Consider the following 53,798-nt stretch of genomic DNA (forward strand, 5'->3'; position numbering starts at 1 on the left):
CGCCGCCGCCCCGTTCTACCGCGCCACCCCGGTCGAGCCGGGCCGGGTGATCCGCCGCCGGGTGATCCGCTCCAAGGGCCGCAAGGTGATCGGCGTCGAGGACGACCTGCTGCGTCCGGACCTCGCCCCGACCCTGGACGGCGAGGAGCTGGCCGTGGTCGGCGACGGCGCGCTGATGGCCTCGCTGGGCCGCGCCCGCAGCCACTCGATGCGCGACATCGTCTCCTCCATCCAGAAGGAGCAGGACGAGGTGATCCGCGCCGCCGCCGCGGGCGCCACCCTGGTCACCGGAGGCCCGGGCACCGGCAAGACCGCCGTCGCCCTGCACCGCGCCGCCTACCTGCTCTACCAGGACCGCCGCCGCTACGCCGGGGGCATCCTGGTGGTCTCGCCGACCCCGCTGCTGGTCTCCTACACCGAGGGCGTGCTGCCCGCGCTGGGCGAGGAGGGCCAGGTCGCCATCCGGGCGGTCGGCTCGCTGGTGGACGGCATCGAGGCGGGCACCTACGACACCCCCGAGGCGGCCCGGGTCAAGGGCTCGGGCCGGATGGTGCAGCTGCTGCGCCGGGCCGCCCGCGCGGCGCTGGAGCTGGGCGCGCCGCAGGAGCTGAAGGTCGTCGCCCGCGGCGAGGTGCTGAAGCTGGACGCCTCCCGGCTGAAGGCCGTGCGCGGCAACGTGGTGGGCTCCGGCGGCACCCCGCTGAACCTGCTGCGCCCGCGTGCCCGCAGGCTGCTGCTGGACGCCCTGTGGCAGCAGGCCACCAGGGACCTGCCGAAGCCCGCCGACCACTACGCCCGCGAGCAGCGCCAGGAGGAGAAGGAGTCCTTCGACGAGTACGTCTCGGACGAGGCGTCGTTCCTGGACTTCCTGGACGCCTGGTGGCCGGCGCTGACCCCGCGCGGGGTGCTCGGCACGCTGCGCCAGCACCGTCACACCAACCGGATCGCCCGCCGCGCCGTCACCCCGGACGAGGCCCGGCTGCTGGCCGCCTCCTGGCGCCACCTGTCCGCGGGGGGCGAGGGCGCGCTGTCCGCGCACGACGTGGCGCTGATCGACGAGCTCCAGGTGCTGCTCGGGGAGCCGGCCCGCCCGAAGGTCCGCGAGGTGGACGCGGTGGACCTGCTGAGCGGCCTGGAGGAGGTCACCACCTTCGCCGACCGCAGCACCCGTCAGCGCGACCGCCAGCCGGTCGAGCGCAAGGAGTACGCGCACATCATCGTGGACGAGGCCCAGGACCTCACCCCGATGCAGTGGCGGATGATCGGCCGCCGGGCCCGGATGGCCACCTGGACGATCGTCGGCGACCCGGCGCAGTCCTCCTGGCCGTTCCCGCAGGAGGCCCAGGCCGCGCTGGACGAGGTGCTCTCCGGCAAGCCGCGCCGCCGCTTCACGCTGACCGTGAACTACCGCAACCCGGCCGAGATCGCCGAGGTCGCGGCGAAGGTGCTGGCGCTGGCCGCGCCGGGCACCCCGTCGCCGAGTGCGGTGCGCCGCGTCGGCGTGGAGCCGCGCTTCGCGGCCACCACGGACCCCGGGCCGGCGGCCTTCGGCAAGGCCGCCCGGGCCGAGCTGGAGCGGCTGCTGGCCGAGGTGGACGGCACCGTGGCGATCGTGGTGCCGATGGACCGCCGGGACGAGGCGGCCGGCTGGGCCGAGGGCCTGGGCGGGCGCGTGGTGGCGCTGGGCAGCCTGGAGGCCAAGGGCCTGGAGTACGACGCGACCGTGGTGGCCGACCCGACCGGCATCGCCGGCGAGTCGGAGGCCGGGCTGCGGGTGCTGTACGTGGCGCTGACCCGGGCGACCCAGCGGCTGACCGTGCTCTCCGGCCCGGACGACCTGCCGGACGCGGCCGGCGTGCCCGCGCTGCTGCACGGCTGACGGCCCCTACGGGCCCCGTCGGACTCCGGCGGGGCCCGTGGGGCCCGACGGAAGAAGGCCCCTCACCGGCTGGTGAGGGGCCTTCAGACGTTTACGACACCGACCCGCCATGCTCGCCTCGCGGCAAGTGGTCCCTCGAAGGGACGAAGGTTGGGCCCGGGGGCTTGGATCGAGCCGGTGTCCCGTCCAATGTAACGCATCGGCCCGGAGAGGCAAGGAGCGAGTGGCGGGGACCGGCGGCCGTCGGGTGTGATTGTCGGGTCCGCACACTCAATGAACGTTATTTCTGGCTACCCCTTGGAAGGTGCGACGATCGAGGTCCAGCATGCGCAGGCGATGCCTTCAACAAAATGTTGAACCTGCGGGATCAGACGGAAGAAGGAAGCGTCGATGGCGACGGTGCCCAGTGTCTCCAACTCGATCACGGTACGGCTGGAGGTCCCGGCCCGGGGCAACGCCGTCAGTGCGATCACCACGGCCGTGGAGTCCTCCGGCGGCTCGGTGACCGGTCTCGACGTCACCGCCTCCGGCCTGGAGGCGCTGCGGATCGACGTCACGGTGGCGGCCTCCTCGGTCGCGCACGGCGAGGAGATCGTCGAGAAGCTGCGCGCGATCGACGGCGTGTCGATCGGCAAGGTCTCGGACCGCACCTTCCTGATGCACCTCGGCGGCAAGATCGAGATGTCCTCGAAGCTGCCGATCCGCAACCGTGACGACCTGAGCATGATCTACACCCCGGGTGTCGCCCGGGTCTGCATGGCGATCGCGGAGAACCCCGAGGACGCCCGTCGCCTGACCATCAAGCGCAACAGTGTCGCCGTGGTCACCGACGGCTCGGCGGTGCTGGGCCTGGGCAACATCGGCCCGGAGGCCGCGCTGCCCGTCATGGAGGGCAAGGCGGCCCTGTTCAAGCGCTTCGCCGGGATCGACGCCTGGCCGATCTGCCTGGACACCCAGGACACCGACGAGATCGTCGCCATCGTCAAGGCGATCGCCCCGGGCTTCGCCGGGATCAACCTGGAGGACATCTCCGCGCCGCGCTGCTTCGAGATCGAGGCCCGGCTGCGCGAGGCCCTGGACATCCCGGTCTTCCACGACGACCAGCACGGCACCGCGATCGTGGTGCTGGCCGCCCTCACCAACGCGCTGAAGGTGGTCGGCAAGCGGATCGGCGACATCCGCGTGGTGATGTCGGGCGCCGGCGCCGCCGGCACCGCGATCCTCAAGCTGCTGATGGCGGCCGGCGTCGAGCACGCCACCGTGGCGGACGTGCACGGCGTGGTCCACCTGGGCCGCGGGGACCTCAACGAGAACCTGCGCTGGATCGCCGAGCACACCAACCGCTCGGGCCGCACCGGCAGCCTCAAGGAGGCCGTGGCGGGCGCCGACGTCTTCATCGGCGTCTCGGCCCCGAACGTCCTGGACGGCGACGACCTGGCCACCATGGCCGAGGACTCGATCGTCTTCGCGCTGGCCAACCCGGACCCGGAGGTCGACCCGGGTGTCGCCCGGCAGACCGCCGCCGTGGTCGCCACCGGCCGCAGCGACTTCCCGAACCAGATCAACAACGTGCTGGTCTTCCCGGGCGTCTTCCGCGGCCTGCTGGACGCCCAGAGCCGCACCGTCAACACGGAGATGATGATCGCCGCCGCCCGGGCGCTGGCCACCACCGTGGCCGACGACGAGCTGAACGCCAACTACATCATCCCGAGCGTGTTCCACAAGGACGTCGCCAAGACCGTCGCCTCCGCGGTGCGCGAGGCGGCCCTGGCGGGGCCCCAGGAGGACCGCGCGCCGGCCCGTCCGACCCCCGGCATCGTCGGCACCCTCGACACCTCCGCGTTCCCCACCGTCAAGCTCTGACGGCAGGTCGGGCGACGTGTCGCAGATCGCTCAAATGTGCGAATAGTGACCATGCCCGCCCAGTCCGCCCCGAACCCTTGCGACACAAGGGCGAGGGGCGTGTTTGGGCTTGTCAGTCGTAGGGCGTACCGTAGCCCTGCACGGGGCAGGCGTGTCCGACAAGTACGGAACGTCCCCCTGGTCTTCCGGCGTGTCGTCCCGACCGCCGCCCGCGCCCGGTCCGCCGGAGCCGACGGAGCGTCACACCTCCAACGGGCGGGCGAGGTTCGGGTGGCTCGGCCGGGGCCCGATTGGCTTTCTCGGGGCCGGTCGGGGCAGGATTCGTACCCAGGCGGGCGGGGGCCTTCGACGGCTCAGGCGCGCGGCATCGGGTGCGGACCCGGCCTGCGACCACGCATTGCCTGCATGAGCACAGTGTGCGGACCTGCGGCCCATCCGGGTGCCCCCCGGTGGGAGCACCGATGGGCCCCCGCGCACCGCAAGCGAACAGACCACAGGAGTACACATGAACCGCAGTGAGCTGGTGGCCGCGCTGTCCGAGCGCGCCGAGGTGACCCGCAAGGACGCCGACGCCGTTCTGGCCGCCTTCGCCGAGATCGTCGGCGAGGTCGTCGCCAAGGGCGACGAGAAGGTCACCATCCCCGGTTTCCTGACCTTCGAGCGCACCCACCGTGCCGCCCGCACCGCCCGCAACCCGCAGACCGGCGAGCCGATCCAGATCGCCGCGGGCTACAGCGCCAAGGTGAGCGCCGGCTCCAAGCTGAAGGAAGCCGCCAAGGGCGCTGCCTGAGCCACCCCTTGAACGCCCGAGAGGCCGGGCTCCCCGCTGGGGAGCCCGGCCTCTCGCCGTTGCCGCGGGCGGACCGTCAGGCGTCGACCAGCTGCTCGCTGGGCAGCTCGACGTGGGCGCCCAGGTCGCGCAGCTTGTCCATGAAGTTCTCGTAGCCGCGGTTGATCAGGTCGATGCCGTGCACGGTCGAGGTGCCCTCGGCCGCCAGCGCCGCGATCAGGTACGAGAAGCCGCCGCGCAGGTCCGGGATGACCAGCTCGGAGCCGATCAGCTTGGACGGGCCGGAGACGACCGCGGAGTGCAGGAAGTTGCGGGCGCCGAAGCGGCACGGGGTGCCGCCCAGGCACTCGCGGTAGAGCTGGATGTGCGCGCCCATCTGGTTCAGCGCGCCGGTGAAGCCGAGCCGCGACTCGTACACCGTCTCGTGGACGATGGACAGGCCCGTGGCCTGGGTCAGCGCGACCACCAGCGGCTGCTGCCAGTCGGTCTGGAAGCCCGGGTGCACGTCGGTCTCCAGGGCGATCGCCTTGAGCTCGCCGCCCGGGTGCCAGAAGCGGATGCCCTCGTCGTCCACCTCGAAGGCGCCGCCGACCTTCCGGAAGGTGTTCAGGAAGGTCATCATCTCGAGCTGGCGGGCCCCGCGGACGTAGATGTCGCCCTTGGTGGCCAGCGCCGCGCAGGCCCAGGAGGCCGCCTCCAGGCGGTCCGGCAGCGCGCGGTGGTTGTAGCCGTTCAGCTCGTCGACGCCGGTGATCAGGATCGTCCGGTCGGTGCCCAGCGTGATGATCGCGCCCATCTTCTGCAGCACGCAGATCAGGTCGACGATCTCCGGCTCGATGGCCGCGTTGCGCAGCTCGGTGACGCCCTCGGCGAGGACGGCCGTCAGCAGCACCTGCTCGGTCGCGCCGACCGAGGGGTAGGGCAGCTCGATCTTGGTGCCGCGCAGCCGCTGCGGGGCGACCAGGTAGGTGCCCTGCGGGTGCTTCTCGATGGTGGCGCCGAACTGGCGCAGCACCTCGAAGTGGAAGTCGACGGGGCGGCCGCCGATGTCGCAGCCGCCGAGGCCGGGGATGAAGGCGTGGCCGAGGCGGTGCAGCAGCGGGCCGCAGAACAGGATCGGGATCCGCGAGGAGCCGGCGTGGGCGTCGATGTCGGCGACGTTGGCGCTCTCGACGTGCGAGGGGTCGAGGATCAGCTCGCCGTCCTCGTCACCGGTGCGCACGGTCACGCCGTGCAGCTGCAGCAGGCCGCGGACCACCTTGACGTCGCGGATGTCCGGGACGTTGCGCAGTCTGCTGGGCCCCTGCCCGAGGAGGGCGGCGACCATGGCCTTGGGCACCAGGTTCTTCGCACCGCGGACGCGGATCTCGCCTTCGAGCGGGTTTCCGCCATGGACCAGCAGGACGTCGTCGGTCATCGTTCTCGCAATCCGGGGTGCCAGAGGAGTCGGGGAGGAAGGCTCCGGGAGAGAGCCGGTGGTGGACCGGTCGTACGGGCGCGTTCGGGCCCCCGGCGAAACCGAGTCGGCACCGTATAAGGGCGTCCACCAGACGTAGATGGTAGTAGGCGCTCCGTTGGTTCCCGTGAGCCTCTCCCGTGATGGTGCTCTCTCCGGGCCCGAGGCCGCCCGCCGGTGCGGCCGTACGGGTGTTCGTCCGGCGTGCCGGGTTTCCGGGTGTTGCGGTGTCCGAGCGGTGCCGTTCTGCGGGATCATGTGGGCATGACGGCGGCCCATTCGCACGAAGGCCGGTCCCACACCGGCTGTCTGCTCGTCGCGACGCCCCTGCTCACCGACCCGAACTTCGCGCGGGCGGTGGTGCTGCTCCTCGACCACGACGTCGAGGGGGCGCTCGGCGTGGTCCTCAACCGGCCGACACCGGTCGAGGTGGGAAGTGTGCTGGACGGCTGGAACAGACTCGTCGGACAGCCCGCCGTGGTGTTCCAGGGCGGCCCGGTGGCGCTGGACTCGGCGCTCGGCCTCGCGGTGGCGCCGGGGGAGCCGGGCACCGGCGAGCCGCTCGGCTGGCGCCGGGTGCACGGCGCGATCGGCCTGGTGGACCTGGAGGCGCCGCCGGAGGTGCTGGCCGGCGAACTGGGCAGCCTGCGGATCTTCGCCGGGTACGCCGGCTGGTCGCCGGGACAGCTGGAGGCGGAGCTGGAGAGCGGTGCCTGGTACCTGGTGGACTGCGAGCCCGGGGACGTCTCCAGCCCCGAGCCGGAGCGGCTCTGGCGCTCGGTGCTGCGCCGCCAGCGCGGCCCGCTCGCCCTGCTGGCGACCTACCCCGACGACCCGACGATGAACTGAGCCGCCCGGCCCCGCGCCGCGATACTGGCCCGGTTTCCGGAGGCCCCCATAGACTTGGCACCCATGAGCACTCTTGAGCCCGAGCGCGGCCTCGGCACCGGCACCCTGGTCGAGCCCGTCCCGCAGGTGTCCAACGGGGACGGCGACCACGAGCGCTTCGCGCACTACGTCCAGAAGGACAAGATCATGGAGAGCGCGCTCTCCGGGTCTCCCGTGGTGGCGCTCTGCGGCAAGGTGTGGGTGCCCGGGCGCGACCCGAAGAAGTACCCGGTCTGCCCGATGTGCAAGGAGATCTACGACGGCATCGGCAAGCCGCAGGGCGGCGACGGCGACAACAAGAAGTAGTCCGCGGCGCTCCGCGCAACGCCGTTTTGCATAGCACCCCCGTTGCCCCGGTGGTCTATGCCAATCGTTCGGGGGTGGGCAGGATGTCGGAATGGACCTCATTCCCGCACCTTCGAGTGCCGCCCGCCGCCCGGACGAGGACTACCCGCTCGACGCCGCCACCACGCTGACCGCGCCCCCCGCGCTGGCCGACGCCGAGCGCTGGCTGCGGGCCACGCTGTCCGCCGCCACCGGACTGCCGCTCGGCCCGGGCCGGCCGGGGTCGGGCATCGAGCTGGTCGAGGACGCGGAGCTCGCCGCCGAGGCGTACCGGATCACGGTGCGCCCCGGCCACGCCCTGATCGCCGCGGGAGGCCCGGCCGGCGCCCTGTGGGGCGCGCAGACCCTGCGGCAGCTGCTCGGGCCGGACGCCTACCGCCGCTCGCCGCTGCGCCGCGAGGGCTGGGTGCTGCCCGGCGCCGACATCGCGGACGCCCCCCGGTTCGGCTGGCGCGGCGCGCTGCTCGACGTCGCCCGGCACTTCCTGCCCAAGTCGGACGTGCTGCGCTTCGTCGACCTGCTGGCCGCGCACAAGCTCAACGTGCTGCACCTGCACCTGACCGACGACCAGGGCTGGCGGGTCGAGATCAAGCGCTACCCGAGGCTGACCGGGCACGGCTCCTGGCGGGAGCGCTCGATGGTCGGGTACCGGGCCGCACAGCGCCGCGACGACCGCCCGCACGGCGGCTACTACACCCAGGACGACCTGCGCGAGATCGTCGCCTACGCGGCCGCCCGAGGGGTCACCGTCGTCCCGGAGATCGACCTGCCCGGCCACACCCAGGCCGCCGTCGCCGCCTACCCCGAGCTGGGCAACACCGACGTGGTGGACACCGCCGGGCTCGGGGTCTGGACCGACTGGGGGGTGAGCCACAACGTGCTCAACGCCTCCGAGGAGACCCTGCGCTTCTTCGAGGGCGTGCTGGAGGAGGTCCTGGAGCTCTTCCCGTCCGAGTTCATCCACCTCGGCGGCGACGAGTGCCCCAAGGAGCAGTGGAAGGACAGTGCCGCCGCGCAGGCGCGGATACGCGAGCTGGGCCTGGCCAACGAGGACGAACTGCAGAGTCACCTCATCCGGCACTTCGACGGCTGGCTGGCCGAGCGCGGCCGCCGGCTGATCGGCTGGGACGAGATCCTGGAGGGCGGGCTCGCGCCGGGCGCCGCCGTCTCCTCCTGGCGCGGCTTCGGCGGCGGGATCGCCGCCGCGAAGGCCGGGCACGACGTGGTGATGTGCCCCGAGCAGCACGTCTACTTCGACCACCGGCAGGCGGACGGACCGGACGAGCCGATCCCGGTCGGTTTCGTGCGCACCCTGGAGGACGTCTACCGGTTCGAGCCGGTCCCGAAGCAGCTGGACGAGGCCGCCGCCCGGCACGTGATCGGCACCCAGGCCAACCTGTGGAGCGAGTTCATGGACAGCGCCCGGGACATCGACTACCGGGCCTTCCCCCGGCTGGTCGCCTTCGCCGAGGTCGCCTGGTCCGAGCTGCCCGCGGAGCCGGCCGAGCGGGACTTCGCCGGTTTCGAGCGGCGGCTGACGGCGCACCTCGGGGTGCTGGACGCGCTCGGCGTGGAGTACCGCCCGGCGGACGGTCCGCACCCGTGGCAGCGCCGGCCCGGAGTCGTCGGCCGGCCGATCGAGGGGCCGCCGCCGGTCCGTTAGTCCTACTCGCGGGGAACTTCTGAGCGGTCGTCCGACGTCAAGAACTGATGAACATCTGCCCTGGCCCGGAGCGGGTCGGGGCAGATACCGCCCGGTATCAGTCCCAATCGGGCAGTCCCGTTCACCGGTCCCGAAATGATCATCGAGCATTGTGTGCCAGAGTTGCCCAACCCGGCCCGATCGCCCGTACCCTACGGGCCAGGCCGGGCTGCTGACGCAGGACGGCACGGCCGAAGGCCGGCGGGCGGCAGGCGATCGATGAGCAAGTGGAGCACGGTGGGACCCAGGTGAACCGGACGATCATGCTGCCGGCCTCCCTCGACGAGGCCGTCGACGCGCTGGCCGCCGCCCCGGCCGCGGTACCGGTGGCCGGAGCCACCGACCTGATGGAGGCCGTCAACGCCGGCCGTTTGCGGCCCGCCGCCCTGGTCGGCCTCGGCCGGATCACCGAACTGCGCGGCTGGCGCTACGAGGACGGCGGCACCGCCGTGCTCGGCGCCGGACTCACCCACGCCCGGATGGACCGCCCCGACTTCGCCGCGCTCATCCCCGCGCTCGCCGACGCCGCCCGCACCGCCGGCCCGCCGCAGGTCCGCAACGTCGGCACCCTCGGCGGGAACATCGTCACCGCCGCGTCGGCCGGCGACACCCTCCCGGTGCTCACCGCGCTGGAGGCCAGCGTCACCCTGGCCCGGGCCGGGGGCACCCGCGAGGTGCCGGTCAGTCACCTGCTCACCGGGCTCGACCCGGTGCGCCCCGGCGAACTGCTCACCTGGGTGCGCGTCCCGCTGCTGCACGCCCCGCAGGTCTTCCTCAAGGCCACCGGCCGCAGCGGCCCGGCCCGCGCCACCGCCTCCGTGGCCCTCGTCCTCGACCCGGCCCGGCGCTCGGTGCGCTGCGCCGTCGGGGCCGTCGCCCCGGTGCCGCTGCGCCCGCTGGAGGCCGAGGCCTGGGTGGCCGGCTGCATCGACTGGGACGGCAGCCGGGAGATCGACCCGGCCGCGACCGCCGCCTTCGGCGAGTACGTGGCCGCCGCCTGCGTCCCCGACGACTACGGCGCCGAGGGCGCCTGGGAGGCCGTGACCGAGGGGCCGACCGCGGCCGCGGTCCGGTTGCGGCGTACCGTATCGGTGCTGGCCCGACGGGCACTGGGAAGGGCGCTGAAGTGACCACAGACCCCATCGAGACCCTGGACGCCGACCCGCTCGGCCTCTCCCCGCAGGTCAGCCGCGAGTTGCGCCCGTGCGCCTCGTACACGCTGCGGGTCAACGGTTTCGAACGGCCCGTCACCGACGCCTGGATCGGCGAGAGCCTGCTCTACGTGCTGCGCGAGCGGCTCGGCCTGGCCGGTGCCAAGGACGGCTGCGAGCAGGGCGAGTGCGGGGCCTGCTCGGTGCAGGTGGACGGCCAGCTGGTGGCCGGCTGCCTGGTGCCCGCCGCGCTGGCCGCCGACAGCGAGATCAACACCGTCGAGGGCCTGTCCGCCGCCGGCGGCGCGAGCGACGTCCAGCAGGCGCTGGCGGCCTCCGGTGCCGTCCAGTGCGGCTACTGCACCCCCGGCATGGCGATGGCGGTGCACGACCTGCTCCAGCGCAACCACCGGCCCACCGAGGTGGAGGCCCGGCAGGCCCTGTGCGGCAACCTCTGCCGCTGCACCGGCTACCGGGGCGTGCTGGCCGCCGTCCAGACCGTCGCGGACGCCCGCGCGCTGGAGGCCGAGGAGGCGGAGGAGGCCGCGAAGGCCCCCGGGCCCGCTGCCGAGGCGCCGGGCGAGCCGGTCGCCGCGCCGTCCGCCGGGCTTGCGGCGGAGCTGCCCGTCGAACCCGGGCAGGCCGTCGAGCCGCCGGTCTACGCCGACGCCGAGGCCTGGATCGAGCACGTCCCGCAGCAGGCCGTCGAGGCCCACCCGGTCGCCCACCCCGCGGAGCAGCACCACCCGCAGCACCACCCGGGGCAGCACGCCGTCGAGCCGGCCCCGGCCGGGTCGCCGTACGGCGACCCCCAGGGCGGCTACGACACCGGCGTGTACGACACCACCGTGCTGGCCCCGATCCGGGACGGCATCCCCGCCCAGGCCGCCGACGACCAGGTCTACTACCCGCCGCAGGGCTACCCCGAGCAGCCGTACCAGGCCACCCCCGCGCACGGCACCTACGTGCCCTACCCGGACGGCCACCAGCAGCAGAACGGCTACGACACCGGGTACGACGCCCCGGTCTACGAGCCCACCCCCGCGCACGGAACCCCGCTGCCCGGCGCCGCCCACGACGGCACGCCGCCGCACGGCACCCCGTACGTCGACCCGCACCCGCACGGTGCCCCGGCCGAGGGCGGCGCCCCGGCCGGCGTCCCGTACGGCGCCACCCCCGCCCACGGCATCCGGCTCCCCGAGGACGACCACGCATCATGACGTCGCCTACCGACATCGGCGCAGCACTCCAGCAGGACGGCGGCGAGGGCGGCGCACCGGAGCCGATCGGCCTGGGCAGCTCCCCGCTGCGCGGCGACGCGCTGCCCAAGGCGCTCGGCATCTACCCGTACGCGGCCGACCTGTGGGCCGAGGGGCTGCTGTGGGGCGCGGTGCTGCGCTCGCCGCACCCGCACGCCCGGATCCGCGGCATCGACACCTCGGCCGCGCTGGCGCTGCCCGGCGTGCACGCCGTGGTCACCGCCGCCGACCTGCCGCCCGGCCCGGACGGCACCCCCGACGGCGCCCCGGCCGGGCCGATCGTCGCCGACCGGCCGGTGCTGGCCGCCGGCGTGGTGCGCCACCACGGCGAGCCGATCGCCGCGGTGGCCGCCGACCACCCGGACACCGCCCGGCTGGCGGTCGGCCTGATCGCGGTCGACTACGAGCCGCTCGAGGCCGTCACCGACCCGGAGCAGGCCTTCACCGCGCCGCCGCTGCACCCGGACGGCAACCTGTTCCGCCACCTGCCGCTGCGCACCGGGGACCCGGACGCGGCCGGCGAGATCGTCGTCGAGGGCCTCTACCAGGTCGGCCGGCAGGACCCGGCCCCGCTCGGCGCCGAGGCCGGGCTGGCCGTGCCCCGCCCGGACGGCGGCGTCGAGCTGCACCTGTCCTCCACCGACCCGCACGGCGACCGCGACCGCACCGCCGCCTGCCTCGGCCTGGAGCCGGACCGGGTCCGGCTGGTGGTCACCGGCGTGCCCGGCGCCACCACCGACCGCGAGGACCTCTCGTTCCAGGTCACCCTGGCCCTGCTGGCGCTGCGCACCGGCCGCCCGGTGAAGATGACGCTGACCCGCGAGGAGTCCTTCCACACCCACGCCTCGCGCCACCCCGCGCTCCTGCGCTACCGCCACCACGCCGACGCCGAGGGCACGCTGGTGAAGGTCGAGGCGCAGATCCTGCTGGACGGCGGCGCCTACGCGGACGTCTCCGCCGAGGCGCTGGCCGCCGCGACGGCCTTCTCCGCCGGCCCGTACGTCTGCCCGAACGTCTTCGTGGACGCCTGGGCGGTGCGCACCAACAACCCGCCGGCCGGCCGGATGCGCGGCGAGGGCGCCCTGCAGGCCTGCTTCGCGTACGAGTCGCAGCTGGACCAGCTGGCCGCCAGGATCGGCGTGGACCCGGTGGAGATCCGCCGCCGCAACGCGATGTCCACCGGGGACCCGCTGCCCACCGGACAGGCCGTCACCTGCCCGGCGCCGGTGCGGGCCCTGCTGGACGCGGTGGCGGCCGAGCCGCTGCCGGCCCTGCCGGTGGACGACCCGGACGCCGAGTGGCTGCTGCCGGGCGGGCCCGGTGGCGCCGGCGATCCGGCGGCGGTGCGGCGCGGCATCGGCTACGCCGTCGGCATGGTGCACATGCTGGGCGCCGAGGGCGAGGACGAGGTCTCCACCGCGACCGTGCGGGTCAGCGGCGACCACGCCACGGTGATCTGCGCGGCGGTCGACGCCGGGCAGGGCTTCGCGACGCTGGCCCGGCAGATCGTGCAGACCGTGCTGGGCGTCAGCGAGGTCTACATCGCCCCGGCCGACAGCGACCAGTCGATCGCCGGGCCGTCCGCCCGCGGCCGGCACACCTGGGTCTCCGGCGGCGCCGTGGAGCGGGCCGCGCTGATGGTCCGCCACCAGCTGCTGCAGCCGATCGCGGCGAACTTCGGGATGTCGGCGGAGCTGCTCCAGATCGCCGACGGCAAGATCACCTCGTACGACGGCGTGCTCGGCATGCCGGTCGCCGAGGCGCTGGAGGGCAAGGAGCTGTGGGCCACCGCGCAGTGCCGCCCGCACCCCACCGAGCCGCTGGACGAGGCCGGGCAGGGCGACGCCTTCGTCTCGATCTCGTTCTGCGCGATGCGCGCGGTGGTGGACGTGGACATCGAGCTGGGTGCGGTCCGGGTGGTCGAGATGACCGTCGCCCAGGACGTCGGCCGGGCGCTGAACCCGCGCCAGATCGAGGACCGGATCGAGGCGGGGGTGGCCCAGGGCGTGGGCCTGGCGCTGCTGGAGGACCTGCGGACGGAGGGCGGGGTGCTGCAGAACCCCTCGCTCACCGGCTACCGGCTGCCCACCGCGCTGGACACCCCGGAGGTGCGGATCGCCGCGCTGCTGGAGGAGCGCGACGTGGTGGCCCCGTTCGGGGCCAAGGCGGTCGGCGCCGTTCCCGCGGTGGTCGCCCCGGCGGCCGTCGCCGCGGCCGTGCGCGCCGCCACCGGCCTGCCGGTCGGCCGGCTGCCGATCCGGCCGGAGGACGCCGTCACCTCCTGACCGGGGGCTCCCGGGAAGAGGGGGAAAAGCAGAAAGGAATTGCCGGTCGACTTTCGGAGTCGACCGGCAATTCCTTTTCCGGCGAGGCCATGGCGGGAATCGAACCCGCGTGCACCGCTTTGCAGACGGTTCCCTAAGCCACTCGGGCACACGGCCAGTGAATTCATGGTGGCCGATCCGGGGGAGCACGGTCAACGCCCTTTTGTAAATTCTGTGTGGCAGTGTGTGCTACGGTCGGATGCAGGTGGCGTCATTTCCGCCACCCCGGACGAGCGCGTCGTACCCGGTGACGACAAGACGGCGCAGTTCAGCGGCAATCCGGCCGCTGTGGACTGCGGAGGTACCACCGTCATGGCCTGGCTCGTTCTGCTCCTCTCGGGTTTCCTGGAGACGGTGTGGGCGGTCGCCCTGGAATCGTCCAAGGGCTTCACCCGGCTCGTTCCCAGCCTCGTCTTCGGCATCGCACTGCTGTTCAGCATGGGCGGCCTGGCGTACGCGATGCGCACCATTCCGATCGGTACCGGCTACGCCGTCTGGGTCGGCATCGGCGCGGTCGGGACCGCGGTCTACGGCATGGCCGTCCTGGGGGATCCGGTGACCATGGCCCGGATCGGCTGCCTGCTGCTGATCGTCTCCGGCGTGGTGGGCCTCAAGGTGCTGCACTGACCCCCGCGGCGTGCCCGGCGCGCGCGCCGTCCCGCGTCCCGTCCTAGGTCCCGGGACCCAGGGGATCACCGACCGGGGTCAGGGGTCATCGAGGCTGACGGCTCTTACCATGTCACGTATGACCACTGCCTCCCCCACCTCGGTCGACCCCGTACCGATATCCCCCGACGACGACCCCGGCGGAGGAGTCCTCGGCGGCCGCTACCGCGCGCTGACGCTGGGGATCGTCTCGGTGGTCCTGGTGATCGCCTTCGAGGCGACGGCCGTCAACACCGCGATGCCGACCGCGGCCCGCGAGCTGCACGGGCTCGGGCTGTACGCCTTCGCCTTCTCCGGCTACTTCACCACCACCCTGTTCGCCCTGGTCGTCTCCGGCCAGTGGTGCGACCGCAGCGGCCCGCTGCGGCCGCTGTTCACCGGCATCGCGGTCTTCGGCGTGGGACTGGTGGTGGCCGGGACGGCCCCCGGGATGTGGGTGTTCGTGGCCGGGCGGGCCATCCAGGGCCTGGGCGGCGGGCTGGTGATCGTCGCCCTGTACGTGGTGGTCGGCCGGGCCTACCCGGAGCGGTTGCGGCCCGCGGTGTTCGCGGCCTTCTCCTCGGCCTGGGTGCTGCCCTCGATCATCGGCCCGCTGGTCTCCGGGGCCGTCACCCAGCACCTGGGCTGGCGCTGGGTGTTCCTGGCGGTGCCGGTGCTGATCCTGCTGCCGCTGGCCGTGATGGGCCCGGCGCTGCGCCGCTCGGAGAGGGAGCACCCGGTGGTCAGGGGCGCGGCCTTCGACCGTCGGCGCACCCTGCTGGCCGCGATGGCGGCGGTCGGCGCCGGCCTGCTGCAGTACGCGGGCCAGCGGCGCGATCTGATCGGGCTGCTGCCCGGGATCGCCGGGGCGGCGCTGCTCGTGCCGGCCGTCCTGGGGCTGCTGCCGGCGCGGACCCTGCGGGCCGGTCGGGGACTGCCGACCGTGATCCTGCTGCGCGGGGTGGCCGCGGGGGCGTTCTTCGCGGCCGAGGCCTTCATCCCGCTGATGATGACCACCCAGCGCGAGCTGTCCCCGACGCTGGCCGGCCTGACCCTGACCAGCGGCGGTCTCACCTGGGCGCTCGGCTCCTGGCTCCAGGGCCGGCCCGGGGCGGAGCGCTACCGCACGGTGATGATCCGGGGAGGCTTCGTGCTGACCGCGGTGGCGATCTCGGGCGCCGCCCTGGTGCTGTTCCCGGCGGTGCCGGCCTGGGCCGCGTCGGCGGCCTGGGGCGTCGGCGGCGTCGGGATGGGGATGGCGATCGCGAGCGTCAGCGTGCTGATGATGAAGCTCTCCACGCCGGAGGACGCCGGGGCCAACTCGGCCGCCCTGCAGATGAGCGACGCGCTGGGCAACGTGCTGCTGACCGGTCTGGCCGGAGTGATGTTCGCGGCGCTGGGCGGCGGCTCGCTCGCCGCCGCCCACGAGGGCGGCGGGGCGGCCGGCTCGCCCGGCGCCTTCGCGGTGATCCTGCTGTCGATGGCCGGTGTCGCGGTGCTCGGCGCGCTGCTCTCCGGGCGGGTGCGGACGAGGGCCTGACGGTCAGCTGCCGGCGGTGGCGCCGGCGGTTGCCCCGGTGGGGGCGTCGGCGGGGGCCACGGCCCCCGCCGGGGCGCCGAGGAAGGCCTCCCAGCCGCCGGCCGGGGACTGCCCCGGGGCGAGGGTCTGGAGCTTGCGCAGCACCGCCGGGTCCTGGGCGTCCAGCCAGTCGACCAGCTGCCGGAAGGAGACCAGCCGGACCTCCGGCTTGTCCGCGATGGCCCTGAGGGCGTCCTCGACGGCGTTCATGTAGATGCCGCCGTTCCACTCCTCGAAGTGGTTGCCGATGACGTACGGCGCCCGGTTGCCGTTGTAGGTGCGGTCGAAGCCCATCAGGTAGGCGTCGCGGGCCTGGGCCTGGAAGCCGGGGTGGAGCGCCGGGTCGGCCTTGGTGTTGGGGCCGCACTGGTTGTACATGATGTTGTAGTCCATCGAGAGCACCTGGAAGGTGTGCCCGGGGAACGGGATGGACTGCAGCGGGAGGTCCCACAGCGCGCCGCCCTGGATCTTCTGCGGCCACACCTGGGTGCCGTTGCCGCTGCTGTCGTAGCGCCAGCCGCGCCTGACCGCGGTGGGCAGCAGGTTGCGCTGGCCCTCCAGGCAGGGGGTGCGGCCGCCGATCAGCTCCTTGCGGTAGTCGAAGGGCAGCGCGGGCAGGTCGGTGAAGCCGGTGTTGGTGCGCCAGTTCGTCACGAAGTCCATCGCCTGCTGGATCTCGCTGTCCCACTCCTCCGGGGACCAGCGGCCGACGCCCGTGGAGCCGCAGAAGTGGCCGTTGAAGTGGGTCCCGATCTCGTGGCCCTCCGTCCAGGCCGCGTGCACGTTCTCCAGGGTGACGCGGATGTGCTGGTCGCTCAGGTAGCCGATGTCGGAAGCGCCGACCTTGTGCTGCGGCGGGCGGTAGAGGTCCTTCTTGGACTCGGGCAGCAGGTAGAGGCCGCTGAGGAAGAAGGTCATCTTCGCGTCGTGCTCCTGGGCCAGCCGGCGGAAGCGGGCGAACAGGCCGTTGTCGAGCTCGCCGGCGCCGTCCCAGGAGAAGACCACGAACTGCGGCGGGCGCTGGCCGGGCCGCAGCCGCTCGGGGACGGGCTGGTGCGGCTGGGCGCCGGTGTCCGAGGTGGAGCCGTCGCCGATCAGGACGGCCTGCGGCTGGGGGGCCGGGGCCGGGGTGGGGGTGGTGCCCTGCTCGTCGGCCGCGCCGGTGGCCGGGGCGGCGCCGCCGGTCGCCCGCTCCCCGCCGGTGGCGTGGTTGCTGCCGCAGCCGGCCGCCAGGGCGGCGGCGGTGGCGGCGCCGGCCGTCAGCAGGGTGCGGCGTGAGAGGGCTTCCATGGTCACTCCGTTCGTGAGGCGGTGGGCGGCGTGCGGGGAGTGCGGAGTCCGGTCGGACGCGTGGCGGAGGAACCCGTGACCGGGTCAGCATGGCACGGGGGTGGGGCCGGTCGTAGCGGCACAGCGCACGGTCGTGAGCGATCGCCCGAACGCCGCAACCGACCGGGGCCGTGGAACCGTCGGTAGGTCGTGTCGGGCGTGTTCCCACGGCGAGCGCATGCGGGGGGCGGTCGTCGCGCTCCGCGACCGGGCGCCCACACGGCGCACGGAAGAGGCCGTCTGCCCTGCCGATCGGCGGGTGCCGATACGACCGTCGTATGGACGTGCCTTACAGTCCGTTCCGGTTGAATGTTCCCAGGAAACTCCCAGGAAGCGGGATTTCCGTCGGCAGAGGGGAGCGCCCGTGGGCGTCCAGCAGAGCAGGGGCCCGTGGCCGGGCACCCTGGCGGCGGGTGCCGCGCTGGTGCTCGGGGCCTGGCTGCTGCACGACGGGGGTTCGTCGCTGCCGCCCGTGCCGGGGGCCGGCCAGGCCCAGGCCGGGATCGCGCCGGTCTCGATCGTCCCGCCGCTCGGCCCGTCCGCGCCGACCCGGATCCGCATCCCGGCGGTGCGGCTGGACGCCCCGGTCGCCCCGCTCGGGCTGGACGCCGAGGGTCACCTCCAGGCCCCGCCCGAGGCGGACCGCAACCTGGCGGGCTGGTTCCGCGGCGGGGCCAGCCCCGGTCAGCGCGGCACCGCGATCCTCGCGGGGCACGTCGACAACAGGGCCGGACCCGCGGTCTTCTATCATCTGGGCGCGCTCCGTCGGGGGGATCGGATCGAGATCGCCCGGGCGGACGGCGCCACCGCCGTTTACCAGCTTTACGCCATCGAAGTGCACGACCGAAAGGACTTCCCGGACGACCGGGTCTATCGTCAGGCCGCTGACGCGCAGCTGCGGGTGATCACCTGTGGCGGCTCGTACAGCGAGGAACACGGCTACGACGGCAACGTCGTCGCCTACGGATTCCTGGCCGACACGACCCCGCCGGGCAAAGCCGCATGAGCACGTTGACCCTTGCCACTCGCTGGAACCCGATCGACTGGCCGCTCACCGAGGGCCTGATCCCGCACGCCGTGCTGGCGGCCGGCTGGGCGGCGCTGTTCGCGCTCGCCATCGGCCGCGACCGCAGCTGGTGGCGGGTCCGCCTGCCCGCCGCGCTGTTCACCGCGGCCGCTCTCAGCTGGCTGCTGGACGTCGTGGTCGACGGCTGGTGGCACCCCTTCCCGGAGGGCACCCCCCGGTACGTCACCGAGTGGATAGCCGTCGCCCTGCTCGGGCTCTGTCTGGCCGGCTACCGGATGAGCCGACTCACCTGGCGGCGGCGGGGGATCGCCCTGGGCCTGAGCGGCCTGGTGCTGCTGATGGCCTCCTCCGAGGTCAACATCGGCTTCGGCCAGTTCCCGAGCGGGCGCGTGATGCTGGCGCCGTGGCTGACCAAGACCGACGGGCTGGTCGCCACCAAGGCGGGCCAGGTCGTGGGCGCCCCGCCCGGCACGTCGCTGGAGGAGGTCTGGAAGCCCCCGGCGGACCTGCCCGAGAAGGGCACCGTCTCGGTGGTGCCGATCCCCGGCACCAAGTCGGGCTTCAAGGCCCGCGACGCGTACGTCTACCTCCCGCCCGCCTACCAGGCCACCCCGCGGCCGCTGCTGCCGGTGGTCGTGATGATCACCGGTCAGCCCGGCATCCCGGGGGACTGGGTGCTCTCCGCGCAGATCAACGAGGCGCTGGACGCCTACGCCGCGGACCACGGCGGCCTCGCGCCGATCGTGGTGATGCCCGATCAGCTCGGCTCCACCTGGAACAACACGCTCTGCCTCGACTCCAAGATCGCCAACACCCAGACGTACCTGGCGGTGGACGTGCCGGCCTGGGTCCACCAGAATCTCCAGGCCGCGACCGGCCGCACCGCCTGGGCGATCGGGGGCGCCTCCATGGGCGGCACCTGCGCGCTCCAGCTCGGCGTCAACGCGCCCGACGTGTACGGCACCGTCCTCGACATGTCCGGGCAGGAGGAACCGACCCTCGGCAGCCGGGAACAGACCGTCAAGGCCGCGTTCGGTGGTGACGAGAAGAAGTTCGACGCAGTCGATCCGCTCCAGGTGATGGCCCGCAAGAAGTTCCCGGACACCAACGTCGCGTTGGTCGTCGGCGAGACCGACGAGGAGTTCAGACCGCAGATGGAGAAGGTCTACCGGGCCGCGCAGGCGGCCGGAATGAAGGCCAAGTTCGACCTGATGCCGGGCGGCCACGGCTGGGTCGTCTTCCGCCCCGGCATCGCCGAGCAGCTCCCGTGGCTCGCCCAGCAGACCGGGCTGACCCGGTGACCGGGGCGGGGACCGTACTGGCCACCGTCGGCGAACAGCGCGGGCCCGGGCCGGACGCCGAGCGGGCGGCCGAGCGGGGCACCGACCGGGCCCCGGTCACCCGCACGGCCGAGCCGCGCCCGCAGCGCGTGCGGCGGGCGGCCAGGGTGCTCGGCTCCCGGCTGCGCTCGGCGCCGCTGACGCTGACCCTGCTGGCCGGGCTCTGGCTGCTCGGCGCGGCCACCGGCAGCCTGGGCCACGGCCCGTCCGACCGGCTGCTGGAGCGGGCCGGGATCGGCCTGTCCACACTGGCCGAGGGCCACTGGTGGACGCCGGTCACCTCGATGTTCTGGTGCTCGGGCAGCGGCTCGTACGTGTTCACCAGCCTGCTGCTGCTCCTGGTCGGCCCGGCCGCCGAGCACCGGCTCGGGCGGCCGCGCACCCTCGCGGTGCTGGTCGGCGGGCAGGTCGTCGGCACCCTGCTGGGCACCGCGCTGGTCGCGTGCGGCTCCGCGGCGGGGGAGCAGTGGACCGCCTCGGTGGCCGATCAGATCTCGGTCGGCCCGGGCGTCGGCGTGTTCGCGCTGGCCGGGGTGCTCGGGTACCGGCTCACCGTGCTCTGGCGCCGCCGGCTGCACCTGCTGGTGCTGCTCGTCCCGCTGGTGATGACGCTGTACGTGGGCCACCTGCAGAGCGTCCAGCGGTGCGCCGCCGCGCTGGCCGGGCTCGGCCTCGGCGCGCTGGTCAGCCGGGGCCGCCCGCACCTGCGCACCCACCGCTCCTCGCACTCCGAGACCCGGGTGCTGGTCGCGCTCTGCCTGGTCGCCGCCGCCTTCGGGCCGCTGCTGGCCTCGCTGTACGACAACGCCAGCGGGCCGTTCAACACCTTCTCGGAGCTGTACCTGTCGCACCGGCTCAGTCCGGAGGAGGTCGCCGACTTCTGCGCGCTGTCGGCGCACGACTGCGCCCGCGCGCACGCCGTCGTGCGGATCTTCGACACCCCGGGCCGGATGATGGCCGCGCTCTTCCCGGCGCTGCTGCTGGTGCTCGCCGAGGGGCTGCGCCGGGGGCTGCGGCTGGCCTGGCTGGTCACCGTGGCCACCGAGCTGCTCTGGGCGGCGCTGCTGTGCTGGCTGTACCTGGACGCCGGGCCGGTCAGCCGCGACGTGGTGCAGTACTTCGTCGAGGCGCTGCTGCTGCCGCTGCTGACCACCGTCCTGCTGGTGGTCACCCGCAAGCGCTTCCCGCTGCGGCTGTCCGGCCGCTCGGTGCGCCGGCTGGCCCTGGTGCTCGGCGGCGCGGCGCTCGCCTCCGCGGCCACCTACGTGGGGGTCGGGAGGCTGGCGGCCGGGGAGTTCGAGCCGGGGGCGACCGCCCGCCGGCTGGTGGCCGGACTGCCGGCCCAGTTCCTGCCGCCCGCGTACAACGACCTGCTGCCGGACTACCCGATCGCGGTCGGGCCGGTGGCGCGCTTCCTGGAGACGTACTGCGGGCTGGCGTTCTGGGCCGTCGCGCTGGCCGTGCTGCTGTCCGTCTTCCGCCGCCCGGTGCTGCACACCGACGCGGCGGCGGCCGCCCGGGCCCGGGCGCTGCTGACCGAGCACGGCGGCGGGACGCTCTCGTTCATCACCACCTGGGACGGCAACCACTACTGGTTCGACGAGGAGGGCCGGGCGGCCGTCGCCTACCGGGTGGTGGGCACCGTCGCGCTGACCACCGGCGACCCCTTCGGCGCGCCGGAGGACCGGGCCCGGGCGGTGGCCGGCTTCGCCCGGTACTGCGACGCGCGCGGCTGGACGCCGTGCTTCTACAGCGTCTGCGGCGAGACCAGGGCCGCCGCCGCGCAGCTCGGCTGGCGCTCGCTGCAGGTCGCCGAGGACACCGTGGTGCCGCTGCCCGAGCTGGCCTTCACCGGCCGCAAGTGGCAGGACATCCGCACCGCCCTCAACAAGGCCGGCAAGCAGGGCATCTCCGCGGAGTGGTGGTCGTACCACGAGGCGCCGCTCGCCCTGCGGGAGCAGATCCGGGCGATCTCCGAGGAGTGGGTCTCCGAGAAGGGCCTGCCGGAGATGGGCTTCACGCTCGGCGGGCTGGAGGAGCTGGACGACCCGGACGTGCGGGTGCTGGTCGCGGTGGACGAGCAGCGGGTGGTGCACGGGCTGACCAGCTGGATGCCGGTGTACGAGGACGGCGTGCCGGTCGGCTGGACGCTGGACTTCATGCGCCGGCGCTCGGACGGCTTCCGCGGCGTCAGCGAGTTCCTGATCGCCTCGGCCGCGCTCGGCTTCAAGGAGGAGGGTGCGCGCTTCCTGTCGCTGTCGGGCGCGCCGCTGGCCCGCACCGGGCAGGACGGGGAGCCCACCGGGCTGCAGCGGATGCTGGACTGGATGGGCAAGGTGCTGGAGCCGGTGTACGGCTTCCGCTCGCTGCTCGCGTTCAAGGCGAAGTTCCAGCCGGAGTACCGGCCGATGTACATGGCGTACCCCGACCCGGCCGCGCTGCCCGGCATCACCAGGGCGATCGGCAAGGCGTACCTGCCGCACCTGACGGCGGCCCAGGGCGTCCGGCTGATGCGCAAGCTCTCGGGCTGATCCGCCCGGGAGGCGGGCGGGCGACCGTACGGGCTTCCCGGGCCCCGGACCCGGGTTGCCGTCGGCGACCCGCCGGCGAGCGGGCGACTCACCGGCCGGGGGCGGACGGGCGCGTCACGGCCCGGAAGCGCTGGGGCGCTCCCGGACGCCGGCGCCCGTCAGCCGAGCAGCTGGGCGAGCGCGCGGTCGGCGTCCAGGTGCAGGTGCTCCTCGCCCTCGGGGACGAGCAGCCGGCTGCGCCACAGGAAGCGGCGCAGGTCGGCGGTGTCGAACTGGACCAGTGCGGTGCCCTCGGGGGCCCGCAGCTCGATCATGGTGCGCCGGCCGACCGCGGGCCGGACGTGGACGTCGCCGGCGCCGGCCGGCAGCTCGATGCCGGCCGAGAGCAGCTGGCGCGCGAAGATCCAGACGATGTCCTCGGAGTCCCGGCGTTCGGCGGGGTCGTCCAGCGAGAACTCGGCCGGGAAGGCCATCCGGACGGCCAGCGGGTCCTCCGGCAGGTAGGAGAGCACCACCCGCAGCCGGACCGAGCGGTGGGTGGAGAGGATCAGGCGGGCCTGGACGGTCTCTTCGACGGTGCGCACGGGGTGGTCCCTTCGGTTCGGTGCGAGGCCGCGCGGCGGCAGGTGGGGGTTGGTGCGGCCTCACCCTGGTGAGAGTCCCGGGACCGGTGGTGATTACCGGGTTCCACGGGGCATTTCCTGTGATCCGGGTCACATCGATTTCCGGCCGCGTGGGCCCGGCGCGGAGCCTCGCCTGGAGGCCCGAACGGCGCCGGACCGGTACGCTGGGCGGGTTGTCCGATCGCCGCCCGACCGCGGGGCGAGGCCGCAAAACCGCCTCTGACCTGCGATGATCCCCCCTCGGAGACCGTGAGTACTGCCGCCGCCTCCTCGATGCCGCTCTTCTCCGACGCCCCGGAGTCGCAGGCGCCCGCCCGATCCGTCGGCCATGCCGCGCCCGCCGGTTCGCACCACCTCTCCCCGGCCTTCCCCGGCCGCGCCCCCTGGGGCACCGCGGGCAAGCTGCGGGCCTGGCAGCAGGGCGCGCTGGACAAGTACATCGAGACGCAGCCGCGCGACTTCCTCGCGGTCGCCACCCCGGGCGCGGGCAAGACCACCTTCGCGCTCACCCTCGCCTCCTACCTGCTGCACAACCACCTGGTGCAGCAGGTGACCGTCGTCGCGCCGACCGAGCACCTGAAGAAGCAGTGGGCCGAGGCCGCGGCACGGATAGGCATCCGGCTGGACCCGGCGTACTCCTCCGGGCCGCTGTCCCGGGACTACCACGGCATCGTGGTCACCTACGCGGGCGTCGGGGTCAACCCGATGCTGCACCGCAACCGGACCGAGGCCCGCAAGACCCTCGTGATCATGGACGAGATCCACCACGCCGGTGACTCCAAGTCCTGGGGCGAGGCCTGCTTCGAGGCCTTCGAGCCGGCCACCCGCCGACTGGCGCTGACCGGTACGCCGTTCCGCTCGGACACCAACCCGATCCCGTTCGTGGCGTACGAGGCCGGCGGCGACGGCATCCGCAAGTCCGTCGCCGACTACACCTACGGCTACGGGCACGCGCTGGCCGACCACGTCGTCCGCCCGGTGATCTTCCTCAGCTACAGCGGCAACATGCGCTGGCGCACCAAGTCCGGCGACGAGCTGGAGGCCCGGCTCGGCGAGCCGATGACCAAGGACCTGATCGCCCAGGCCTGGCGCACCGCGCTGTCCCCGCAGGGCGAGTGGATCCCGGCCGTGCTCCAGGCCGCCGACCGGCGCCTCACCGAGGTCCGCAAGGCGATCCCGGACGCCGGCGGGCTGGTCATCGCCACCGACCAGAACGTGGCCCGGGCGTACGCCAAGATGCTGCGCGAGATCAGCGGCGAGAAGGTCACCCTGGTGCTCTCGGACGAGGCCGAGGCGTCCAAGCGGATCTCCGACTACGCGGAGGGGACCTCGCGCTGGATGGTCGCCGTCCGCATGGTGTCCGAGGGCGTCGACGTGCCCCGGCTCTCCGTCGGGGTGTACGCGACCTCGATCTCCACCCCGCTGTTCTTCGCCCAGGCCGTCGGCCGCTTCGTGCGCGCCCGCAAGCGAGGCGAGACCGCCTCCGTCTTCCTACCGACCATCCCGCTGCTGCTGGGCTTCGCCAACGAGATGGAGCTCCAGCGCGATCACGTGCTGGACCGGCCGAAGAAGGAGGGCGACGGCCTCTTCGACGAGGAGGACCGGCTGCTCGCCGAGGCCGAGCGGGCCAACGACGGGCCGGACGGCGCGGGCGGCGAGGAGTTCTCCTACGAGGCGCTGGGCTCCGACGCGGTCTTCGACCGGGTGCTGTACAACGCCATGGAGTTCGGCATGCAGGCCCACCCGGGGAGCGAGGAGGAGGAGGACTACCTCGGCATCCCGGGCCTGCTGGAGCCGGACCAGGTGCAGATGCTGCTCCAGAAGCGCCAGCACCGGCAGATCCAGCGCAGCAGGACCAAGCCCGCCGAGGAGGCCGACCTGCTGGAGCTGCCGGCCGAGCAGCGGCCGGTGGTCACCCACCAGGAGCTGCGGGAGCTGCGCAAGGAGCTGAACGCGCTGGTGGCCGCCTGGCACCACCGCACCAGCCAGCCGCACGGCACTGTCCACAACGAGCTGCGCCGCCAGTGCGGCGGGCCGCTCACCGCGCAGGCCACCGCCAACCAGCTCAAGGCGCGGATCGCGAAGATCCGGGAGTGGGCCAAGTAGCCGGACGGGCGGCGGGCTCCGCACCGCCCGTCCGCTCCGGCGCCTTCGGGCGCCGGAGCGGGGGCGCGTCCGGACATCGGACCGGGGGCGCGTCCGCACCCCGGTACACCCGGCGAATCGCGGGGATTTGTCCGGAATCCGAAGCGGTGTTGAAGTCGATCACGCCCGAATTTTGGACAACCACTTCCGTCGCGTCATTTCCTTCACTACCTTTCCCCCACGCTCTTCCGCCGGGCAACCCCCGCGGGACGGCGTCGCGGGGCCGTGCGCGTCGAGGACGACGCCGTGCGGCCCGAGCGCGGCCACCCCCCACCCGCGCGCGACACCGACCTTGGAACGGCGCCGCCCGCCCCGCGAGCGCCGCGGAAAGGATTGCCCGCCGTGACTGCCGAGACCTCCCAGACCCTGGACCGCGGCGTCCGGGTCCTCAAGCTCCTCGCCGACTCCGAGCGAGGGCTCACCGTCACCGAGCTGGCGGCCCGGCTGGCCGTCAACCGGACGGTGGTCTACCGGCTGCTGGCCACCCTGGAGCAGCACGGCCTGGTCCGCCGGGACATCGGCGGGCGCGCCCGGGTGGGCCTCGGCGTGCTGCGCCTCGCGCACCGGGTGCACCCGCTGCTGCGCGAGGCCGCGCTGCCGGCCCTGCGCAGCCTCGCCGAGGACCTCGGCGCCACCGCCCACCTGACCCTGGTCGACGGCAACGAGGCACTGGCCGTCGCCGTGGTCGAGCCCAGCTGGACCGACTTCCACGTCGCCTACCGGACCGGCCTGCGCCACCCGCTCACCGAGAGCGCGGCCGGCCGGGCGATCCTGGAGGCGCGCACCTTCCCCAGCCAGCGCAGGCCCGAGCAGGGCTTCGTCATCACCCGTGCGGAGGAGCAGTCCGGCGCGAGCGGGGCGGCCGCCGCGCTGGTCGGGCTGAGCGGCATCGAGGGCAGTGTCGGCGTGGTGATGCTGAACGGCATGGTGCCCGAGCGGGTCGGCCCCCGAGTGGTGGAGGCGGCCACCGAGGTGGCCGACGCCCTGAGGTAGCGCCCGCACACGGTGTCGGGTGTGTTTGGATTCCCCTTGTGTCCGACACCAAGCTCCCCAAGGCCCTCACCTCCCCGCGGACCCGCACGCTCACGCTGTGCGGCGTGCTGGTCGCCGCGCTGTTCGGCGTGGCCGCCTTCGTCCCGCTGCCGTACACCCTCACCTGGCCGGGGCTGACCGCGGACACCCTGGGCTCGTACCAGGACAGGCCGGTGCTCACCATCACCGGGGCACCGCTGCGCACCACCGAGGGCGAGCTGCGGATGGTCACCATCACGGCGACCAACGCGGGGCAGACGAACACCTTCTGGCGCTCGATGCGGGCCTGGTTCGACCAGAAGGAAGCGGTGCGCCCGACCGAGACGGTCTACCCGGAGACCGACCCGGCGAAGGCCGAGGAGGTGACCGCCCAGCAGATGGCCGAGTCCCAGGACGCCGCCACCGCGGCCGCGCTGAGCTACCTCCACCTGTCGCCCGACCAGGTGAAGGTCAAGATCGACCTGGGCGACGTCGGCGGCCCGAGCGCCGGCCAGATGCTGGCGCTGGGCATCGTCGACAAGCTGGCCGGCGACGGCAAGGGCGGCGACCTCACCGGCGGGCTCACCATCGCGGGCACCGGCACCATCGACGAGGACGGCACCGTCGGCCCGGTCGGCGGCGTCCCCCTGAAGACGCAGGCGGCCGCCCGGGACGGGGCGACGGTGTTCCTCCTGCCCAAGGACGAGTGCACGGACGCCAAGGTGAACACCCCGCCGTCGCTGCGCCTGGTGCCGGTGGGCACCCTCGCCGAGTCGGTCTCCGCCCTCCAGGCGCTGAGGAGCGGCGGCAGCGTCCCGTCCTGCTGACCGGGGCGCCGGGGCCGCCGGCCCCGGCGGGGTCAGATCCCGAAGGCCACTGCGGCGAAGTCGTCGCCCATCCGGGTGTGCAGCTGGCTCGCGATCCCGGCCAGCCGGTGGGCCTGGGCCATCGGTAGGGAGACCGAGATCGCGCCGATGCCGTTGCCCGCGACGATCGGCACCGCCGCACCGGCCGTGCCGATCTCGTACTCCTGGAACTGGGTGATCGGGACGACCCGTCGCGGGCCCTGGCGCGGCAGCAGTGGCAGGCAGGCCGGGTCCCGCAGGGTGTACGGGGTGAACGGCACCATCGGGTAGCGGGCCAGGTGGTCCCGGCGCTCCTCGGCGGTCATCAGGGCCAGCACGGTCTTGCCCGACGCGGTGGCGTGGGCGGCGGCCCGGAAGCAGTTCCGGTCGATCAGCGGCGCGCCCGGGGCCTCGGCGGCCTCGACCAGCTCCACCTCGCCGTGCCGGTACCAGGTGAAGTAGACGGCGGCGGAGAGCTCGTCGGCGAGCATGCCCAGCAGTGCCTTGAGCCGGGCCCGGCCGGTCGCCGGGCCGTCGTAGCGGACCAACCCGGCGACCGCCGGACCGGTCAGGTAGAGGCCCTTGCGGCGTTCCAGGTAGTGGTCGTGCACCAGGGTGCGCAGCAGGTGGTAGGCGGTGCCCAGGGCCAGATCGGTGTCCCGGGCGAGCTGCTTGGCGGTGGCGCCCTTGGGGTAGCGGGCGGCCGCCTCCAGCAGGCGCAGGGCGCGCTGGGCGGAGGCGATGAGGGTGGGGGCGGGACCGTTCGCCGCGACCGCGTCCGTCATGCCGGGGCCGACCCGGGGGAGGGCGCGGCCGCCGGGGGTATCGGGGGGCCGGCGGGCGGCGCGAGAAGTAGTAGAACGTTCATATGGAGATCTTGCGGCCGTCGGCGCCGCACGAACGTGCCAAATCGGCGCGTCGGGGCCATCGGATCCTCCTACTCGGCGGCGGCCTGGTCCACGAGCGGCAGGATCCGGTACGGCACCGGGTTCTCCAGCACGATCGCGGTGGACGAGCGGACGATCCCGTCGAAGCCCAGCACCCGGTCGATCACCCGCTGGAGATCGGCGTTGGAACGGGCCACGATCCGCACCAGCATGTCCCCGATCCCGGTGATGGTGTGCAGCTCCAGCACCTCCGGCACGCTCGCCAGGTGGGCCCGCACGTCCGCCCCCTGACCCTGGGAGATCTCCAGGGTGGCGAAGGCCGTCACCGGGTAGCCGATCGCCGCCGGGTCCACCTCCGGGCCGAAACCGCCGATCACGCCCTTGGCCTGGAGCCGGTCCAGCCGGGCCTGCACGGTGCCCCGGGCGACCTGCAGCCGGCGCGAGCACTCCAGCACCCCGATCCGGGGCTCCTCGGCGAGCAGCCGGATCAGCCGGCCGTCCAGGGCGTCGATGGCGTCGTTGGTGCTGCCGGCCGGGGCGGCGGAAGTGCCTTGCGGCGCGGCGGAGTCGGGCGAGCCGGAGGAGCTCGGAACGCGGGCGGGAGGCATCGACGGCACCGTCCTGGGGTGGGCATTCTGTACAGCGGCGCGGCCGATTCTCCCGCTCCGGGGCACAGCTTGACCAGGAGGAAACGGAACAGTTGCGCGCGGGTCGGCCCGGCGACACCCTCCAGCCACACCCCCGTGCTCAGGGCCCCACCCCCGCTGCCGGGGGCGGCCAGGATGGTGCGTACGCCTACCGGGAGGGCAGTCATGACCGACACCGCCGCCGAACCCGCCCTGTTCGGGGCCGGCCTCGTGATGGATCCGGCGGAGGCCGGGCCGCTGCCGATGGGCCGCGCCGACGCGGTGGTCTTCGCGGTCACCGACGCCGAGCGGGCGGCCCGCCGCTACTGCGCCGCGCTCGGGCTGCGCTGCACCGCGTACGCCGGGCCGGACACCGGTGAGCCGGAGACCCTCTCGTACGTGCTCGCCGCGCCGGGCACGCGGATCGTGCTCACCTCCCCGGTGCGGGCCACCGGCCCGCGCGGCCGGGAGCTGACCGCGTACCTCGACCGGTACGGGGACGGGGTGCTGGACCTCGCGGTGAGCGTGCCGGACGTCTACTACGCCTACGACTACGCGGTGGACCGGGGCGCGCTGTCGCTGGCCGAGCCCTACGAGGCGCGGGACGACTACGGCGCGGTGGTGCTGGCCACCATCGGGGTGCCGGGCGGGACCAGGCACACGCTGGTGGACCGGGCGGGGTACGTGGGGCCGTACCTCCCGGGGTACGTGCCGCGCGACGGCTTCTGACGGCCCGCCGCCTGACCGGGCGTCCGCGGTCGCGCCTCAGCGGACCACCGTCTCCACGATCGGCGCGTGGCCGTTCCAGGAGGCGAAGACCGAGTTGGCCTCGTCGCCGCGGGTGAAGTCCACCCGCAGCCACTGGCCGTCGGTCCACACCTGCATCTGCCAGCCGGGGTCCGGGGTGGCGGACACCAGGGTGGCCCGGTCCGGCTTCAGGTCCAGCGCGACCTTGCCGCCCGGGATCGGGTAGCTCTTCACCGTGGACGTCGCGGTGGCGGTGGGGGCGGGCCTGCGGGTGGGCGACGCGGCGGTGGTTCCGGGCATCGGGCCGTGCGGTGCGGTGGCGGCCGTGGCGGCTGTGGTGGTGGTCGGGGAGGCCGCCGGGGGAGGGGTCGTGGGCGGTGCGGTGGAGTGCGGCTGTTCCGGGGTGGCGGGCGCGGAGTGCGGCGTGCCGTCGGCCTTCGGGGAGGGCAGCGGAATCGCCCCGGGCTGCTCGAAGGCGGCGCCGGTCAGCACCGCGTGCACGCCGAGCCAGGACAGCGCCACCGCCGCCCCGGTGGCCGCCGCCCAGGCGCCGAGCTGTACCAGTCCGTTCCGCATCGTCCGCACATCCTGCCGTATTTCCAAACGGATGGAGACCGGCACCCCCGGTATTCGGCAGGGGAGTTGCACAATGTCCGGACCCACCCCCGAGGTACAGACCACTGACCGGCGATGGCGTACCGTGCAGGCCCATGGCAACAGTGCTCGTGGTCGAGGACGACCCCTTCGTACGTTCCGCCCTCATCCGCCACCTGACCGACACCGGTCACGCGGTCCGCAGCGTGGGCACGGCTCTGGAGGCGTTGCGGGAGGTCGCCCAGGTCGGCTGCGACCTGGTGATCCTCGACCTCGGCCTGCCCGACCTGGACGGCAGCGAGGCACTCAAGATGATCCGCGGCCTGACCAATGTGCCGGTGATCATCTCCACCGCCCGGGACGACGAGGCAGAGATCATCCGGCTGCTCAACGACGGCGCGGACGACTACCTGGTGAAACCTTTCTCCGGGGAGCACCTCAGCGCCCGGATGACCGCCGTGCTGCGCCGCCTCGGCGGCGGAACGGCACCCGTCGCCCAGGTGCTGCGGGTCGGCGGACTGGCCATCGACCTCCAGCGGCGGGAGGCCGCGCTGGACGGGAGACCGCTCGACCTGACCCGCCGCGAGTTCGACCTGCTGGCCTTCCTGGCCGCCCGGCCCGGCGTGGTGGTGCCCCGCAAGGAGATCCTCGCCGAGGTCTGGCAGCAGACCTACGGCGGCGACCAGACCATCGACGTCCACCTCTCCTGGCTGCGCCGCAAGCTCGGCGAGACCGCCTCCAACCCCCGGTACCTGCACACCGTCCGGGGCGTCGGGGTCCGGCTGGAAGCCGCCGGGGGCCTGGCGGAGCACCGGACATGAGGCGGTTCGGGCGCTCGCTGCGCTGGGCCCTGATCAAGGCCGCCGTCGCCGGGACCACCATGGTCGCGCTGGCCTTCCTGATCCCGCTCGGGCTGATGGTCCAACAGACCGCGCGGGACCGGGCGTTCACCGCCGCCGAGCGGCAGGCCGCGGCGCTCGGGCCGGCCCTGGCGATCACCACCGACGAGGAGGCGATCACCCGGGCCCTGGCCAGTACGGACGCCGGCGGGCAGAGGCGGATGGCGGTGCACCTTCCGGCGGCCGGGCAGCCCGCCGGGGCGGGCGGCGGCGATGCGCTCCACGGCGGCGGCGGCGGCGGCGGCGTCAGCGTCAGCGGCGGAGGTGGCGGTGTCGGTGGCGGTGGCGTCAGTGGTGGCGGTGGCGGCGACGCTGCCGCGGTTCGGGCCGGCGAGGGCGAGCCCGGGGGCCCGACGCTGGGGGAGGGGCGCGCCACCACGGCCGACGTGGCCACGGCCGGCGGGCAGGGCCGCTCCTTCACCGTGAAGGTGGCCGGCGGGTACGCCCTGCTCCAGCCCGTCGCGGTGGACACCGGGCGGACCGCGGTGGTCGAGGTGTTCGTGGCCGAGAGCGACCTCACCCGGGGCGTCGCCACGGCCTGGCAGGTGCTCTCCGCCGTGGCGCTCGGCCTGGTCGCCATCTCGGTGCTGGTCGCCGATCGGATGGGCAGCCGCATCGTCGCCTCCGCGCGCAAGCTCGCCGCCGCCGCCCGCTCGCTCGGTGCCGGGGACCTCTCGGTGCGGGTCCCGGTGGAGGGCCGGCAGGCCGACGGCAGCCCCGAGGAGCTGCGCGAGGCCGGCCAGGCGTTCAACACCATGGCCGACCGGGTGGTCCAACTCCTCGCCGCCGAAAGGGAACTGGCCGCCGACCTGTCGCACCGGCTGCGCACCCCGCTGACCGTACTGCGGCTCAACGCCGCCTCGCTCGGCGAGGGCGACGCGGCCGACGCCACCCGGCACGGGGTCGCCCAGCTGGAGCGCGAGGTCGACCAGATCATCCGCTCGGCCCGGCGCGCCCCCGAGGACGCGCCCGCCGTCGCGGTCGGCTGCGACGCCGCCGAGGTGATCCGGGAACGCGTCGCCTTCTGGTCGGCACTGGCCGAGGACGAGGGACGCCGCTGGCAGCTGGCCGGCGTTGAACGGGCGGCGCCGGTGTCCGTCCAGCGCGGGGACCTCGCGGCCGCCGTCGACGCGCTGCTCGGCAACGTCTTCCGGCACACCGCCGTCGGCACCGCCTTCTCGGTGGACGTGCTCGCCACCGACTGCTCGGTGATCGTGCTGGTCGGCGACGCCGGACCGGGCTACAGCGACCCGGCCGCGGCCCTCAAGCGGGGCGAGGGGCACGGCGGCGAGGGCTCCACCGGCCTCGGCCTGGACATCGTCCGCAAGCTCGCCGAGTCCACCGGCGGGGACGTCGCGCTCGGCCGCTCCGCGGTGCTCGGCGGCGCCGAGACCCGGCTGCGGCTGCGCACCGGGCCGCAGGAGGCGGAGCCCGCGCGGGGCGGACGGCGGCGGAGCCGGGGCGCGCTGTTCCAGAAGTGACGGCGGGTCGGGGTGGCGGGTGTGCGGTCCTCCCCGCGCGGGGTCCGCCCGCGGCGGAGTACGGCAGGCCAGGGCCATCCGTCACGTTCCGTAGTCGATCGTGTCCGGTCCCTTCCGAACGGCATCCGGTATCGTCGCTGGTTGGCCGAGCCGTGGACGGAGTGGACAGTGACAGCGGTGCAAGACGAGCGCAGCCCGGTGCGGACCGCACCCGACCCCTCGCCCGCCCCCCTGTCGGACCGGCTGCGCCGGGCCCTCGGCGCCCCCGTGCGGGCGCTGCGCGAGGCCCCCCGCCGTCCGCTGCTGGCGGCCTCCGCCGTGGCGCTGCTGTCCTTGCTGGTGTACGCGGTGGTCCGGCACTTCGTCCACACCTCGATGGTGGACATGATCGTCTACCGGGCCGAGGGCGCCGCCGTGGCCGACGGCACCGACCTGTACGCGCTGCGCGTCACCGAGTGGAACCTGCCCGCGACCTACCCGCCGTTCGCGGCGATGCTGTTCGTCCCGACCACCTGGTTCCCGGTCCCCTTCCTCCGGGTGGCGATCACTCTCGGCAACGTCGGGCTGCTCGCCCTGCTGACCCACCTGTCCTTCAAGCTGGTCGGCTGGCCGCGCCGCGACCTGCGGCCGGTCGGCGTGATCCTGGTGACCGGCCTCGGGGTCTGGCTCGAACCGGTCTTCACCACGCTCCGCTACGGCCAGATCAACCTCGCACTGGCCTGCCTGATCCTCTGGGACCTCACCCGTCCGGACGGCCGGCGGAGCAAGGGCGTGGCGATCGGCATCGCCGCCGGCGTCAAGCTCACCCCCGGCCTGTTCGCGGTCTACCTGCTGATCACCGGCCGGATCCGGGCCGCCTTCGTGGCGGGCCTCACCTTCCTCGGCACCTTCCTGCTCGGCGCCCTGGTCCTGCCGGACGCCACCTGGGGCTTCTGGACCAAGTACCTCTACGACTCCTCCCGGGTCGGCAAGACCTGGATCGTCGACAACCAGTCGATGCGCGGCGCCTTCGCCCGCCTGCTGCACACCGCCGACCCCGGCACCATCGCCACCATCGGGGCCGGCCTGATCGCGCTGGCCGGCCTCGCGGTCTCCGCCTGGGCCGCGCGCAGCGGCCGCTGGCTGCCCCGGGCCGAAGCCTGGGGCGTCTGCTGCGCGGCCGTCACCGCCGTACTGATCTCGCCGATCAGCTGGACCCACCACTGGGTCTGGTGCGTACCGATGCTCGTCCTGCTCGCCGCCGAGGCCTCGGCCGAGCACGCCCGCCCGGCCGACGTCCGCCGACTGCGCTGGCGGGCCGTCTTCTGGGCCACGCTGGTCGCCTTCCTGTCCTTCGCGATGTGGGCCGCGAAGCCGGTCGGCCCGGCCGTCCTCGACATGTCACCGTGGCGCCAGCTGCCGACCTCGGTCTATCCGTGGGTCGGACTCTGCTTCCTGCTCGCCGCCGCCGTCCGGATAAGGGCCCGGCGGCGTTCGGCCGGCGCGCCGCTGGTCCGGCTGCCCGGACAGCGGGACGCCGGAGGACCGGACGCCGCCCGCGGTCGTCAGCAGGCCCCCGCGGCCCGCTGAGCCGGCGGGGGCGCCGCTCCTTCTCCTGCTTGTGCTCCCGCTCCGCCGCTTCCGTTCCCGCTGCTCGTTCTCGTTCTCGTTCTCGTTCTCGCGGTCGCGGTCGCGGTCGCGGTCGGGTTCTTGCGGGTGTGCGTGTTCGTGCCGGTGCTGCTGGACGTGCCGGTGCACGCTGCGGCGCATGCCTAGGCGAGCAGTTCGGCGAGCGAGCCGTCCATGTCCAGCGAGGCCAGCTCGCTGCCCGGCGGAACCAGCCGGTGCGCCCGCTCCAGCCAGGCCGCGACGGCCGGCAGCGGGGCCTCCAGCAGCGCGTCCCCGGCGGGCGAGCTCAGCGCCAGGCAGAGCACGCTGCGCCGGCCCGAACGGGTCGGCCAGATCCGCACGTCGCCCTGACCGCACGGGCGGAAGGTGCCCTCGACCAGCAGCTCGCGGGCGAACACCCAGGTCACCGGCGAACCGGTGTCCAGGTGGAAGGTCATGTACACCGCGTACGGGTCGTGGCTGCCGTAGGACAGCCGGGCCGGAACGGGGACGCTGTGCTCCGGCGAGAGCACCAGGTTGAGCTCCAGCTCGTGCTCGACGACGCTGACGGGACGCTCCATGATCGTCTTCCTCTCTGCCTTCGGGCGGTGCCCGGTTCCGGGCCCTGTGACCTTTGAGAGGGCGGTCCGCACCGGCTCTTACACACGTTTCCGGGATTTCTTCGGGAAGTTTGGTGAGGGGTGGTGAACGGCGGGTGGCGCGGCGCGCGAGCAATCGTCGTGCGCTGCGTTCCCTACCTTGGGCGACCCCCCGCTGTCCGGGGAATCGCGAACTTCCCGTCAGGGCTTCGGTGAGGTACTACCCTTTGTGACTGCCCGGCGACTGTCCGCCCATCGGTGGCGCCCCCACTCGCGCCGAGTGCCGGGCGCGCGCCGGGTCGTGTGCGCGGGTGGACGCGTCTGCGGCGGACGGGCCCGGTCGGCCCGCGCCGTCCTCGTCAGGACCTGCCAGGAAAGAAGACCCCCATGACGGACCGCCCCTTCGCCGTCGACGGCGATCCGGCCGTCGCACCCGAGCCCGGCTACTACGCCGACCCCTCCATCCCCGGCTTCGTCCGGTACTGGGGCGGCTCGGCCTGGGTGCCCGGCACCAGCCGGCCCGCGCCCGCCGAGGGCGAGGTGCTGGCGCCGCCCCGGTACGCGACGCGGCGGTCCGCCCCGGAGGGGGCGGCGGCGCGGGCGGTGCGGCCGCCGGTGGTGCCGGTGCGGGCCGCGGCTTCGGAGGTGGCCGTGGCTTCGGAGCCGCTGCGTCCGGAGCCGCTGTGGCCGGAGCCGGCGGGCCCGGAGCCGCTGTGGCCGGAGCCGGTGGGTCCGGAACCGGTGCTGTCGGAGCCGGTGGTGTCGGGTGCGGTGGCGGAGGTGCGGGTCGGGTTGCCCGCCGGTGGGGGTGACACCGGGCCGGTGTACTTCGACCAGACCTCGGGTGGGGCCTCCTTCGTGCTCGGGCCGCGCGTGGCGGAGGTGATCGGCGGGCCGGTGTTCCGGACGGTCGACGGGCCGGGGGTTTCGCCGGGGGTCTCGCCCGGGGTCTTGCCGGGGGCGCCCGCGGGGGTGGCCTCGGGTGTGCCCTCGGGCTTCGCCGGCGCACAGTTGCCCGGGGTCGTGGACGAGTCGGTGGCCGCCGCCGCGGCGCCGCCCGAGGCCGCCCAGGGCCCGGGCCAGGGTTCGGGTCCGACCCCGGCTCCCGTGGTCGGGGAGTCCGGGTGGCAGGCCGACCCGCGGGCGCAGCGGGGCCTGATGGACACGGGTGATGCGTCGCGCTGGGTCTCCTGGGGGGTGCTTCCGGAGGCGCTCGATGTGGAGGAGGGGCGTGCGGAGCCCGTGCATGCTGCGGTTGTCGGGGAACCGGCCGCGGCCGGCGCTCCCGCCGCGGCGGTGACCGTGCGGGAGTCGCCGGTGTCGGCCGTCCTGGCCTCGGGCCCGGTGCCGGTGATCGGCGAGCGGGCGGCCCCGGCCCCCGTCCCCGTCCCGGTCCCGGCCCCCGTCCCGGTCCCGGTCCCGACGGAGGTCGCCTCGAAGCCCGTCGCCGCGGCCGCCGTGACGGCCCCGGTCTCGGCCCCCGCCGCCCCGCTGCCCGCCCTGCGGACGGTTCGCGAGACCGCCGTCCAGCCTCGCCCGGCCACCGGCCCCGCCCCCGCGCCCTCCCGTACCGCCGGAGTCGCCCGGACCACCCGTACCGCCCGGACCACCCGTACCGCCCCGGTCGCCGCGCCGGCCGGCCTCGGCCGTCGCCTGGCGGCGCGGACGGTGGACACCGCCGTGCTGCTGGTGGTCGCGGTCGCCGCCGGGATTCCGCTCGGCCGCTCGGTGACCGACCACCTCCAGCAGAAGGTCGACCAGGCGCGGATGGCCAGCGCCCTCAGCCGGCGCCAGATCCAGGTCTGGCTGGTGGACGACGTGGTGCTGGGCAAGATCGCCGTGCTGATCGGCATCCTGCTGTTCGTCAGCCTGCTCTACGAGGTGCTGCCGGTCGCCCGCACCGGCCAGACCTTCGGCAAGAGACTGGCCCGGATCCGCGTGGTGGACACCGCCGCCCCGGCCGCCCGGACCAGGCTGAGCCTCGGCCGCTCGCTCCTGCGGTGGGCCGTGCGGCAGCTGGGCACGGTGCTGCTGCTCGGCCTGGTCTGGCCGGTGTTCGACCGGACGGCGCGACGGGGGTGGCAGGACCGCGCGGCCCGTACCCGGGTGGTGCGCGGCTGAGGCCGGAGGGTCCGGTGCAAAACGGACGGAATGTCCCGAACATCAAGAATGTGCGATGTTCTACTCGGGGTCATGAGCACCCACGACCCCTCAGGCCCCCAGCCGGAAGGGGGCGGCAAGCCCTCCTTCGACAAGCAGCCCCCGCAGCCGGGCGGCGGCACGCCGGAAGGCGAGCCGTCGGGCCCGACCCCGTCCAGTGGCCCGTCCGACGCCCCGTCCGACGCCCCGTCCGGCGGCCCCGGCGCCTACCAGGGCACCTACGGCGGCAGTCCGTACGGCGAGCCGACTCCCGGTCAGAACCCCTACGGCCAACCCCCGTACGACCAGCCGCCGTCCGGCTACGGCACCGGCTACGGCCCCGGCGCGTACGGCACCCCCGGCGCCGGCCCCGTCCCCGGCATGCCGCCGATCGGCACCTGGCCCAAGCGGATCCTCGCCCGGCTGATCGACTACGCCCTGGTGCAGGCCGTCGCTGTGATCGTCGTGGGGCCCTTCGTCGACCTCGGCACGCGCAACGGTTCCACCGAGGCGTTCTGGCTCGGCTGCGCGATCTACCTCGTCTACGAGGCCCTGATGCTCAGCCGGGACGGCCAGACCCTCGGCAAGAAGGCGATGAAGATCCGCGTCGCCATGCTCCTCGACGGGAACAAGCCCACCCCGTCCGCCGCCTGGACCCGCGCCGCCGTCTTCATCCTCCCGGCCGTGCTCTGCTGCGCCGCGCTCTGGTGGCTCGTCGACGGGTTCTTCGGCGTCTTCGACAAGCCCTACCGGCAGTGCCTGCACGACAAGGCAGCGAAGACCGTGGTGGTCACCACCGAGGTCTGAGCGGCGGCACGGGACGCGCCTGCGCCCGGCGGCGGATCAGCGCTGCCGGGCGTACGCGTGCCCGGCGGCTGCCGCGGCGGGGCGCGGCGCCCGCGCCGGGTCCGCGGCGCCCTCCGCCGCGGTCGCGGCCCTGGCTGCGGCGGCGGCCATCGAAAGCACCGTCACCACGGTGCCGAGCGCCAGCGCGAACCCCACCAGCACCGAGACCGCCAGGACGCCCGAAGCGCCCGAGGCGGCCAGCAGTGCCACCGTGGAGGCGACGACGGTGAACGAGCCGAGGCAGGCCTGGGCGACGGAGGGGCGCGGCATGGCGGGGGGTCCTTCGCACGTCGGGGGAAACGGGCGGGAATGGTGCCGGTTCCAGTGGTCCTACCCCGCGGGGAGACGGGTACGTCCAGGCTAGACCCCGAGCGCGGGGGCACAGGGGGCGCACGGGCTCACCCCGGGGTCGTCCGGCCCGGTCGGTACGGTGAACCGAGACCCGTCGACACCACGCACCACCGCACACCACCACACCGGGGGACCCGACCATGCCCATCCCCGCCGACTGGCCCACCACCGAGGCCGAGGCGCTCGCCGAACAGGAGCGGCTGCGCCCGCTCGTCCAGGCCCACGACGACGAGGGCCCCGGCGGCCCCGGTTCCGGTGACCCCGCCCCCGCGGCCTCCGGCACGCTGATCGCCGGCGTGGACGTCGCCTACGACGACGACCACGACCTCGTCGCCGCCGCGGCCGTCCTGCTCGACCGGGACACCCTGGCCGTCGTCGAACAGGCCACCGCCGTCGGCCGGATCGCCTTCCCCTACGTCCCCGGCCTGCTCGCCTTCCGCGAACTCCCCGCCGTCCTCGACGCGTTGGCCGCGCTCACCCGCACCCCCGACATCGTCGTCTGCGACGGCTACGGCCTCGCCCACCCCCGCCGCCTCGGCCTCGCCAGCCACCTCGGCGTCCTCACCGGACTGCGCACCCTCGGCGTCGCCAAGACCCCCTTCACCTTCGACCACCACGCACCCGACGCCCCCCGCGGTTCCTGGAGCCCGCTCACCGACCCCGCCACCGGCGAGGAGGTCGGCCGCGCCGTACGCACCAGGGAAGGCGTGAAGCCCGTCTTCGTCTCCGTCGGCCACCGCACCGGCCTCGACACCGCGGTCCGCACCACCCTCGACCTCGCCCGCCACTACCGCCTCCCCGAAACCACCCGGCACGCCGACTCCCTCTGCCGACGCGCCCTCGCCGACGCCCTACGGACCGGGACGACCGCGAACTGACCATGCCCCGGGCGGGATTCGGGCCCGATGTGTTAGACATGAGACACCGGGGCCCGGCCCCGACCGCCAGGGACGGACGCACGGGGGAGGCGCCGAAATGGGAGCAGGGAGCACCGGTACCGGATCCACCGGCGGAGCCGGACAGGGCTACCGCATCGAAGTCGAACAGCTCCGCGCCTTCGCCGGCCAAGTACGGCTGCTCCTCGCCGACTTCCAGAAGCACGCCGACGGAACCGACGCGCACGGCCGCAGCGGCATCGGCAAGAACGCCTTCGGCGGCTTCGCCGAGGCCACCGAGATCCACGGCCGCTACGGCACCATGCGGGACGCGCTGCGCGACGTCCTCAACCAGCTCCAGGAAGCCGTGAACGAGGCCCAGCAGAAGGCCGACCTCACCGCCACCAACTACGAGGAACAGGACCGGCACGCCGCCGCGAAGCTCAAGCTCGGCGACGACGGGTGGTCCGTCGCACACCCCTCCGCGAGCAGCCAGGCCGCCGCCCAGCAGAACCGCACCCCGTCCACCCGCGGCAGCGCCACCGTCTGACCGCCGCCCGCCCGGACCGAACGGAGGCCGCCGGCCCGTGGTCTACACCGACTTCACCAAGTACAGCCACGCCCAGCTCCGCACGATGGCCCAGGCCCTCGACCCCGGCGCGGTGATGGCCGCCGGCGACCCCTGGCGCAAGGCCGCCGACACCCTCAAGCAGATCCGCCAGACCCTCACCAAGGCCAGCACCGAAGCCGCCACCACCTGGGAAGGCACCACCAGCGACGCCTTCCACACCCGCATGCTCACCCTGGCCGCCAGCATCAACAACGCCGCCGCCTACGCCAACGACGCCGCCAACATCCTCCACAGCACCTCCGAGGCCATGGCCAAGGCCAAGCGCGACATGCCCGAGGAACCCGGCAACTGGGACAAGGTCAAGGACACCGTCGGCGACGCCCTCTTCGGCGACGACGACGAACACATCCCCGTCGCCGACCGCAAGAAGGCCGAAGCGGCCGCCATCATGCAAACCCTCGCCATGCACTACCGCATCGCCACCCCGGCCCTGAAGCCCCCGCCGCCGCTGGACCTGAGGCCACGACAGCCGATCCGGGACGACCCGACAGACGGGGCCCAAGGCGATCCGAGTGGAGCGGCGGCGACGGCGGCTGCGATGGTGTCGGGCACCTCGATGGGGGCGGCTGGAGCATCGACACGGACGACGACTGTCCCGTCGCCTCAGCGCAAGTCCTCCCAGTCGCCGATGACGGCTCGGTCGGTGGCGAAGAGCGCCCCGGCTCCGACCGACTCGGGGATCAAGGGCGGTACGGCGCAGGCCCTTTCGAAGCCGGCGGTCCCTCCAAGTCGTGGTGCTGGAGATGGCATCTCCGGCAGGCCGGTGGTCCCCACTGGTGGAAGCATGCCGAATCCCGCACTTGCCGGGACACAGACCTCCGGGCTGGATCTCGTGCAGACCGGAAGCCCCACCACCGGTCCGTTCGGTGGCGGACACGGTTCGGAGGCCCCTCGTACCACCGGGCCGACGACCATCTCTCCGAGTGGGCCCATCGTCGGACCGGGGAAGGTGGGCCCCGGTGGTAGGGACATCTCGGGTGGTGCGATGCCGATCGAGAGTTCCGGGCCGCGTGGTGCCCGGGCTCGTGGCGGCTCCGGTGAAATCTCCCCCGGCATCGGTGCCGGGGACCGCGGAGTGCCTGCTGGAAAGCGACCAGGGGGTTCTCTGGCACGACCCGGCGGGGTCGCCGGAGAGACGGCGAAGCCTGGTGGACCACAGGGCAGGCAGGCATTCACGGAAGGTGGGTCCGGCCTGGGGGCACGGAACCGCCTCAGGGGTGAGCCGGGCGTGGCGAGTACGAACGGCGTGTCTTCCGGTGTGCCGCTGACTGGGCCACAAGGGCGTAAGAAGGACCGGGGGAAGGAAGGCAAGCGGCCGGACTACCTCGTCGAGGACGAGGAGACCTGGGCGTCAACCAAGCCCGTGAATCCGAACGTGGTGGAATGAAATCCGGTCCGTTAGCGGACAACGGTTCTGATCGCATCCCGCAGGTCGGTGGCCTGCGGGATGCCGCGCTGAGTGGGGTGACCAGGTTTGACGAGCCGCCGGTTGACACGTGGTACGGCGGCCCTTGCCGCCGGAGCACTGATCTGGGGGATCGCCGCGCCCGTGGCATCGGCCGATCAGATCAGGGACCAGCAGTGGGCTCTGAAAGCGTTCGAGGCAGAGACGAAGGTCTGGCCCACGAGCCAGGGCGATGGTGTGGTCGTCGCTGTAATCGACACGGGGGTGAGCCCGGAGCAGCCGGACCTGACCGGACAGGTGCTTCCCGGAGGAGACTTCTCCAGCGGCAACACAGACGGCAGAGTGGACAATGACGGACACGGCACCGGTATGGCGAGCCTGATCGCAGGGCATGGGCATGGCTCCCAAGAAGGGATCATGGGCCTTGCCCCGAAAGCGAAGATCCTTCCAGTGAAGATCAAATCTGGCGGCGACGGCCCGGACTCTCAGTCGACCCTGGACCCGCAGCCGACTCCGGATCCGCAGCAGAACGACCTGGCGGATGCGATTCGTTTCGCGGCGGACCACGGTGCGAAGGTCGTCAACATCTCCCTCGGAGGCTACTCCCGCTACGATTCGAAACTGCGCAAGGCGGTCAACTATGCGGTATCCAAGGACATCGTATTGGTCGCCAGTTCGGGTAACAGTGGGTCCGGCCTGGGGGTCGAGTATCCGGCTGCTTTCCCCGGCGTCGTAGCAGTGGGAGCCGTCGACTCCAACGGGGTGGTGTGGGAGCGTTCCACGTCGGGCGTCGAGACAACGCTCACCGCGCCCGGTGTAGGGATCTATCGTTCCGCACTGAAGTCCTCGACGGGCTACGAGCGGAGGAACGGTACTTCGGATTCCACTGCCTACGTCTCGGCGACTGCGGCGCTCATTCGTTCCAAGTACCCCAACCTGTCCGCTGGGCAGGTGATCAATCGGATGATCAAGTCGGCCACGCGCCCAGCCGGTGGGACGACGGTACCCAACAACGAGTACGGCTACGGGCTCGTCGCGCCGGCGAAGGCCCTGGAGGCGAATCCCGCGGTGGACAGCGGGCCCCGGGAGAATCCCCTGATCGGGCGGATGGAGGCGAAGGGCACGCCGCCTCCGGTGGCTGAGGAGACCGACGAGCCCCCTGTGGAGCCCATGGTTCCGGAGGGGGACAGTGCGGGCAGCGGCAGTGCGATCGGGGTCTGGGTCCTCGTGGGGCTGGCGGGCCTGCTGATCGGTGTTCTGGCGCTCGTCGTGGTGCTCGTGGTGCGGGCGCGGCGGCGGGCGTAGTGCTGCCGTCGGGGGCGTGTCAGTGGGTGGCGAGCCATTCGTCGCGTAGGGCGGCCATCTGGAGGACGTCCCAGTAGCGGTTGTCCCAGTGGTGGGCCTGGCGGGAGCGGCCTTCGAGGGTGAAGCCGGACTTGCGGTAGGCGTGGGCGGCGCGTTCGTTGTACTCGAAGACCTCGAGGTGGACGCGGTTGAGGCGGATGGTCTCGAAGGCGTGGCGCAGGACCAGGAGGGTGGTCTCGGTGCCGATGCCGCGGCCGGTGTGGCCCGGGGTGAGGGCGATCCGGAAGCTGGCGGAGGAGTTGTCGGGGTCGACGTCGGTGAGGGCGGTCTCGCCGAGGAAGTGGCCGGTGGTGGGGTCCTCGACGGCGAGGTCGAGGCGGTCGGGCTGGGCGGGGCGGGTGGCGCACCACTGGTGGATCCGGTCGCGGGTGAAGGCGGTGCGGGTGCCGGTGAGCCGGTTGGTCTCCTCGTCGGTGCAGAGCTCCCACATCGGGTCTGTGTGCCGTTCGTCGAGGGGGACGAGCCGGATGGTGGGGCCGTGCAGGGTGGGCTTCACGGCGAGGGCGGTGAGGTCGGCGAGGTGGGTGGCGTCGGCGGTCATGGCACTCAGGATGGTCGGTCGGCTTCCGGTTCGTCCACGCATTTCCTCCTGGTCGTGCGGGCGCGCAGCGGGTTGGAGTGTGCGGGGCGGTGGGGGCGCGTGAGGGGTGAGTGCGCCGGTCGGTGCGCCGGGGGTGGCAGCATTTCGGCGACCGCTGGCGTCATTGCCACTGGTGGGGCCCGCCGGGCGGCGGAGATGCTGGGCTCATGAACACTCCTGAGAGCACGCCGGCGGGGAACAGGTCGGTCGCCGCCACGGACGGCACCGGGCACGGGATCGTCCCGGACACCAAGGACTGGACCTGGGTGCTGGAACGCCCGTGTCCCGACTGCGGGTTGGACACCCCGCGGGTGGTCCGGGAGGACGTCGCCGGGATGGTCAGGGCCAATGCGGAGGGCTGGCTGACGGTGCTGGCGGGGGACGTGGACGGGCTGCGCCGCAGGCCCGCCCCGGGGGTGTGGTCGGCGCTGGAGTACGCGTGCCACGTCCGGGACGTCTTCCGGCTGTTCGACGTCCGGCTGGGTCTGATGCTGGACCAGGACGACCCGCTGTTCCCCAACTGGGACCAGGACGAGACGGCCGTCGCCGAGCGCTACGGGGAGCAGGACCCGAAGGTGGTGGCCGGGGAGCTGGCGGAGGCCGCGGAGCGGCTCGCCGGGGCCTTCGAGCGGGTGGCCGGGGAGCAGTGGGGGCGGACCGGGAACCGCAGCGACGGGGCGCGGTTCACGGTCGAGTCGTTCTCCCGGTACCTGATCCACGACCCGGTGCACCATCTGTTCGACGTGACGGGCGGGCGGGTCTGAAGCCGGCGGATCTGTGGCCGGCTGGTCTGGGGGCGGCCGGTCTGCGGCCAGACCGGGGGCGGTGGCGGGGCCGGGGGCGCGGGGTCACCAGCCGGAGGCCTCGCGCAGCATGGTGCGGCGCAGCCGTCCGGCCACGCTGGCGGCGTCGGTGCCGATGACGTCGGCGATCTCGGGGGCGGCGAGGCCGACCACGTAGTGCAGGATCGCCAGGTCGTCGTCGGCCGGGTGGCGGTCCGGGTCGGGGGTCACCTGGCGGGTGTGTTGGGCGACGGTGCCGCGCAGGATCTCCCAGGCGTGCGCGGTCGGGTTGGAGCTTCCCATCAACTCCCGCCAGTGCACCGCGATTTCCGCGAAGGCCTGCTGGACGGCGACGGCCGCGGCGCTGTGCTCGGTCAGCCATACGCGGGCATAGCTGAGGTACCGGGGGCGGTGGAGTTCGCAGAACGCGGTGAACTCCAGTGGCACGTCCGCCGGCTCGCCGGGCCCCGGGGGCGGCTCGACGGAACTCTCGTGACGGTTGGTCATCTCGGCTTCTCGGAAAGGGAGATGGGTTTCTGACGGTCGATCATCTGTGCTCACTCTACGGTAGGCCCTCGGTGCGCTGGGTGACCAATCCGATGGAATGCCCGGAACCCGCCGCCGCCAGGCCGGTTCCGGTGGCGACCGGGTGCGGCGCGGCGGCGGGACGGCCGGGCGGGGGCCGGCGAGGGCCGGCGGGGCAGTGCTGCGCAGTGGCGTGGGAGTCGTAGGTGCGAGCGTGTCGCAGCTGGTCAGAGGGTGTAGGGCGGCTGTGACTGCAAGGCAGTTGATGTGACACCGTAGGGCCTGGGGAGGCTGGCGTCCACGCTCAGGGCGCGAACCTGCGCCCGCACAACCACCCGCACAACCGCGCTCACGACCATCGCGGAGATCACCACGGACGGGGTGCGCTCGTCATCACGGTGATGCTCGTACGCATGGCGTTGACGGCGTGCGCGGAGCGGGCGGGGTGGGCGCGCCGCGGACGCGGGGTGGGGCGGGCACATCGACCGCGCCCCGGCGGCCTGAACGGGACCGGCCGGGGCGGGAGGGCGGGTGGAGCGGCCGCCGGTCAGGAGGTCGGCCGGGCCTCCGTGGGGGTGATCCGGTCGGCGGCGGTGCCCCGTTCGACCTGGGTGGGGAAGGCTTCGACGGCCCTCCGCCGGGCCGCCTGTGCCGCTGCGGCAGCCGCGGTCGCAGCCGCCGCGGCGGCCCCGGCGGCGGCCTCCTCGCGCTCGCGCCGGTGCGCCGCGCCAGAGGTGTGCGTGCCCGAGCCGTGCGCGCCCGAGCCGTGCGTCGCGGAGCCGTGCGCGCCCGTCGAGAGCGCGCCCGTCGAGAGCGCGCCCGAGCCGTGCGTCCCCGCCGCGTGTCCGCCGCCCGTGAGGGCTCCGGGGGCGTGCCCCCCGGCAGGCCGTCCCGCGGCCCGTCGTCGGCGGCCGAGCGCGGCCCGGGCGGCGTGTTCCTCGGCGGCCTGTCTAGCGGCCAGGTAGGCCTGTACGGCGGCCATGCCGTAGACGGGCTGGATCAGTTGGTGGCCCTTGAAGAAGGGCCTGGCCGGGGCGAACCCGGCGGCGACCACGAGGTCGCGGATCTCTGCTATCTCGGCCTCACTGCGGGCGGTGAAGCGGACCTCCCAGCCCTTCTTGTACGTATGGCCCTTCTCGCCGCTGCGGCGGGCGGGGTCCGGGCGGCGGACGTATCCGGGCAGACGGCCGAGGCGGAGCTGGGCCGCGCGGAGGCCGGCGGTCTCGTCACGTGACATGACGTAAGCCTAGGCAATCCCCGGGGCGGGATTGACGCCTTGGGGGTCCCTCGCCGTATGCCTTTGATCACTCTGGGTCAGGCGACCAGGTCGGCGATCATTTTCGATCACATATGACAACCTGATGAGCGTCAATTACTCCAAATGAGTGAGGGTATGAGGACTTTAGTGCGAGCTGGTCCCGGTTTCGCGACGGTTGAGTAACAGTGCGTCAGGGTCCCGGTCGCGGGTCCGGGCGGTTGGGGATGGTGTCGGCATGAGCTACCGGATTCCGTCGCCGCCGCCGTCCCTGGAGGAGCTGGCGAAGCGTCAACAGAACGTCGTCACCGCGAGCCAGTTGCGCGCCCGGGGCGTGCCGGCCCGGATCATCACCGAGCACTGCCGCCGCGGCGGCCCGTGGCGGCGGATGCTGCCGAGGGTCTACCTGCTACAGGCGGGCGAGCCCACCCCCGAGCAGCGGATGTGGGCCGCGCTGCTGTACGCCGCGCAGAACGGCCGCGAGGAGGGCCGCCGGGAGGGTGCGGTGATCACCGGTACGGCCGCGCTGGCGCTGTACGGCTTCACCGTCGTGCCCCGGCTGCCCGCGGTGACGGGGGTGGACGTCCTGGTGCCCCGGCAGCGCCGGCTGAAGGACGTCGGCGAGGTCAGGATCCGGCGCACCGAACGGGAGTTGGTGGCGCGCTCGGTGCACGGACTGGCCTGCGCGCCGGTGGCCCGGGCGGTCGCCGACGCGCTGGTCGAGTGGACGGCGGCGGAGTCGTCCGGCGGTTCGGCTCCGGTGCGGGAGGTGCTGCGGGAGGCCGTCGCCCTGCCCGGGAACCACTGCACGGTACGGGAGTTGGTGGTCGAGCTGACCGACTCCGGACTGACCGGCGAGCCCGGGGTGCGCGCCGCGCTGGACGAACTGATCGCCGCCGAGCGGGACTTGGCGCTGGAGCAGGTGGGGCGCCTGGTGGAGGAATGGTTGTTGCCCACGCCGCTGAGCGCCCCCGAGCTGCGGATGCGCGGCGGCACGTACATCGCCGTCCCGGACCTCTACTGGCCGGAGCGGGGTGTCGCGGTGGAGGTGGACCCGGAGCTGCGCTGCGTGAGCGAGGGCGAGGCCGCCTGGGTGCGCGGCGGCCAGCACCGGATGGAGTACCTGGGCATCCGCGTGGTGTACGTCTGCGCGGCCCGGCTGGCCGCCGACCCGGACGCGGTCGGCGGCGAACTGCGCGAGGCGTACCGGACGGGCGGGACGGACGTGGTGGAGCTGCTGGTGGTCTGAGCGGCCCCGCGTGCCCGCCCCAGAGCGGCCCCGCGTGCCCGCCCCAGAGCGCGCCCCGCTCCCCGACCCGCCCCCGAGCGCGCCCCGCTCCCCGACCCGCCCCCGAGCGCACCCCCCGCAAGCGCGGCCCCGCCACCGCGGAGCCGCACCCGAGGCCCCGGAACCCGCTACGAACGGACCACCGGTGTGCCGACCAGCTCGACCCCGGCCGCCCGCAGCTCCGCCAGCGCGGCGGCGGTGGTCTCCGCGCCGACCCCGGCGGTGAGGTCCAGCAGCACGCGGGTGGTGAAGCCCGCCCGGGCCGCGTCCAGCGCGGTCGCCCGGACGCAGTGGTCGGTGGCGATGCCGACCACGTCGACCTCGTCGACCTGCCGCTCGCGCAGCCACTCCACCGGCCCGCGGTTGTTCTCGTCCAGCCCCTCGAAGCCGCTGTACGCCGCCGAGTGGGCGCCCTTGTCGAAGACCGCCTCGATCGCGCCGGAGATGACGGCGGGTGCGAAGTTGGGGTGGAAGCCCACGCCCTCGGTGCCGGCCACGCAGTGCGGCGGCCAGCTGTCGACGTAGTCCGGCTCGGCGGAGAAGTGGTCGCCCGGGTCGATGTGGTGGTCGCGGGTGGCGAGGATGTGCTGGTAGCCGGGGGAGGACTCGGCGATCAGGTCGGTGATGGCGGCGGCCACCTCGGCGCCGCCGGCGACGGCCAGGCTGCCGCCCTCGCAGAAGTCGTTCTGCACGTCGACGACGATCAGTGCCCGGTGCATGGCTCGCATCCTCGGATCTCGGGGGCCCGCGGGAGGCGGCGCCCCGGTGGGGGAGCCCTCGGGAGTACGCGGCCCGGCCGTGCCTGGCGCGGGGGGTACTCGGGGAGCTCCGGGGGAACTCGGGGAACTCTACGGCTGACTGTAGGGAGTGGCGCGCGGGGGCGGAAGTCCCCGGGGCCGGTCCGGCGGCCCGGCGCCGGGCCGGGCTCCTGCCCCGGCTGCGGATTTCGCCTCGGCCCCGGCTGCGCCCCGGGCTCCCGTCAGTGGGCCGACCCCGCCGGCAGGACCAGTTCGGTCGGCAGCACCGGGTCCCCCTTGGACAGCTGGGTGGCCGACAGCGGCAGCGCGGCGCGGGCGCGCACGTGCCGGTCGCGGGCGGCGTTCAGCGGCTCCCGGCCGACGGTCACGCCGTTCAGCACCAGCGGCACCTGCGTCAGGTGCGGCCGCAGCTCGTCCGGGACGGGCCCGGTGCCGACCACCTCGGCCTCGGCGACGCCGTCGGCGTCGGGCCGGCGGGCCGCCCACTTGCGGCCGCCGATGCTGGTCTTGCCGCCGGCCGCGCGCTTGGCCACCGGCACCAGCGGCCCGCCCTCGGTCTCGGCCCGGGCGACCAGCTTGTAGACCATCGCGCAGGTCGGGTGACCGCTTCCGGTGACCAGGCTGGTGCCGACGCCGTAGCCGTCCACCGGTGCGGCCGCCAGGGCGGCGATCGCGTACTCGTCGAGGTCCGAGGTGACGATGATCCTGGTCCGGTCGGCGCCGAGTTCGTCCAACTGGCGGCGGACCCGGTGGGCCAGCAGGGTGAGGTCGCCGGAGTCGATCCGGACGGCGCCCAGTTCGGGGCCGGCCACCTCGACCGCGGTGCGCACGGCCTCGCGCAGGTCGAAGGTGTCGACCAGCAGCGTGGTGCCCTTGCCCATGGAGGCGATCTGCGCCGTGAAGGCGTCCCGTTCGCTGTCGTGCACCAGGGTGAAGGCGTGGGCGGCGGTGCCGGTGGTCGGGATGCCGTGGGTGAAGCCGGCCTCCAGGTCGGAGGTGGCGGCGAAGCCGGCCACGTAGGCGGCGCGGGCGGCGGCGACGGCGGCCTGCTCGTGGGCCCGGCGGGCACCCATCTCGATCACCGGGCGGCCGCCGGCGGCGGCGGTCATCCGGGAGGCGGCGGCCGCGATGGCCGAGTCGAAGTTGAGGATCGAGAGGATCACCGTCTCCAGGATCACGGCCTCGGCGAAGCTGCCCTCGACGGTGAGCAGCGGCGAACCGGGGAAGTAGACCTCGCCCTCGGGGTAGCCGTGGATGTCGCCGCTGAAGCGGTAGTCGGCGAGGAAGCGCAGGGTGTCCTCGTCGACCACGTCCTGGTCGGCCAGCCAGTCCAGCTGGGGGGTGGTGAAGCGGAAGTTCTCGACGGCGTCCAGCACCCGGCCGGTGCCGGCCAGGACGCCGTAGCGGCGGCCGCCGGGCAGGCGGCGGGTGAACACCTCGAAGACGGAGCGGCGGTGCGCGGCCCCGCTGCGCAGGGCGGCCTGCAGCATGGTGAGCTCGTAGCGGTCGGTGAGCAGCGCGGTGGAGCCGGCCGCGCGCACTGAAGTGGCGTCCATACGGATGATGCTACTACCACTTAGCGTCAGAGTGACGATTTCTCATGGAGCGCGCCGGGCCGGAATCGCCCGGGTGTCCCCCGGATGGCAGCATGGGGCGTGAGGGTTACGGACGACTGTGCAGCGAGGAGGAGCCGGCGTGAGCGTCGCGCCCGTGGAGATCGAGCGCCCGGAGGTCGAAGGGGTGCCGGTGACCGAGCCGGACACGCCCTGGGTGACCATCGTGCACAACGACCCGGTCAATCTGATGAGCTACGTCCAGCACGTCTTCCAGGCCTACTTCGGCTACCCGAAGGACAAGGCCCGGAAGCTGATGATGGACGTCCACACCAAGGGTCGGGCGGTGGTCTCCAGCGGCTCCCGCGAGGAGATGGAGCGCGACGTCCAGGCGATGCACGGCTACGGCCTCTGGGCGACGCTGCAGCACGACTGACCCCGGCCCGACCGGCGCCGGCAGGACGGGCGTCGGCGGGAAGGCGCCGACACGGTCGGCGCGCAGGCGGCCGGTGGCCGGTCGGCCCGATGGGCGCGGAACCGCCGGCCGTACGACCGAAGACGACGAAGACGGGCTGACCGATACAGATGGCTGGGTTGTTCGAGAGCACCGGCGGTGGCGGCGCGGCGATCGCGCTGGACGAGTGGGAGGCCTCCATCCTGCGCTCGCTGGAAGTGCAGTTGCTGGAGCTGATCGGCCCCGGCCCGGGCGGGGAGGGTGACGACCCGCTGGCCGCGCTGTTTGCCGAGGGCCCGACCGAGGCCCCCGCCGACCCGGTGCTGGCCCGGTTCTTCCCGGACGCCTACGGCGATCCGCAGAAGCCGGAGGACGAGGAGTCCAAGGTCGCTTCCGGCGAGTTCCGCCGCTTCACCGAGCTGGACCTGCGGGCCCGCAAGCGGGAGGACGCGCTGTTCGTGGTCCGGGCCCTGGACGGTCTCGGCGACGGCGGGGTGCTCAAGCTGGCCCTGTCCGACTGCCGGCGCTGGCTGGGCGCGCTGAACGACCTGCGGCTGGCCGTCGGCGTCCGGCTGGAGGTCACCGAGGACGACGAGGACGGCCTCTACGAGCTGCCGGACGGTGACGAGCGCAAGCCGCTGGTGATGGCGTACCTGTGGCTGGGCGCCATGCAGGAGTCGCTGCTGGAGGCCATGACGGACTGAGTCCGCGTGAGTCGATCCTGCACGTTCGATCCTGCGCGTGCCGATCCTGCGCGGACCGACCTCTTGCGGAGTGATCCTGCCCGATTCCGGGCAAGCCCCGGCCGTTTTGTCCAGAATATGGACCATCGGCCGGGGCATTTCTTATGAAAATCGGGCAAAACATACCAGGTCATGCTCAAATAACGCTCAGATGGACACCGTTATCCGAACTCCGCGTGGTACGACTTCTCCACCCCCGAGACCGACCAGGACGGTGCACATTGGCCGAGAAGTTGTACGACGAAAGGGTCGACAACACACCGGATGCGGAGGGCTACGAGCGCGGGCTCGGCAGCCGCCAGATCCAGATGATCGCGATCGGCGGGGCGATCGGCACCGGCCTGTTCCTCGGCGCCGGGACCGCGATCTCCCGCTCCGGACCGAGCCTGATCCTCTCCTACGCCGTCGCCGGCCTGGTGATCTTCGTGATCATGCGGGCGCTCGGCGAACTGCTCACCTACCGCCCGGTGTCCGGCAGCTTCGCCGAGTACGCCCGGGAGTTCCTCGGCCCCTTCGCCGGCTACGTGACCGGCTGGACGTACTGGCTGTTCTGGGTCGTCACCGGGATGGCGGAGACCACCGCCGCCGCCGTCTACGTGCGGTTCTGGGCGCCCGACATACCGCAGTGGGTCAGCGCGTTGACCTTCCTGGTCCTGCTCTACGCGGCCAACCTGATCTCGGTGAAGCTGTTCGGGGAGATCGAGTTCTGGTTCTCCATGGTCAAGGTCACCGCCATCATCGGCATGATCCTGATCGGCGTCGGAGTGCTGACCCTCGGCTTCAGCAAGGCCGGTGACACCGCGTCGCTCGGCCACCTCTGGCAGGACGGCGGCTTCTTCCCGCAGGGCATCGGCTCCACCGTGATGACCCTTCAGATCGTCATGTTCGCCTACCTCGGCGTCGAACTCGTCGGCGTCACCGCGGGCGAGAGCGAGAACCCCGAGAAGACCCTGCCGCGCGCCATCAACACGCTGCCCTGGCGGATCATGCTGTTCTACATCGGCGCCCTGGTGGTCATCCTCTCGCTCGTGCCGTGGACCGAATTCCGGCCCGGCGTCAGCCCGTTCGTCGCCGCCTTCGGCAAGATCGGCATCCCGGCGGCGGCCGGCATCATCAACTTCGTGGTGCTCACCGCGGCGCTCTCCTCCTGCAACTCCGGGATGTACTCCACCGGCCGCATGCTGCGCGACCTCGCGCTGCGCGGACAGGCCCCGGGGCGGCTCACCAGGCTCAACTCCCGCCGCACCCCGGCCTTCGCGATCACCGTCTCCTGCCTGCTGATGGGCATCGGCGTGGTGCTCAACGGCGTCGTCCCGGCCCGGGCGTTCGAGTACATCACCTCGGTCGCCACGGTCTGCGGCCTGTGGACCTGGGCGATGATCCTGATCTCCCAGATCCGCTACCGCCGGGCCTGGCGGGCCGGCCACCTGCCGCCGCCCAGCTTCAAGGCGCCCGGCGGCGCCTGGGTCAGCGGGGCCGCGCTCGTCTTCCTCGCCGTGGTCGTGGTGCTGATCGGTCTGGACCGGGACAACCGGATCTCGCTGTTCGTCTTCCCGGGCTGGGCCCTGCTGCTGGTGGTCGGCTACCGGGTGCTCAAGCGCCGTGACCCGCAGGCCCTCCACAGCGCCACCCCGGACCGGCTGCCCGCCGGCGACGGGAACGTGGACGCACACTGACCGGACGCGGACCCCACCGCCCGAAGGTGGACGCCCACTGACCGGACGCGGACCCCACCGCCCGAAGGTGGACGCCCGCTGACCGGACGCGGACCCCACCGCCCGGACGTGGACGCCCGCCGACCGCGCCTCGGACGCCCCGGCGGACAGCCGCCGGGGCGTGGCTATCCTGGCCCGCATGCTGACCATCACCCGAGAACTCCGCGACCGGATCGTGGCCCACGCCCGCGCCGACCACCCGGACGAGGCCTGCGGCGTGGTCGCCGGACCGGCCGGCAGCGGCCGGCCCGAGCGGTTCGTCCCGATGCTCAACGCCGCCCGCTCGCCCACCTTCTACGAGTTCGACTCGGGCGACCTGCTCAAGCTCTACCGCGAGATGGACGACCGGGACGAGGAGCCGGTGATCGTCTACCACTCGCACACCGCCACCGAGGCCTACCCCTCGCGCACCGACGTGAGCTACGCCTCCGAGCCGTTCGCCCACTACGTCCTGGTCTCCACCGCCGAAGGCAGCGGGGAGGACGACCCGTACCAGTTCCGCTCGTTCCGCATCGTGGACGGCGAGATCACAGAGGAAGACGTGCAGGTCGTCGAGGCCTACGCGGCCTGACCGGCACCCCCGCGCACGCGGCCCGCCGACCCCTCCCGGAGGGGCGGCGGGCCGCCGCCGTCTCAGCCCTGGGAACGGGAACATCCGGATCCCGAGACGGCCATGTCGGAGCGGGGCCGGGAATCTATACGATGAGCCCATGCGTTCCGTCGATGTGAGCACTCAGGCCCCGGGCACCCGCCTCGTGGCGCGCCTGCACATCGACCTGTGCCGGCACGCCGGCGCGATCTGTCCCGGCACGCCCGCGCGCTCGCGCTGAGAGCCGCTTCACCACCTCCCCGGGCCACCGCCCGCCGCTCTCCGGCGACGCCGAGCCCCGGGTGCCCGCCCTGCCGCGTCCGCTGCGGCCCACTCACTCCACGACTCGCACAGGAGCGCACCCATGGCCATCGAGGTCCGCATCCCGACCATCCTCCGCACCTACACCGACGGCGCCAAGGCCGTCGAGGGCAACGGCAGCAACCTCGGGGAACTCTTCACCGACCTCGACGCCCGTCACCCGGGCATCGCCGCCCGCCTGGTCGAGGGCGGCGAGCTGCGCCGCTTCGTGAACGTCTACCTGAACGACGAGGACGTCCGCTTCCTGGAGGGCATCTCCACCGCCCTCGCCGACGGTGACAGCGTCACCATCCTGCCCGCCGTGGCCGGCGGCGCCCGCTGATCTCCCGGTTCCCCCGGCCCACCGCGGCCGGGGGAACCGCCCCTCCATCCTCACCGCCTTGGCCGGAGGCCTCCCTTGCGTTACGACAGTCCGCTCGAAGCCGTCGGCAACACCCCGCTGGTCCGCCTGCCGCGGCTGTCCGCCGCCGTTCCCGGCAACGCCGACGGCCTGGTGAGCCTCTGGGCCAAGCTGGAGGACCGCAACCCCACCGGCTCGATCAAGGACCGCCCGGCCCTGCACATGATCGAGCGCGCCGAGGCCGACGGCCGGCTCACCCCCGGCTGCACCATCCTGGAGCCCACCAGCGGCAACACCGGCATCTCGCTCGCCATGGCCGCCAAGCTCAAGGGCTACCGGATGGTCTGCGTGATGCCCGAGAACACCAGCGAGGAACGGCGCGAGCTGCTCCGCATGTGGGGCGCCGAGATCATCTCCTCCCCGGCCGCCGGCGGCTCCAACACCGCCGTCCGGATCGCCAAGGAGACCGCCGCCGAGCACCCCGACTGGGTGATGCTCTACCAGTACGGCAACCCCGACAACGCGGGCGCCCACTACACCGGCACCGGTCCCGAGATCCTCGCCGACCTGCCCACCGTCACCCACTTCGTGGCCGGCCTCGGCACCACCGGCACCCTGATGGGCGTCGGCCGCTACCTGCGCGAGAAGGTCCCCGGCGTGAAGATCGTCGCCGCCGAACCGCGCTACGACGACCTGGTGTACGGGCTGCGCAACCTGGACGAGGGCTTCGTCCCCGAGCTGTACGACGCCGAGGTGCTCACCACCCGCTTCTCGGTCGGCTCCGCGGACGCCGTCCGCCGCACCCGCGAACTCCTCCAGCAGGAGGGCGTCTTCGCGGGCGTCTCGACCGGCGCCATCCTGCACGCGGCGATCGGCGTCGGGCGCAAGGCGGCCGCCGCGGGGGAGCGGGCGGACATCGTCTTCGTGGTCGCCGACGGCGGCTGGAAGTACCTGTCCACCGGCATCTACACCGCCGAGTCCACCGAGGCCGCGGTCGAGGCGTTGCAGGGCCAGCTCTGGGCGTAGCCCCGGCCGACTAGATGAATGAGTCCGATCGCTGACCTGGCCGCGACCATGACGAAGGGTGCCCGTTGGTTGGTTTGTGAAGACGAACCTGGACACCCTTCTGAC

General features: G+C 73.5%; 48 protein-coding genes, 1 tRNA gene, 1 pseudogene and 1 riboswitch (1 of these 51 only partly in view). Of the genes and pseudogenes, 36 read left to right on the forward strand and 14 right to left on the reverse strand.

Going from position 1 to position 53,798, the window contains the following annotated elements:
* From ABZ449_RS16020 to ABZ449_RS16030, 3 genes are all read left to right on the forward strand, one after another.
* Positions 1 to 1,879: the 3' portion of a UvrD-helicase domain-containing protein gene (locus tag ABZ449_RS16020; protein WP_360345888.1), read on the forward strand. Its footprint begins 425 nt before the window's first position; the window shows 1,879 of its 2,304 coding nt (coding positions 426-2,304); its start codon lies off the left edge, out of view; its stop codon occupies positions 1,877 to 1,879.
* A gap of 390 nt (positions 1,880 to 2,269) precedes the next feature.
* Positions 2,270 to 3,742, forward strand: a complete 1,473-nt coding sequence (locus ABZ449_RS16025; protein ID WP_360345890.1) for an NAD-dependent malic enzyme — start codon at positions 2,270 to 2,272, stop codon at positions 3,740 to 3,742.
* A gap of 505 nt (positions 3,743 to 4,247) precedes the next feature.
* The gene (locus ABZ449_RS16030) at positions 4,248 to 4,532 is read left to right on the forward strand and encodes an HU family DNA-binding protein (RefSeq protein WP_030242980.1); all 285 of its coding nucleotides are present in this window, start codon (positions 4,248 to 4,250) and stop codon (positions 4,530 to 4,532) included.
* A gap of 76 nt (positions 4,533 to 4,608) precedes the next feature.
* Here ABZ449_RS16030 and murA read toward each other — a convergent pair whose 3' ends face one another.
* A complete protein-coding gene (gene murA, locus ABZ449_RS16035; RefSeq protein ID WP_359825725.1) occupies positions 4,609 to 5,949 on the reverse strand; it encodes a UDP-N-acetylglucosamine 1-carboxyvinyltransferase in 1,341 nt (446 codons plus the stop codon).
* Between the two features lie 303 nt (positions 5,950 to 6,252).
* Between murA and ABZ449_RS16040 the strand changes: the two genes are divergently transcribed.
* The 6 genes and pseudogenes from ABZ449_RS16040 to ABZ449_RS16065 all read left to right on the forward strand — a co-directional run bounded on the left by ABZ449_RS16040 (position 6,253) and on the right by ABZ449_RS16065 (position 13,618).
* Positions 6,253 to 6,837, forward strand: coding sequence for a YqgE/AlgH family protein (locus ABZ449_RS16040; protein WP_360345892.1), 585 nt, complete (start codon positions 6,253 to 6,255; stop codon positions 6,835 to 6,837).
* 63 nt (positions 6,838 to 6,900) lie between these two features.
* Positions 6,901 to 7,182: a DUF3039 domain-containing protein gene (locus ABZ449_RS16045; RefSeq protein WP_360345894.1), complete on the forward strand. Its 282-nt coding sequence runs from the start codon at positions 6,901 to 6,903 to the stop codon at positions 7,180 to 7,182.
* Positions 7,183 to 7,273: 91 nt separating this feature from the next.
* On the forward strand, positions 7,274 to 8,884 hold the full coding sequence (locus ABZ449_RS16050; RefSeq protein WP_360345896.1) for a beta-N-acetylhexosaminidase: 1,611 nt from the start codon (positions 7,274 to 7,276) through the stop codon (positions 8,882 to 8,884).
* Positions 8,885 to 9,186: 302 nt separating this feature from the next.
* Entirely contained in the window at positions 9,187 to 10,053 is an 867-nt protein-coding gene (locus ABZ449_RS16055; protein ID WP_360345978.1) for an FAD binding domain-containing protein, read from the forward strand.
* 77 nt (positions 10,054 to 10,130) lie between these two features.
* Positions 10,131 to 10,583: pseudogene (locus ABZ449_RS16060) on the forward strand ((2Fe-2S)-binding protein); the annotation flags it as partial.
* Between the two features lie 707 nt (positions 10,584 to 11,290).
* Complete coding sequence (locus ABZ449_RS16065; protein ID WP_360345898.1) at positions 11,291 to 13,618, forward strand: xanthine dehydrogenase family protein molybdopterin-binding subunit; 2,328 nt, start codon at positions 11,291 to 11,293, stop codon at positions 13,616 to 13,618.
* Between the two features lie 84 nt (positions 13,619 to 13,702).
* On the opposite strand, the gene ABZ449_RS16070 is transcribed toward ABZ449_RS16065, so the two are convergent.
* A tRNA-Cys gene (locus ABZ449_RS16070) sits at positions 13,703 to 13,774 on the reverse strand.
* An 84-nt stretch (positions 13,775 to 13,858) separates the two neighbouring features.
* Positions 13,859 to 13,925, forward strand: a riboswitch (guanidine-III (ykkC-III) riboswitch).
* A 44-nt stretch (positions 13,926 to 13,969) separates the two neighbouring features.
* Between ABZ449_RS16070 and ABZ449_RS16075 the strand changes: the two genes are divergently transcribed.
* Together ABZ449_RS16075 and ABZ449_RS16080 are read left to right on the forward strand one after the other, a co-directional pair.
* The gene (locus ABZ449_RS16075; protein ID WP_360345900.1) at positions 13,970 to 14,284 is read left to right on the forward strand and encodes an SMR family transporter; all 315 of its coding nucleotides are present in this window, start codon (positions 13,970 to 13,972) and stop codon (positions 14,282 to 14,284) included.
* A gap of 118 nt (positions 14,285 to 14,402) precedes the next feature.
* A complete protein-coding gene (locus tag ABZ449_RS16080) occupies positions 14,403 to 15,842 on the forward strand; it encodes an MFS transporter (RefSeq protein ID WP_360345902.1) in 1,440 nt (479 codons plus the stop codon).
* Between the two features lie 3 nt (positions 15,843 to 15,845).
* Here ABZ449_RS16080 and ABZ449_RS16085 read toward each other — a convergent pair whose 3' ends face one another.
* On the reverse strand, positions 15,846 to 17,171 hold the full coding sequence (locus ABZ449_RS16085; protein WP_360345904.1) for a hypothetical protein: 1,326 nt from the start codon (positions 17,169 to 17,171) through the stop codon (positions 15,846 to 15,848).
* Between the two features lie 403 nt (positions 17,172 to 17,574).
* Here ABZ449_RS16085 and ABZ449_RS16090 point away from each other — a divergent pair, with 403 nt between their 5' ends.
* Genes ABZ449_RS16090 through ABZ449_RS16100 form a run of 3 tightly spaced genes read left to right on the forward strand, consistent with a single transcriptional unit; the run spans position 17,575 to position 22,108 of the window.
* Positions 17,575 to 18,216: a class F sortase gene (locus ABZ449_RS16090; protein WP_360345906.1), complete on the forward strand. Its 642-nt coding sequence runs from the start codon at positions 17,575 to 17,577 to the stop codon at positions 18,214 to 18,216.
* Positions 18,213 to 19,538, forward strand: a complete 1,326-nt coding sequence (locus tag ABZ449_RS16095) for an alpha/beta hydrolase-fold protein (RefSeq protein WP_360345908.1) — start codon at positions 18,213 to 18,215, stop codon at positions 19,536 to 19,538. The genes ABZ449_RS16090 and ABZ449_RS16095 overlap by 4 nt, the downstream gene beginning before the upstream one ends.
* Positions 19,505 to 22,108: a rhomboid family intramembrane serine protease gene (locus tag ABZ449_RS16100; protein WP_360345910.1), complete on the forward strand. Its 2,604-nt coding sequence runs from the start codon at positions 19,505 to 19,507 to the stop codon at positions 22,106 to 22,108. The genes ABZ449_RS16095 and ABZ449_RS16100 overlap by 34 nt, the downstream gene beginning before the upstream one ends.
* A gap of 158 nt (positions 22,109 to 22,266) precedes the next feature.
* Here ABZ449_RS16100 and ABZ449_RS16105 read toward each other — a convergent pair whose 3' ends face one another.
* Positions 22,267 to 22,692, reverse strand: a complete 426-nt coding sequence (locus tag ABZ449_RS16105; protein WP_360345912.1) for an SsgA family sporulation/cell division regulator — start codon at positions 22,690 to 22,692, stop codon at positions 22,267 to 22,269.
* Positions 22,693 to 23,004: 312 nt separating this feature from the next.
* Here ABZ449_RS16105 and ABZ449_RS16110 point away from each other — a divergent pair, with 312 nt between their 5' ends.
* From ABZ449_RS16110 to ABZ449_RS16120, 3 genes are all read left to right on the forward strand, one after another.
* Positions 23,005 to 24,837 carry a DEAD/DEAH box helicase gene (locus ABZ449_RS16110; protein ID WP_360345980.1) on the forward strand — a complete coding sequence of 611 codons (1,833 nt, stop codon included), beginning with the start codon at positions 23,005 to 23,007 and terminating at the stop codon, positions 24,835 to 24,837.
* A 381-nt stretch (positions 24,838 to 25,218) separates the two neighbouring features.
* Positions 25,219 to 25,869, forward strand: coding sequence for a helix-turn-helix domain-containing protein (locus ABZ449_RS16115; RefSeq protein ID WP_049654777.1), 651 nt, complete (start codon positions 25,219 to 25,221; stop codon positions 25,867 to 25,869).
* Between the two features lie 38 nt (positions 25,870 to 25,907).
* A complete protein-coding gene (locus tag ABZ449_RS16120; protein ID WP_360345914.1) occupies positions 25,908 to 26,714 on the forward strand; it encodes a S16 family serine protease in 807 nt (268 codons plus the stop codon).
* A gap of 32 nt (positions 26,715 to 26,746) precedes the next feature.
* Here the strand turns inward: ABZ449_RS16120 and ABZ449_RS16125 are convergent, their stop codons facing one another.
* Complete coding sequence (locus tag ABZ449_RS16125) at positions 26,747 to 27,517, reverse strand: helix-turn-helix domain-containing protein (protein WP_360345916.1); 771 nt, start codon at positions 27,515 to 27,517, stop codon at positions 26,747 to 26,749.
* Between the two features lie 152 nt (positions 27,518 to 27,669).
* Positions 27,670 to 28,227, reverse strand: coding sequence for an Lrp/AsnC family transcriptional regulator (locus tag ABZ449_RS16130; RefSeq protein WP_360345918.1), 558 nt, complete (start codon positions 28,225 to 28,227; stop codon positions 27,670 to 27,672).
* Positions 28,228 to 28,431: 204 nt separating this feature from the next.
* On the opposite strand from ABZ449_RS16130, the gene ABZ449_RS16135 reads away from it, so the two are divergent.
* The gene (locus ABZ449_RS16135; RefSeq protein WP_360345920.1) at positions 28,432 to 28,974 is read left to right on the forward strand and encodes a VOC family protein; all 543 of its coding nucleotides are present in this window, start codon (positions 28,432 to 28,434) and stop codon (positions 28,972 to 28,974) included.
* A gap of 36 nt (positions 28,975 to 29,010) precedes the next feature.
* Here ABZ449_RS16135 and ABZ449_RS16140 read toward each other — a convergent pair whose 3' ends face one another.
* Positions 29,011 to 29,568 carry a hypothetical protein gene (locus ABZ449_RS16140; RefSeq protein WP_360345922.1) on the reverse strand — a complete coding sequence of 186 codons (558 nt, stop codon included), beginning with the start codon at positions 29,566 to 29,568 and terminating at the stop codon, positions 29,011 to 29,013.
* A gap of 134 nt (positions 29,569 to 29,702) precedes the next feature.
* Between ABZ449_RS16140 and ABZ449_RS16145 the strand changes: the two genes are divergently transcribed.
* From ABZ449_RS16145 to ABZ449_RS16155, 3 genes are all read left to right on the forward strand, one after another.
* On the forward strand, positions 29,703 to 30,407 hold the full coding sequence (locus ABZ449_RS16145) for a response regulator transcription factor (protein WP_360345924.1): 705 nt from the start codon (positions 29,703 to 29,705) through the stop codon (positions 30,405 to 30,407).
* Complete coding sequence (locus ABZ449_RS16150) at positions 30,404 to 31,966, forward strand: HAMP domain-containing sensor histidine kinase (protein ID WP_360345926.1); 1,563 nt, start codon at positions 30,404 to 30,406, stop codon at positions 31,964 to 31,966. Before ABZ449_RS16145 ends, ABZ449_RS16150 begins: the two co-directional genes overlap by 4 nt.
* Before the next feature lie 168 nt (positions 31,967 to 32,134).
* A complete protein-coding gene (locus ABZ449_RS16155) occupies positions 32,135 to 33,535 on the forward strand; it encodes a glycosyltransferase 87 family protein (protein WP_360345928.1) in 1,401 nt (466 codons plus the stop codon).
* A 182-nt stretch (positions 33,536 to 33,717) separates the two neighbouring features.
* Here ABZ449_RS16155 and ABZ449_RS16160 read toward each other — a convergent pair whose 3' ends face one another.
* The gene (locus tag ABZ449_RS16160; protein WP_360345930.1) at positions 33,718 to 34,134 is read right to left on the reverse strand and encodes an SsgA family sporulation/cell division regulator; all 417 of its coding nucleotides are present in this window, start codon (positions 34,132 to 34,134) and stop codon (positions 33,718 to 33,720) included.
* A 405-nt stretch (positions 34,135 to 34,539) separates the two neighbouring features.
* Between ABZ449_RS16160 and ABZ449_RS16165 the strand changes: the two genes are divergently transcribed.
* Both ABZ449_RS16165 and ABZ449_RS16170 read left to right on the forward strand, forming a co-directional pair.
* Positions 34,540 to 36,273 carry an RDD family protein gene (locus ABZ449_RS16165; RefSeq protein WP_360345932.1) on the forward strand — a complete coding sequence of 578 codons (1,734 nt, stop codon included), beginning with the start codon at positions 34,540 to 34,542 and terminating at the stop codon, positions 36,271 to 36,273.
* Positions 36,274 to 36,345: 72 nt separating this feature from the next.
* Complete coding sequence (locus tag ABZ449_RS16170; protein ID WP_360345934.1) at positions 36,346 to 37,098, forward strand: RDD family protein; 753 nt, start codon at positions 36,346 to 36,348, stop codon at positions 37,096 to 37,098.
* Between the two features lie 36 nt (positions 37,099 to 37,134).
* Here ABZ449_RS16170 and ABZ449_RS16175 read toward each other — a convergent pair whose 3' ends face one another.
* On the reverse strand, positions 37,135 to 37,407 hold the full coding sequence (locus ABZ449_RS16175; protein ID WP_360345936.1) for a hypothetical protein: 273 nt from the start codon (positions 37,405 to 37,407) through the stop codon (positions 37,135 to 37,137).
* Between the two features lie 221 nt (positions 37,408 to 37,628).
* Between ABZ449_RS16175 and ABZ449_RS16180 the strand changes: the two genes are divergently transcribed.
* From ABZ449_RS16180 to mycP, 4 genes are all read left to right on the forward strand, one after another.
* A complete protein-coding gene (locus ABZ449_RS16180) occupies positions 37,629 to 38,366 on the forward strand; it encodes an endonuclease V (RefSeq protein WP_360345938.1) in 738 nt (245 codons plus the stop codon).
* A gap of 97 nt (positions 38,367 to 38,463) precedes the next feature.
* On the forward strand, positions 38,464 to 38,913 hold the full coding sequence (locus tag ABZ449_RS16185; protein ID WP_360345940.1) for a hypothetical protein: 450 nt from the start codon (positions 38,464 to 38,466) through the stop codon (positions 38,911 to 38,913).
* A 37-nt stretch (positions 38,914 to 38,950) separates the two neighbouring features.
* Positions 38,951 to 40,381: a hypothetical protein gene (locus ABZ449_RS16190; protein WP_360345942.1), complete on the forward strand. Its 1,431-nt coding sequence runs from the start codon at positions 38,951 to 38,953 to the stop codon at positions 40,379 to 40,381.
* A 102-nt stretch (positions 40,382 to 40,483) separates the two neighbouring features.
* Positions 40,484 to 41,704 carry a type VII secretion-associated serine protease mycosin gene (gene mycP, locus ABZ449_RS16195; RefSeq protein ID WP_360345944.1) on the forward strand — a complete coding sequence of 407 codons (1,221 nt, stop codon included), beginning with the start codon at positions 40,484 to 40,486 and terminating at the stop codon, positions 41,702 to 41,704.
* A 19-nt stretch (positions 41,705 to 41,723) separates the two neighbouring features.
* Here mycP and ABZ449_RS16200 read toward each other — a convergent pair whose 3' ends face one another.
* Positions 41,724 to 42,305, reverse strand: coding sequence for a GNAT family protein (locus tag ABZ449_RS16200; protein ID WP_360345946.1), 582 nt, complete (start codon positions 42,303 to 42,305; stop codon positions 41,724 to 41,726).
* A gap of 206 nt (positions 42,306 to 42,511) precedes the next feature.
* On the opposite strand from ABZ449_RS16200, the gene ABZ449_RS16205 reads away from it, so the two are divergent.
* Complete coding sequence (locus ABZ449_RS16205; RefSeq protein WP_360345948.1) at positions 42,512 to 43,108, forward strand: DinB family protein; 597 nt, start codon at positions 42,512 to 42,514, stop codon at positions 43,106 to 43,108.
* Between the two features lie 84 nt (positions 43,109 to 43,192).
* On the opposite strand, the gene ABZ449_RS16210 is transcribed toward ABZ449_RS16205, so the two are convergent.
* Together ABZ449_RS16210 and ABZ449_RS16215 are read right to left on the reverse strand one after the other, a co-directional pair.
* Positions 43,193 to 43,633 carry a hypothetical protein gene (locus ABZ449_RS16210; protein ID WP_360345950.1) on the reverse strand — a complete coding sequence of 147 codons (441 nt, stop codon included), beginning with the start codon at positions 43,631 to 43,633 and terminating at the stop codon, positions 43,193 to 43,195.
* Between the two features lie 565 nt (positions 43,634 to 44,198).
* Positions 44,199 to 44,888 carry a hypothetical protein gene (locus ABZ449_RS16215; RefSeq protein ID WP_360345952.1) on the reverse strand — a complete coding sequence of 230 codons (690 nt, stop codon included), beginning with the start codon at positions 44,886 to 44,888 and terminating at the stop codon, positions 44,199 to 44,201.
* A 256-nt stretch (positions 44,889 to 45,144) separates the two neighbouring features.
* Between ABZ449_RS16215 and ABZ449_RS16220 the strand changes: the two genes are divergently transcribed.
* Positions 45,145 to 46,155 (forward strand): hypothetical protein, encoded by a 1,011-nt coding sequence (locus ABZ449_RS16220; protein ID WP_360345954.1) that lies wholly within the window; start codon positions 45,145 to 45,147, stop codon positions 46,153 to 46,155.
* Positions 46,156 to 46,322: 167 nt separating this feature from the next.
* Here ABZ449_RS16220 and ABZ449_RS16225 read toward each other — a convergent pair whose 3' ends face one another.
* Positions 46,323 to 46,913, reverse strand: coding sequence for an isochorismatase family protein (locus ABZ449_RS16225; RefSeq protein ID WP_360345956.1), 591 nt, complete (start codon positions 46,911 to 46,913; stop codon positions 46,323 to 46,325).
* Positions 46,914 to 47,173: 260 nt separating this feature from the next.
* A complete protein-coding gene (locus tag ABZ449_RS16230; protein WP_360345958.1) occupies positions 47,174 to 48,508 on the reverse strand; it encodes a nicotinate phosphoribosyltransferase in 1,335 nt (444 codons plus the stop codon).
* Between the two features lie 139 nt (positions 48,509 to 48,647).
* On the opposite strand from ABZ449_RS16230, the gene clpS reads away from it, so the two are divergent.
* The 7 genes from clpS to ABZ449_RS16265 all read left to right on the forward strand — a co-directional run bounded on the left by clpS (position 48,648) and on the right by ABZ449_RS16265 (position 53,693).
* Entirely contained in the window at positions 48,648 to 48,941 is a 294-nt protein-coding gene (gene clpS, locus ABZ449_RS16235; RefSeq protein ID WP_360345960.1) for an ATP-dependent Clp protease adapter ClpS, read from the forward strand.
* A 149-nt stretch (positions 48,942 to 49,090) separates the two neighbouring features.
* On the forward strand, positions 49,091 to 49,663 hold the full coding sequence (locus ABZ449_RS16240; RefSeq protein WP_360345962.1) for a DUF2017 domain-containing protein: 573 nt from the start codon (positions 49,091 to 49,093) through the stop codon (positions 49,661 to 49,663).
* Between the two features lie 347 nt (positions 49,664 to 50,010).
* Positions 50,011 to 51,378, forward strand: coding sequence for an amino acid permease (locus ABZ449_RS16245; RefSeq protein WP_360345982.1), 1,368 nt, complete (start codon positions 50,011 to 50,013; stop codon positions 51,376 to 51,378).
* Between the two features lie 178 nt (positions 51,379 to 51,556).
* Positions 51,557 to 51,988, forward strand: a complete 432-nt coding sequence (locus ABZ449_RS16250; RefSeq protein WP_360345964.1) for a M67 family metallopeptidase — start codon at positions 51,557 to 51,559, stop codon at positions 51,986 to 51,988.
* A gap of 139 nt (positions 51,989 to 52,127) precedes the next feature.
* Complete coding sequence (locus ABZ449_RS16255) at positions 52,128 to 52,247, forward strand: putative leader peptide (RefSeq protein ID WP_310593142.1); 120 nt, start codon at positions 52,128 to 52,130, stop codon at positions 52,245 to 52,247.
* 123 nt (positions 52,248 to 52,370) lie between these two features.
* Entirely contained in the window at positions 52,371 to 52,649 is a 279-nt protein-coding gene (locus ABZ449_RS16260) for a MoaD/ThiS family protein (protein WP_030242903.1), read from the forward strand.
* A 75-nt stretch (positions 52,650 to 52,724) separates the two neighbouring features.
* On the forward strand, positions 52,725 to 53,693 hold the full coding sequence (locus tag ABZ449_RS16265) for a cysteine synthase (RefSeq protein WP_360345966.1): 969 nt from the start codon (positions 52,725 to 52,727) through the stop codon (positions 53,691 to 53,693).
* Positions 53,694 to 53,798: the final 105 nt, after the last annotated feature.

It is taken from the genome of Kitasatospora sp. NPDC005856 (assembly GCF_040629945.1).
Lineage (GTDB): Bacteria > Actinomycetota > Actinomycetes > Streptomycetales > Streptomycetaceae > Kitasatospora.

Bases quoted from the DNA above. Each gene is read 5' to 3' on its own strand.
- ABZ449_RS16175 (WP_360345936.1), bottom strand. From the start codon at position 37,407: ATGCCGCGCCCCTCCGTCGCCCAGGCCTGCCTCGGCTCGTTCACCGTC.
- ABZ449_RS16160 (WP_360345930.1), bottom strand. From the start codon at position 34,134: ATGGAGCGTCCCGTCAGCGTCGTCGAGCACGAGCTGGAGCTCAACCTG.
- ABZ449_RS16040 (WP_360345892.1), top strand. From the start codon at position 6,253: ATGACGGCGGCCCATTCGCACGAAGGCCGGTCCCACACCGGCTGTCTG.
- ABZ449_RS16145 (WP_360345924.1), top strand. From the start codon at position 29,703: ATGGCAACAGTGCTCGTGGTCGAGGACGACCCCTTCGTACGTTCCGCC.
- ABZ449_RS16065 (WP_360345898.1), top strand. From the start codon at position 11,291: ATGACGTCGCCTACCGACATCGGCGCAGCACTCCAGCAGGACGGCGGC.
- ABZ449_RS16150 (WP_360345926.1), top strand. From the start codon at position 30,404: ATGAGGCGGTTCGGGCGCTCGCTGCGCTGGGCCCTGATCAAGGCCGCC.
- ABZ449_RS16185 (WP_360345940.1), top strand. From the start codon at position 38,464: ATGGGAGCAGGGAGCACCGGTACCGGATCCACCGGCGGAGCCGGACAG.
- ABZ449_RS16215 (WP_360345952.1), bottom strand. From the start codon at position 44,888: ATGTCACGTGACGAGACCGCCGGCCTCCGCGCGGCCCAGCTCCGCCTC.
- ABZ449_RS16205 (WP_360345948.1), top strand. From the start codon at position 42,512: ATGAACACTCCTGAGAGCACGCCGGCGGGGAACAGGTCGGTCGCCGCC.
- ABZ449_RS16210 (WP_360345950.1), bottom strand. From the start codon at position 43,633: ATGACCAACCGTCACGAGAGTTCCGTCGAGCCGCCCCCGGGGCCCGGC.
- ABZ449_RS16200 (WP_360345946.1), bottom strand. From the start codon at position 42,305: ATGACCGCCGACGCCACCCACCTCGCCGACCTCACCGCCCTCGCCGTG.
- ABZ449_RS16170 (WP_360345934.1), top strand. From the start codon at position 36,346: ATGAGCACCCACGACCCCTCAGGCCCCCAGCCGGAAGGGGGCGGCAAG.
- ABZ449_RS16255 (WP_310593142.1), top strand. From the start codon at position 52,128: ATGCGTTCCGTCGATGTGAGCACTCAGGCCCCGGGCACCCGCCTCGTG.
- ABZ449_RS16140 (WP_360345922.1), bottom strand. From the start codon at position 29,568: ATGCGGAACGGACTGGTACAGCTCGGCGCCTGGGCGGCGGCCACCGGG.
- ABZ449_RS16030 (WP_030242980.1), top strand. From the start codon at position 4,248: ATGAACCGCAGTGAGCTGGTGGCCGCGCTGTCCGAGCGCGCCGAGGTG.
- ABZ449_RS16080 (WP_360345902.1), top strand. From the start codon at position 14,403: ATGACCACTGCCTCCCCCACCTCGGTCGACCCCGTACCGATATCCCCC.
- ABZ449_RS16125 (WP_360345916.1), bottom strand. From the start codon at position 27,517: ATGACGGACGCGGTCGCGGCGAACGGTCCCGCCCCCACCCTCATCGCC.
- ABZ449_RS16050 (WP_360345896.1), top strand. From the start codon at position 7,274: ATGGACCTCATTCCCGCACCTTCGAGTGCCGCCCGCCGCCCGGACGAG.
- ABZ449_RS16245 (WP_360345982.1), top strand. From the start codon at position 50,011: ATGATCGCGATCGGCGGGGCGATCGGCACCGGCCTGTTCCTCGGCGCC.
- murA (WP_359825725.1), bottom strand. From the start codon at position 5,949: ATGACCGACGACGTCCTGCTGGTCCATGGCGGAAACCCGCTCGAAGGC.
- ABZ449_RS16240 (WP_360345962.1), top strand. From the start codon at position 49,091: ATGGCTGGGTTGTTCGAGAGCACCGGCGGTGGCGGCGCGGCGATCGCG.
- ABZ449_RS16055 (WP_360345978.1), top strand. From the start codon at position 9,187: ATGCTGCCGGCCTCCCTCGACGAGGCCGTCGACGCGCTGGCCGCCGCC.
- ABZ449_RS16180 (WP_360345938.1), top strand. From the start codon at position 37,629: ATGCCCATCCCCGCCGACTGGCCCACCACCGAGGCCGAGGCGCTCGCC.
- ABZ449_RS16225 (WP_360345956.1), bottom strand. From the start codon at position 46,913: ATGCACCGGGCACTGATCGTCGTCGACGTGCAGAACGACTTCTGCGAG.
- ABZ449_RS16250 (WP_360345964.1), top strand. From the start codon at position 51,557: ATGCTGACCATCACCCGAGAACTCCGCGACCGGATCGTGGCCCACGCC.
- ABZ449_RS16075 (WP_360345900.1), top strand. From the start codon at position 13,970: ATGGCCTGGCTCGTTCTGCTCCTCTCGGGTTTCCTGGAGACGGTGTGG.
- ABZ449_RS16135 (WP_360345920.1), top strand. From the start codon at position 28,432: ATGACCGACACCGCCGCCGAACCCGCCCTGTTCGGGGCCGGCCTCGTG.
- ABZ449_RS16045 (WP_360345894.1), top strand. From the start codon at position 6,901: ATGAGCACTCTTGAGCCCGAGCGCGGCCTCGGCACCGGCACCCTGGTC.
- ABZ449_RS16085 (WP_360345904.1), bottom strand. From the start codon at position 17,171: ATGGAAGCCCTCTCACGCCGCACCCTGCTGACGGCCGGCGCCGCCACC.
- ABZ449_RS16165 (WP_360345932.1), top strand. From the start codon at position 34,540: ATGACGGACCGCCCCTTCGCCGTCGACGGCGATCCGGCCGTCGCACCC.
- ABZ449_RS16220 (WP_360345954.1), top strand. From the start codon at position 45,145: ATGAGCTACCGGATTCCGTCGCCGCCGCCGTCCCTGGAGGAGCTGGCG.
- ABZ449_RS16230 (WP_360345958.1), bottom strand. From the start codon at position 48,508: ATGGACGCCACTTCAGTGCGCGCGGCCGGCTCCACCGCGCTGCTCACC.
- ABZ449_RS16130 (WP_360345918.1), bottom strand. From the start codon at position 28,227: ATGCCTCCCGCCCGCGTTCCGAGCTCCTCCGGCTCGCCCGACTCCGCC.
- ABZ449_RS16095 (WP_360345908.1), top strand. From the start codon at position 18,213: ATGAGCACGTTGACCCTTGCCACTCGCTGGAACCCGATCGACTGGCCG.
- ABZ449_RS16110 (WP_360345980.1), top strand. From the start codon at position 23,005: ATGCCGCTCTTCTCCGACGCCCCGGAGTCGCAGGCGCCCGCCCGATCC.
- ABZ449_RS16260 (WP_030242903.1), top strand. From the start codon at position 52,371: ATGGCCATCGAGGTCCGCATCCCGACCATCCTCCGCACCTACACCGAC.
- ABZ449_RS16025 (WP_360345890.1), top strand. From the start codon at position 2,270: ATGGCGACGGTGCCCAGTGTCTCCAACTCGATCACGGTACGGCTGGAG.